Origin of the sequence: Chlorogloeopsis sp. ULAP02 (assembly GCF_038404745.2) — a bacterium.
In the GTDB taxonomy this organism is placed as follows: Bacteria; Cyanobacteriota; Cyanobacteriia; order Cyanobacteriales; family Nostocaceae; genus Chlorogloeopsis.
In genome coordinates, this window is the sequence record NZ_JAYKTT020000067.1 from 57,672 (window position 1) to 114,847 (window position 57,176).

A 57,176-nucleotide genomic window follows, 5' to 3' on the forward strand; every position below is an offset into this window, starting at 1 on the left:
CAGAAAATTTAGCTAATCGTGCTCCTTTCCCCAATAATGCGAGAGTATTTTTTACCAATTCCGGTGCGGAATCTAATGAAGGTGCAATTAAACTAGCAAGATATTACACCGGACGTTCTCTGATTGTTGCCTTTTTAGGAGGATTCCACGGACGCACCTACGGGGCAATGTCTTTAACTGGTTCTAAATCAGTACAAAGAGCAGGATTTGGCCCTCTTGTTCCAGGAGTAACGCATATTCCCTACGGTACTCACGCTAGTTTAGATTATCTAGAAAAATATCTATTTCCGGCAATGTTACCACCCCATGAAGTCGCAGCAATTATTGTTGAACCAATTCAAGGTGAAGGCGGCTACCTTGTGCCGGAGGATGGATTTTTACAGCGCATTCGCCAAATATGCGATCGCTATGGCATTCTCATGGTAGTCGATGAAGTACAATCGGGGATGGGGCGCACCGGACGCTTGTTTGCAATTGAGCATTGGGGTGTGATGCCCGATATTATTACTACAGCCAAAGGTATTGCCAGTGGATTGCCTTTAGGAGCAATTATTTCTCGCTCGGAAATTATGACTTGGCCTCCAGGTTCCCATGCTACTACCTTCGGTGGTAATCCCGTTGCCTGTGCTGCTGCTCTTACTACCCTACAACTTCTAGAAACGGGCTTGATGGCAAATGCCTCTCACATGGGAGAACTATTGCAAACTGGCTTGACTCAGTTGCATGAGTCGTTTCCCAGAATTTCGCTGCCACGGGGTAAAGGTTTGATGGTAGCAGTAGATTTGCTGGATGAGGAAGGTAATTTAGATTCCAAATTGCGCGATCGCATTATCCAAGCAGCTTTTTTACACGGTTTATTGTTGTTAGGTTGCGGCAAGGCTGCGATCCGCTTCTGCCCTCCTTTGGTTATCGATAGCGACCAAATTCAGATAACTCTAAGTATTTTCAGGGAGATATTAAGTAGTTTAGAGTGAAAATTTACAACTTGACTAGTCATTCTAAAATTGGAGCAAGCCAACACCCTTAAGAGTGCGGCTACACGGACAAAGCCAGCCTATGCAGCCTATAACTCGTAGGCTGATCTAAATCGTATTGACAGCGATCGCAACTCAATCTGGGTTCGGGCAATATACTTAAAATCTTCACTAAAAGATATTTTGCCCGATGGTAGCAAACACTGAATAAATTCAAGTTTGATGTACATTTTCTATAAAGAATAAGTAAAAATACGGCTTTTTTACCTTTAGTTAACCTAAATTAAATTTTTTCTTAATATTTAATCGGTATTTTTCAAAAGTAACTGTAATCGCTACTCGATGTAATTCCAGCTAATAAATTCCCCAAAGTGCTGAGTGGGTTGTTTTTTCATGCTCTCAATTTGGGGTTAGGGATAAATCGTATCTAAATCTAATTGGCATTTCTCAGCCAAGCGTTCAATTATTTCCGAAAATCATGACCATTAACATCAAAAAGCTTATCGGTTTAGTTGCTCTATCTGCTGCTTTATTGGTAGCACTGGCAACTCCAGTCAATGCAGTTTTGCTCCAACCTATTGGTACTTACAGCACAGGTTTATTTGATGCTGGGGCTGCGGAAATTCCTACCTACGATCCAAAGACTCAACGTTTATTTGTAGCCAATGGTGCTAGTAACACTATTGATATCATCAGTATCAAAGAGCCTACTAATCCTTCTTTGGTATCAGCAATTGATATTTCTCGCTTTGGTAGTAGTGTTAATAGTGTCGCTTTTAATAACGGTATACTGGCAGCAGCAATCGATGCGGATAATCCACAAGATCCAGGCAAGGTGGTATTTTTTGATGCTAATGGGGAAGTTCTTCAATCTGTGACAGTGGGAGCAATACCAGATATGCTGACTTTTACACCGGATGGCACCCGTGTATTAGTGGCAAATGAAGGTGAACCAAGTCAGAGTTATGACGTTGATCCTGAAGGTTCAGTTAGTATTATCAATTTGTTTGGTTCGAGTCCTGGTAAAAAACCTGCTGCTGTAGTGCAAGGGCAAATTCTCAATCCTGATCCCAACATTGCACGGCGTTTCAATCCTAGTGTAGCAAATGTTAGCTTTACTAAGTTTAATAGCCAGATTGATAAACTACGTGCTGCTGGGGTACGAATTTTTGGGCCAAACGCCACGGTAGCACAAGATTTGGAGCCAGAGTATATCACTGTTGCTGATAATAGTAACAAAGCCTGGGTAGTCTTGCAGGAGAATAACGCGATCGCAGTTCTCGATTTAATTAATAATGAATTTACCGACATTATCCCTTTGGGCTTTCAAGATCATAGGTTAGGAGAAAATGCCCTCGATGTTAGCGATCGCGATAGCGTCATTAACATTGCCAACTGGCCTATCTTGGGTATGTACCAACCCGATGGTATTGCATCCTATAAAGTTAGGGGTAAAACCTACATTGTCACCGCTAACGAAGGTGATGCTCGTGATTACGATGCTTTTAGTGAAGAGGTGCGAGCTGGTAATAATAGATATCAGCTAGACTCCAATGTTTTTCCCAATGCTACCGAACTCAAGCGTCCAGAAAATTTGGGTCGGTTGACTGTTACTAACACTCTAGGTGATGTGAATGGGGATGGGCGATTTGAGCAGATATATTCGTTCGGATCTCGCTCCTTCTCGATTTGGGAATGGGATGAAGCTAACAACAAACTTAGCCGAGTTTACGACAGTGGCAGTGAATTTGAACACATCACAGCCCAAAGATTCCCTAACTTCTTCAACTCTAACCACGTGGAGAACAGTTTCGATACCCGCAGTGATGACAAAGGGCCAGAACCAGAAGATGTGAAGATTGCTAGAATTAATGGTCGCTTCTATGCATTTATCGGATTGGAACGTATCAGTGGTGTAATGATTTATGATGTTTCCGATCCCCACAAATCCTTTTTTGTCAACTACTTCAACAATCGTAACTTTAATGTGCCAACAAACTTCGGCGATCAAACTAACCCAGCTGTGGGAGATCTAGGTGCAGAAGGTTTGCTGTTCATCCCCGCTACAGATAGCCCTAATCGCCAGCCATTACTGGTTGTGGCTAATGAGGTAAGCGGAACAACAACTCTATTTTCCATTGATATTCCCAGAGAGAGAAGATCCTTTAACCAGCCTGGATTGATTTTTGGCATCATGGCCTTTGGTTCCATAGGTATCTGGAAATTCAAATGGCAACGCTAGATTTGGAATGGGGCATCTTACCTAAGCCTATTGCAAATATCTAGAACTATCCCTTTCAAGATGTGGCGTTGCATAATCAAGTGATGAATAAACTTTATCTACTGTGCAACGTTCACACTGTTCCTAATTCAATTAGAGAAAAGTATGGTGGGAAATTGTATTGCCATCTTGTCCTTCCTCAGTGCAGAATTTGTGATTGAAATTCCTATGAAACAGAAATTCTGCGCTAGTGTTGATACATGAATTAGGGTGTCCCTATGAAGCGTCTACTTGCCCATCACCTTTGGGAATTGCTTTGGCAAGAATATAGCACCAGGGTAAGTTATGCTCAAACCTACGCAAAGATGATAACCAATGCTGGTGGAACTATCGCTAATGATCATATCGCCTTTCGGTCTTTGCGCTTAACGGTGGATAGTTCACATGGTAAGGTGAACCTGGGAATAGACTATCTAGCTCAACTTGCCGAAGCTCTAGGTTATGAAGCAGCAGGAGAGTATACTTTTCCAGACAGCCATCTTTACGCTCGTCATTATCGCCATCCTCAACAAGAAGAATTTGATTTGCCCAAGTTGTTTATCAGCGAGTTGATTGTGGATGAACTGCCAGAGAAGACTGCACAACTCATTCAGAAAACAGTGTCGGGCGTAAATCTATTTAGCTTTTCAGCCATATTTGATACATACGGTCATGATCGCGATCGCCTTGCCAAAGAACTGCAAAAAGTTTTTACCTATCATTGGCAACCTCCCCATCGCTCTGTGATAGAAGAAGTTAGTAAAGTCACTCAGTATGGTGCTTGGGTGCTGCTGCACGGTTATGCAGTCAATCACTTTACAGGCTATGTTAATCGGCAAAACACTCCAGAGTATCCAGATATCGATACTACAGCTCGTGGTTTAGCTAATTTGGGTGTACCGATGAAAGCCGAAATTGAGGGTGATGTTGCTTGTGGTTTGCGGCAAACGGCAACGCAAGCAGTGACTGAATACGTGACAGTCTTAGATGATATTACGGATACGGAAATTCAAATTCCCTGGACTTACGCCTATTACGAAATCGCCCAACGTTATATGGTGGAAGTAGAGCCTGGTGAGTCAGTTCTGTTTGATGGTTTTTTGGGAAAGAATGCCCAGCAGTTGTTTGAAATGACTCGTGTAAACAGGTAAGGATTGGTTGAATGTCGCTGCCGTCGCGTCTCTACATAGACTTCTTACTTAATTACAACCACAGATGGACACTGATAAAATCTGTGTTTATCGGTGTCCATCTGTGGTCGATTTATTTAAACTAGAACGTGCGAAGTTACGAAATATTAAACCGCAGAGGACACAGAGAACACGGAGTCACGAGGTTTTTGGAGGGATTGTACGTCAATCCTATATACTAATTTGACCAGATGGCATTAGCTGACAGAGGGCTTGATTCATTACCTGCATTCCCTCATGAGTGCTATCTTCCATCAACTGGAAAGCTTTTCAAAACAGTTGATACGACAGCGCAAAAATCCAGGATAAAAAATAGCTGTATCTAATTCTTTAGTTTCTATAAATTGCTGACGCTGCAATGGGGTGAGAATCTCTGACAAGTAGGCTTCAAAGATTTGCGGCGTAACTACCATCTGCCCCCCAATCCGAAATCGGGGTACTTCACCAACGCGAATGTGAACAGAGATTTTACGGGCATGGGCATCACGCATCATCTGCTGAATAGAAGGAAATGGTATCGGGGTTTGTCCTATTTTCCCTAAAAGAAAGTGATTTGGTGGTGGTAGTGGCACCGAAAGTTTTGAAGTCCCAACTTGGGACACGATCTGGTCTTCCATTTCTGTTCCCTCTGGCAATATAAATCACATATAAATTTTCACTAACGGTTTGCATTAAGTTTAAAAATAACAATTTAAACCGTGTAGTTACTTAGATTCTAAATCTTCTCCGTTAATCTACTCATTTTTGAGATTGACTTCATAAAATCTTCAGAAAAACCTTTATTTGTATGAGTTTTAAGCGTAATTGAGTTAGTCTTAAAAGTAAATATTTAGCTATTATTGATTGTTTCGATTTTTGAATACAAGTATTATTTTCAACTCACCATCGTCTGCTTAATTGTGTATAAACTATGAAAATTATTAAACCTATTACTACCTGGTTAGAGATTTGTGCTAGCACCCCTGCATATGGTGGTTGGATATTAGTGGGAATTGCTATTTGTTTTTTTGGAGCTGGCATCAATACAATGGCTGGTTGGCTTTACGTTATTAGTGGCGTCAGTTTTGCTTTGTTGGGTGTAGCAGCTGTTTTACCACCGCGATCGCTCGTGGGTTTAGTTGTCAAACGGCATCCGATTGAGCCAATCACAGCCGGAGACAGTTTGACGGTTGAATTAGAAATCATTAATTCCAAAAAGCAGCCTGTGAGCTTAATCCAAGTTACAGATGTGCTCCCTTTCGTTTTAGGGAAACCACAACAGCAAGCAATAGAAACAATTCCTGCCCAAAAAAGCTACCGTTGGATCTACTATCAACCCACTGTGCGCCGGGGAGTTTATCGCTGGCATACAGTCGATTTGGGCAGTGGTGCGCCTTTGGGATTATTTTGGTGTCGCCGCCAGCGTGATTGTGCAGCCACTGCGATTGTGTATCCTACGGTGCTACCCCTCACAAATTGTCCCCTCATCGATGAAATTGGGCAAGAAGACAGCCTCAAAGGCGATCCCTGCGGTAAACCATTGCAGACAGCAAACGAAGGACTTGTGCGATCGCTACGTCCATATCGGATCGGCGATCCCATGCGTCTAATTCACTGGCGTACCAGCGCTCGCTATGGAGAGTTACGATTGCGAGAGTTAGAAATGATGACTGCCGGGCAAGACACGATTATTGCCCTTGACAGCTCTGCCAACTGGGAAGAAGACAATTTTGAGCAAGCAGTAATTGCCGCAGCCTCACTGTATTTTTATGCACGGCGACAGCAAATACAAGTACAACTGTGGACAGCATCTACAGGTTCAATTAAAGGCCATCGTGTGGTTTTGGAAGCCTTAGCAAAAACTAATTCAGGTGAAGATGCCATCAATGAATGCCCTAAAAGTAACCCCGTAATTTGGCTCACCCCAAATCCCTTAACTCTCTGTTTGCTTTCTAGAGGTAGTCGTTGGGTATTGTGGCAAAATTTGACAGCCACACCAGAAAAAGTAGTAATAAATAGAGATAATCCTGGGATTGTGCTGCAAGCAGATCAACCACTGCAACTCCAGCTGCAAAAGCCATACTAGAGTTCATAGCTAGTGCAAATTCAATGAATTCATAATTTCAATGTCAGGCGATCGCAACCATTTAACGTAATCTCTGTTTTGTTTTGCTCCCAGTACGCTTAGGATCTAGGCGAAAATGGAAATTCAGGTAACTTTAGAGGGGTAAAAAGACGGGGAATTCTCCCTAGTTATAGCTCTGTTATGCTGCGGTACAATGCAAAGAAATGTGTAAATTATGAGTAGCCGATCCTATGATTTCACCAGAGGTAAACACAACATCCAGCGATAAAAATTTAGAAGCAATGCGGCATTTTTCTGAACAATATGCCAAGCGCACTGGAACCTACTTCTGTTCTGAACCTTCTGTTACCGCAGTAGTAATTGAAGGACTTGCCAAGCATAAAGACGAACTCGGATCTCCTTTATGCCCCTGCCGTCACTACGAAGATAAAGAAGCTGAGGTAAACGCTGCTTATTGGAACTGTCCCTGTGTACCAATGCGGGAGCGCAAAGAGTGCCACTGTATGCTATTTTTAACTCCAGATAATGAGTTTGCTGGTGACAAGCAAGAAATTTCTCTAGAAACCATTAAACAAGTGCGAGACAGCATGGCGTAAGCAACGCAAGGCTGTAAGCTTTTGGCTTCAGCCCTACATAGAGAACTTAACATTATCTAGAATTAACATCTGCATTGCCAATGCCAGCCACAGTCACCTCACAAGGATTTTTATGAACGAAGATCTGCCCCAGCAATTTTGGCAAGGTATAGATCAGTTTAATGCTGGGCAGTTCTATGCTTGTCATGATACCTTAGAGGCTCTGTGGATAGAAGCAACAGAGCCAGAGAAAACTTTTTATCAAGGAATTTTGCAAATTGCTGTGGCACTGTATCATCTGGGTAACCATAACTTCAGAGGTGCAGCGATTTTGTTGGGAGAAGGTAGCAATCGCTTGCGACGTTATCCATCAGTTTACGGTGGCATTGATGTAGATGAATTATTACATCAAAGTACTGACTTATTGAAAACATTACAACAAACCCAGCTAGAAAAGGTTGCCTTGGCGAAGTTGAGTGAAGAACAAGTCTTAACACTGCCCAAGATTCAGCAAGTTGGGGATAAGGGATAGGGAACTTTTAACAGGGAACAATATAGAGAATATGTAATGAATTTTATTTAAGTACTTACCTTCTGCTCTTTGACTTGAAAGAGGGGTGTAAGGGTGTAAGGGTGTGGGGGAGCCACTGCGGTGGTGAGCCAGCGCTGCGGAGAGAAGTCGGAGCGGCGGCTTCCGCCGATCTGAACTTCGGGGAGGGTTTCCCTCCATAGGCGACTGGCGTAGACGCCGAAGGCGTCTACTGTAAGTAAGGGTTTCCCGGCATAAAGCATGTGGCGTTGTAGGGAAAATACCTTTTTCATACCTGGTAGTGAAACTTGTTTTATAAGGACTGCCCCCTGCCATCTGCCTTTTACTTAACTATCGGGAAAACTCATTAATAACTTTGAATCCTTGTTAGGATAGAAATCCTTATACCAATTCTTTCAAATAACAGCTAAAACTTTTCTCATTAAACTAGGAAGGGTTTTCACTCGGTTTTAACTAAATATCTTGCTTTCGATTCAGAGAGCTAAATTGCTCTAGTGTCTCGTTACCAGGTTGAACCTGGTAAGGGGTGTACCCATTCCCCAATCCTGTTGAGAAGTAATACCAAATTGGCGAGCGGGAGTCTTGTTTCAAAATTTTGGAATAGGCTGTTAATCGAGGATTTTAATCCAAAATCTAAAATCCAAAATTGATATGAAACCTCCAGTTGAGTCAAACGTCAATGATTTTCGTGAGTAGCTATCCTGAAAATGTCCAGCCTATGGATTTAATATCTGGATCGGGTACTTAAGATCATTAGAATACAAACTGAAATCTTAAATCCAAAATTGCTATGAAGCCTTTTTATCCATTATTTCCATCTCCGCTGCGTCGCTTTGGATTAGCCTTGATGCTACCATTTGCACTTGCAGGGGCGATCGCACTTCCCAGTCAACTGCAAACTGCTACCGCACAAACATCAGGACAAACCTCAGGAGAAAATCGCCCTTTAACTATTCGTTCTGACGTGCAAGAGTACGATGCTAAAACTCAAGTAGTAACAGCTCGCGGTAATGTCCAACTTTTATATCCGGCTCGTCAAATTCAGGCAACTTCTGCTCAAGCTCAATACTTTAGTAAAGAACGCCGCATAGTTTTAAGTGGTAATGTTTATATTTTGCAACAAGGTGGCAATAGCATTCGAGGTGAGACTGTCACATATCTAATTGATGAAGGGCGTTTTGTTGCTCAACCTAGAACCGGTCGTCAAGTAGAATCCACTTACGTTGTTAATGACAATGATTTAAATCAAGCTACTTCACCAGCCCCGTCTACAGGAAATTTTAGGCGTTCTAATTAAGACTGACACTGATGTATCATGACTAGTGCTCCCTATTAGTTATTAGTTAATGGTTAAGAGTTCATAGAAATTGTTTACGAACAATCAATCAACGAACTAACAACTGACAATAATGCACTGAGTACATATGAAAAAGGGTGCAGAGAGTGAAAATAGTCTTAGAGAATATTCATAAAACTTATGGTAAGCGAACGGTTGTCAATCGCGTTAATCTTTCTGTTGCTCAAGGTGAAGTCGTTGGCTTACTAGGGCCAAATGGTGCTGGTAAAACGACTACCTTTTATATAGCTACAGGTTTAGAAAAACCGGAGCGAGGAACCGTATGGTTAGATCATCAGGATATTACTAATTTGCCGATGCATAAAAGAGCACGGTTAGGCATTGGTTATTTGGCACAGGAAGCAAGTGTTTTTCGCCAGTTATCAGTGCAGGATAATATCTTATTAGTGCTAGAGCAAACCAATGTACCCCGTTGGGAATGGCCGCGACGACTAGACACATTATTGCGAGAGTTTCGTTTAGAAAGGTTGGCTAGAAGTAAAGGAATTCAACTATCTGGAGGTGAGCGACGCCGAACTGAATTAGCAAGAGCCTTAGCCGCCGGTAGAGAAGGGCCAAAATTTTTGCTTTTGGACGAACCATTTGCGGGAGTTGATCCGATCGCAGTTTCAGAAATTCAACATTTGATTGAACGATTGCGCGATCGCGACATGGGGATTTTAATTACAGATCACAATGTGCGTGAAACTCTAGCGATTACAGATCGGGCTTACATCATGCGCGAAGGACAAATTCTTGCTTCTGGCAATGCCAAAGAACTTTACAATAACCATCTCGTACGCCAATACTACTTGGGTGATAATTTCCAGATTTAGTCATAAGTTACTCGTCCTTAGCTAATAACTTAATGACTAGTGAGCAATGACTCATAACTATTAACTAATGGTTAAATACAAATCTTTCTATCGCATTAATTCGCTGCTACCATTCACCATCATGGATCGCTACCTAGCTAGCGAATTATTGCCACCATTTTTGTTTGGTGTCGGGGCTTTTTCTTCCATTGGCGTCACAATTGACGCTGTTTTTGAATTGGTTAGGAAAATCGTAGAATCAGGGCTACCAATAAGTATTGCCTTAAAAGTTTTTTTATTGAAATTTCCAAATTTTATTGTTTTGGCTTTCCCGATGGCTACGCTCTTGGCTACATTGATGACTTACAGTCGTCTATCTAGCGAGAGTGAATTGATTGCTTTACGTGGTTGTGGAGTCAGCGTTTATCGCATGGTGCTGACTGCTGTTTTTATGAGCTTTTTGGTAACAGGAATGACATTTGTTTTTAACGAACAAATTGCACCAATAGCCAATTATCAAGCATCTCTGACACTAGATCAAGCCCTAAAGTCAGAAAAGCCGATGTTCAAGCAGGAAAACATTTTTTACCCCGAATATCGATATATTAGGCAGAAAGATGGGGATAAAGAAAAGATTCTCACACGCTTGTTTTATGCCGACAAGTTTGATGGGAAGCGAATGACAGGCTTGACTATTATCGACCGTTCCCAAGAAAGTCTCAATCAAATTGTTGTAGCAGAATCAGCTCAATGGAACGCATCTCAAAACGTCTGGGATTTTTCTAACGGCACTATTTATTTAGTCGCCGCTGATCGCTCTTATCGCAATATAGTACGTTTTGAAAAACAACAGCTCGAATTACCCCGCACAGCATTAGATGTGGCACAAAGAAGCCGTGACTACGGTGAGATGAACATTATCCAATCGCTAGAACAACTAGAATTAGAGCGTCTAGGCGGTGATGATCAAAAAATTCGCAAACTTCAAGTGCGGATTCAACAAAGAATATCTTTGCCGTTTGTCTGTGTGGTTTTTGGTTTAGTTGGCGCAGCAATGGGAACTATACCTCAGCGCACTGGGCGAGCCACAAGTTTTGGTGTTAGCGTCATAGTTATATTTACTTATTATTTATTTTACTTTATTACTGGTGCTATGGCACAGGCGGAAATCTTTTCTCCTTTTATGGGAGCTTGGTTGCCCAACTTTGTATTTTTAGGAATAGGTATATTTATATTGAGGCGTGTGGCACAACGATAAAGAATGATGAATCCGACTCAAATCTGTATGTCGAAAGGAGGTTTAGACAGAAGTGTACTCTTTGAACTTAAAGGATGTCTGAGCAAATAAAAAGCCCACTCTTGGGAGTGGGTTCGGGGAGTTAAATTTAACAGGATTTAGTCTGAGTCAATATTGCACCTGTTACCTGAAGAATAAGATTTTTTGACTTGGATGAAAAGGGAAAATCGTGATTTTAAGTTTTAAAATAGCCTTTTTTGATTGTTTACAGTACAGTAATTGTAATTTTAAAAAAAAACTAAAAACTAGCTAGTTGGTTACATAGTTGTGGTTTGGTATTTTTGCTAACTATATGCAAATGAGATTTCTTATCTTTGTAAGAGTTGTAAGAGTTTAAAAACGCGATCGCATCCCACAAAAAAACCTCGGCGAAACCAACCGAGGCAAATGAGATACGAATAACAATGAGAGATAGCGAGCCGAGAGGTAAAAAATCTTAGCTAACGCCCAAGAAAAACAAATTTTTGTTATTCCACACTAGAAATAAAGAGTGTAGATATTACAGCATAACCAGCTAAAAAAATAACAGCGGCAAACATATAAAACTCCCCTTTTTTGTTTTAGTAATTCAGTAATAATGAATACTTTCAATATATGATTATCACCAAGTACAAAAATCTACTCAAAAGACTATTCTAGTGAATGTCGAGTGGATGAGATTTTGTTAAAAAAAGTTGCTTTGTACTAAGTGCGAAGTATATCTGGAGGATTATTGATTACTGTTGCATAGTACTAAGCAATGTTTGTAGGGTGGGCACTGCCTAACTTTCCTCAAACCCTTACTTTTACATTGTGAACAGTGCCCACCTTACTCTTATTGAGAAGGATGTAAGATCTCAGCCTTGCCACTTTTATACCCATATCGTATATCTACCAGCGCGTAGGTAGTCTACATCAAACTATGATTCATCAAAATTCAGCTACATCATTACCGGGTTGGACGTTATCAGCGCGAGATCCTCAATTTATAGAATCTTTAATGCCAATATGGGAATGGCTCTATCGCTACTACTTTCGAGTACAGACTTCAGGTTGGCATCACATTCCAGATCATGGACAAGTTTTGCTGGTTGGTTCGCACAATGGCGGTATGGCATCTCCTGATTTACATATGATGATGTACGATTGGTTCCGTCGCTTTGGAGTGCAACGTTCGGTGTATGGTTTAATGCACCCTTATGCGTGGAAAGTAAGTTCCCCCATTGCCAATCTGGCACAAAAACTTGGAGCCATTCCTGCCCATCCCACAATGGCAAGTGCTGCTTTTGATATTGGTGCAAGTGTGCTTGTTTATCCGGGAGGACAATATGATATGTTTCGTCCTCATCGAGAGCGTCACAAAATTTACTTTGCCAATCAAAAAGGATTTATTAAGCTGGCATTAAAGAAGTCAGTACCAATTATTCCAGTGATTTCTGTCGGCGCACATGATACTTTGATTGTTTTGGGTGATTACTACGAACAGGTAAAAAAGTTACATCATTTGGGATTACCTTGGTTATACGGCATAGATCCAGGTGTGTTTCCCATATATCTGGGTTTACCTTGGGGCTTGGCAATTGGCCCCTTACCCAATATACCCTTACCTGTACAAATCCATACCCGTGTTTGTACTCCGATTGTGTTTGAACGTTATGGTAACCAGGCAGCCCGCGATCGCGACTACGTGAATGCTTGTTATGACTTAGTTTATACGCAAATGCAACGCGAATTGGATATTTTAGTTATGGATACAGGTTAAGCTTTTACAATTTTGCTCCTAATATTTTCCACAATAGACCAATACCAATCATGCTCATTTAATAAAGCATGAATAATAAATTTTAGGTTTTCTATATGATTTGTAAACATAGGCTGAAATCCTGCTTCAATTAGCTTTTGTGGATTTCCCCATGTATGAATAACGTAGTTTTTCATATATTGAGGAACTTCAGTTTCAAGAATGATAGGTTTCATTGTTGATGGTACAAGTTCTTCAATTTGTTTTATCATTTCTCGAACGGAGACGGGTTTACCTTGCCCAATGTTATATGTAAGACTGGAAATATCATCAACTCTCGGACTAGGAGCAGGTAAAGTCAGCAAATGTAAAATTGCGCGTGAAACTTCAGGTGCAAAAATGATATCTCTTGTTTGCTCGCCGGGTACAAAATAACCTGTTTGTCCCCAGACTTCAAATGGCTTTCTTTTGATTGCATACCAAAGAATTTGAGTATACAGATTGCCAAAATTGTTTTTGTGTTGCTCTGTAACACCATAAACAGAAAAAAATCTGCAAATTTGCACTACTAAATCATTAGAAAGAGCTTGTTGAATTGCCATTTCTTCCATCATTAATTTTGCAAGTTCGTAAAGAGAACCAGGCCAAACTCTTTGTGTTTCTACTGAAGGACGCTGCTTACATAAACTGCTCGTGCTTGCAAATATTAATCTAATGTTTTTAGCAACACACCATTCTAAAGTTGCCTTCCATGTTTCAATTTCTTCCATCACATCGTTCAATTTTTCAAAGTGAGGAGCGCTCGATCGCCCTCCCACAAAAATGACAATATCTGGCTCGTGTTGGGGGTTTTGTGAATATTCAAGATGGGTTCTTGTATCTAGGCGATCGCGTAAAGGTTCTGGCAGATTTTCTTGCTTTCCCAACCGCAGATCGTCGTTGATGTAAATATTGTCAATTGGAAAGCCAAATTCATATAATTTCGCTATCACATGGGAACCAACTTGCCCGCAGCCTCCCATAACGCTGATTTTTTTGTTTTTCAATTCCTGAATATTTACTAAAAGTTGATCATTTACAGTTTTGTTGATATACCAACTTCCTACTTCTTCTTTGGTATATGGTAGTTCTATTTCTTGTTCTGACATGATTGTATTTATTAAAAAGCCTGTATACACAGAAATAGCAATTGCAATCCAACCTCAGCTACTCCCACCCAAAATGTACACATAAGAACCTAAATTTTCATCATCCGTAGCGACGATCGCACCACCTTCTGCACCTGGAACAAGTTCTATCGCTTCAATCTTGTGGTAATCAAAACGGTAGAGAGGAAAAAGTTGAGGATTCTGTCGCCATGCGATTTTGTTACCGCGAAATCCTAGATAACCAGCAACGTATACACCTGATTGGAACGGCCCGTCATTGCCTGGATCGCTTGCAGAAGTGATATATATAATTCCAGCAGGATCTACCTTCAAATCCGAAATATGGCGAATATTTCCAGATGGAAAGGGTACTTTCAGATTGGCAGAACCAATAGGAGTAATTTGATATGTAGCTAAGTCAAGTGTTCCCCAGTAAATAATTGCTGGTTGTTCTCCTTCACCCCGGTGTGCCCAAACAGCAACTAATTTACCCTCGATATTTTGCAGGGCAAATGCTTCAAAATTACTTCCTTGAGGAATTTCTGGTAAATTAAATTCCTTGATTAACGAAATCACCTGTTTAGAACGCTCTAGCCTAATGTAATAAGCTTTTCCAGAACTACTTAAAGCAATAAAAGAGGAGTTTATTTTCCCTGGAATAGATGTTAGTGCCTCTAAATCGATAGGTAGTTCTATATTACCTTGCCAGTCCAAAGGAAAGTATTCGGGTTGATTTTTACCCTTAATCCTAATGATTGCTAAACGACCTTGATTTTTTTGTTTATTATCATGAACAACTAAAAAATCTAGAGAATTTATTTGCTGCCCGACTAAAGCCATCCCACTGATTCCGAAAGGAATGCCACCACGAACTGGACGCCAATTTTGTGCCCAAACTTGCTGGGATATAAATAACAATGCTGCCAATACTACTATGTTTATGATTAACTTAAAAAAACGAGACATATTAATTTATCCAATTTTCCTCACACTGATCGCAGTTTTGCTTACAGAAGATGTCAAATCTTAGCAGCGAACAAACTCTCTACTTATTGCTGCTCACTCATTGCCTTGTCGGTAGCATAGCAGCAGTTATTGCGTGGCGTAAGGGTCGTCCTTTAGGATTATGGATATTTTTAGGTATTTTTTGCGGTGTGGCTGCTTTGCTTGTAGCACTACTGATGAAAACCAGGGTTTCAGTTGATTAGGTAATCGCAAACCTACTCAAAATCCAGATTTCTACCCTGAATCTAACCAAAGATTTAAGACACTTCTCAAAAGCGCGATCGCACGTTCTACTCTTTTGTGTTGTTGCACCCATAACCATAACCCCGCAGAAAAAGTTTTACCGCACTGTTAATACGACACATAACTTGCTCGGAATCTGGCACAGGTTCAACCCCTAGTAAAACTCGGCGGTGGAGTTCGCCAAGAACCATATTCAAGAATTGCTCGGCAGCAATGGTGGCATCAATAAATTTGATCCCTCCAAGTTCATTTTGATGCTGGAGATAATTAGCAAGGGCAAAAATAGCACGTGCTGGGCCATTATCATAGTACAGCTTTGCCAATTCGGGAAAACGACTTGCCTCACCAATCACTATCCGCTGCAACCCAATCGCTTCTTGCGATGTCACTCTAGTTATAAGTTGTTGAGCAAAAGCCACAAGCACCTGTTCGATTGGTAGAGTATCCTCGCTCAAATTGGGGAACGGTGCCAAAACAGAATCGCTCAAACGGTGAACAACAGCACCAAACAGTTCTGCTTTGTTTCCAAAATGCTGATAAATTGTGCGCTTGGCAACATGAGCTTCACGAGCAAGAATATCAATGCTGGATAATCCGTAGCCGTATTCCAAAAATACCCGCGTAGCCTGATTGAGCAAACGCTCCATACGCTCTTTGGCTGTTCCTTTAGCGGGGCGCCCACCTTTAGAACGACTTTCACTAATATTCACGCTTTCAATCATGTTGCAAGGTTTAAGCTCTTAGGGCTTGAACTATAACATAATCTACGCTATTGTAAATGAAACGAAACTAAACCGTTTTATTTTTTGTAAGTAAAAGACGAGTATTTATATCGCCCAAACCCTATAAGGGTTGGGCTATAAGGACTAAGCCCGTCTGCACGGGCTTAGAAGCTCCTGAATAACTGGTTCCCAGCCTCCACCAATCCTGGGAGGCTCCGCACAAGTTAAATCCTCTTCCCTGTTCCCTGTTCCCTTGTTTTTTAAGAGATAAATAGTTATGGCAAAGAACAATATTGACAATGCTTCAGCTTGGGAAAGCTACTGGAGTACTACTGCACTTAATTCTGCACCGATTCTTTGGAATTGCGAACCTGCTTTTGCAGCAGCCATTGACTTGCCTCGGTTTATAGATTGGATGGATCGAGAGTTGTTTCTGATTGACTTCGGGTGTGGAGATGGTAATCAAACTCGTTTTCTTGCCAATCATTTCCTAAGAGTGATGGGGGTTGATGTCTCACCTAGTGCAGTGGCTTTAGCACAAGCCAACAATAACGCCCCAAACATTGAATACCGCGTCTTAGATGCCTTACGGCTGGAGCAGGCGGCAGCGTTACATTCTGAAATCGGCAATGCCAACATTTATACTAGAGGTGCCATGCATCAACTCGATGGGGAGCAACGCACTTTATTCGCACGTTCTTTGGAAGTGCTTGTAGGGAAAGAAGGCATTATCTACCTAATAGACATTGGTTCTAAGGCAAGCAGCTATTTTGCCTCTCTCGTACAAATGTATGCAGGGAAATTACCAGAAGAACTTGAAACAGTGCTTAAGAGTGGAATTAGCAAAGGTAGTGTGACACGAGAAGACATCGCTAATATTTTTCCAAGCTTTGAGGTACTAGCTGATGGAGAAGACGTCATCCATACAATTCACATTCTTCCCAGCGGAGAAAATGCAAAGGTTCCTGCTTACTATGCACTACTTAGACAAGCACGCGATCGCTAATAAGATGATTTAGTTTGGTTGGGAAGATGGTTTGCCTGTAAAGAACTTCCAGATTCTTTGAATAGCAAATATTAGAACACCAATTACAATGATTCCTGCTACTACTGGGGTTGCGATCGCGAGTACAGACAGCCCGATCGCTATGACTAGCTCAATAGTTGATAAAACAGGATTGGTTAATCCACCGGAGACGCCTGTAGAAGTTATTCGTAAGATATTCATCAATCCCTTAGTTAATCCCGCAGTTCCACCACCTATAACTAAAGCTAAAGTCCATTGAACTATTGGACTCATTTCGGGCGCGAAGGATGCTGCGACAATTGTACCAGCGATAAATGCCGCAGGTGTGGCAACAGTATCCAGCAGATGATCCAGCCAAGGAATGTAATAGCCGATAATTTCAAGCAAACAAGCAACTGCAAATACAACTAAGGCTTGAGGCGTTTCCACCCAATCTAAATCAGTTGGCAAATTTATGTGTCCTAAAACAGATGCCATGCTTAGTGCCAGCAGTGGTACAAATACTCGAAAGCCAGCCGCCGCACTCAAGCTAATTCCCAACAGAAATTCAATCAATGTATCGAGATTGAATAAAGTCATATTATCCTCGTGCCGATCAAGTTGAACGATCAATTTGCTTTTGAGTAATCCTGCACTCCAACCTCAGAATGCCCACTCAACAGCAATTCCGAGTTAACAGTAACAAATTGCCCTCAAATCTTCATCAGCCTCTAGATTTTGATGAGGGGCTTGGCAACGTTTGCCCCTGCAAGAGTTATGAGAAAAATGAGCTAAAGTTCTTGAAAGCAGCCCCACAGGCGGCGCACCGCTCGTTATGAATGAAATAAACAAGTCAATCCTCTTTCCTACCTACGGAAGCCGCTACGCGTCTACTGCCTCCTGCCCCCTGCCTTCTGCCTTTTTTCTTCAAAGCATTAGTTATCGTCAGGGAAAACCCATTTGGGCGGTTCCATCAACTTTCTCATTCTTGCTTCTTCAGCCATCTCTAGCATTTTGTCTAAAGAAGTTTCCTCAATAAACTTGGCTGCGGCTTCTCTAAATTCAATATTGGGACATTTATCACCCAAAACGCAGCCGTTAACACAGGCTTCTTTACAGTTAATGTTGAGATTACTGTCTTCCATGCAAACCTCCTTGTGTGTGATTTTCCTTCGGACACCAGCAGACAGCAATTACGGCTGCTAAGTACAAATACTTTCCTAGATAAATGTTATCGTCTCTTTGATTCTATTCATTAATCAAAAAGCTATATTGCTAACCTAAGCAATAGACGTAACTTGATTTTAAAAAAAGCTCCATGTCAGAAATCTTTGCTACTACCGGAACTATCGCTGCGATCGCCACTGCTATTGTTCCCCAGCAGGGTAGTGTGGGGATTGTTCGCGTCTCCGGCTCAGAAGCAATGCCGATTGCCAATACTCTTTTCCATGCTCCTGGGCGTCAAGTTTGGGAAAGTCATCGCATTGTCTACGGTTATATCCGTCATCCCCAGACACAAAAATTGGTGGATGAAGCACTGCTGTTAATTATGAAAGCACCCCGTTCCTATACCCGCGAAGATGTGGTGGAGTTCCATTGCCACGGTGGAATTATGGCAGTACAGCAGGTATTGCAACTATGCTTAGAAAACGGTGCAAGATTAGCACAGCCAGGAGAATTTACTCTACGGGCGTTTTTAAATGGTAGATTGGACTTAACGCAAGCGGAAAGTATTGCTGATTTAGTGGGAGCGCGATCGCCCCAAGCGCAAGCCTCTGCTTTAGCTGGTTTGCAAGGTAAATTAGCTCATCCAATTCGCCAGTTACGCGCTCAATGTTTGGATATCTTGGCAGAAATTGAAGCGCGGATCGATTTTGAGGAAGACTTACCTCCGCTGGATGATAAAAGTATTATCTCAGAAATTGAGAGAATTAGCGCAGAAATTACTAAGCTACTAGCAACTGCAGATCAAGGCGAACTTCTCCGTACTGGATTAAAAGTGGCAATTGTTGGGCGTCCAAATGTCGGAAAATCAAGTTTGTTGAATGCGTGGAGTAGAAGCGATCGCGCTATTGTGACCGATTTACCTGGTACAACCCGTGATGTGGTTGAATCGCAGTTAGTAGTGGGTGGAATACCCGTGCAAGTACTAGATACCGCAGGCATTCGGGAAACAGAAGACCAAGTAGAAAAAATTGGTGTTGAACGTTCCCGTCGTGCTGCAAGTGCAGCTGATTTAGTACTGTTGACTATCGACGCTTCTGTAGGGTGGATAGCAGGCGATCAAGAGATTTATGAACAAGTAAAACACCGTCCGTTAATTTTAGTTATCAACAAAACTGATATTGGATCGGCACAAACAGTCCAATATCCAAATGAAATTCACCAATTTGTGAGAACATCTGCTGCACACAATCAAGGAATTGATGCTTTAGAAACAGCAATTTTAGAAATAGTTCAAATCGGGAAAGTACAAGCTGCCGAGATGGATTTAGCAATTAACCAAAGACAGGCAGCCGCATTAGTAAAAGCAAAAACATCTTTAGAACAAGTGCAAGCGACTATTGCCCAGCAATTACCTCTTGATTTCTGGACAATTGACTTACGCGGTGTGGTTCATGCTCTCGGAGAAATTACGGGAGAAGAGGTAACAGAATCAGTTCTTGATCGGATTTTTAGTAGGTTTTGTATTGGCAAGTAATACAAGCATGGTAAAGCTCCTCTAGACAAGGGCTTAAATTCTCCACAATTAGATTTTGAGTCAACTTTAAAATTCGAGATGACCAATACTAATACTAATTTAAAAAATGATTACTACAGATTGATTTATAGAACACAGACATAGAAGGCGATTTTCAATCTAAAATCTAAAATCCAAAATAGTATAACTCATGTGGGGACTCTAAAGAGGTTAATACCACCAAGCATATTAGTGCTATCGCAAGTGGCATGATAATTAATTATGCGATCGCTTACAAGGCAGGTCAATCAACGATAATCTGAAAAAAGAACAGATTGAAGAAGTTGTGTTTGCTCTCTTCATCGGGTAAAAATATCAAATCCATCAGAAATTTAGTTATTTGCAGCGAAAGATCATCAGCAGAACCTGTTCCTAACAACTACCAACTATCAACAACTAACATTAGACAATGGCACCTTTACCTGACTACCGCCCCAAACAAATGTCTTTAGGCCCTTTGGAAGCAGAAATTTTGAACCTGATTTGGGAGCTTGGTTCGGCTACAGTTAAGGATGTACATGATCGCATTCTGGCAGATCCTAACCGAGAATTAGCTTATACCTCAGTGACTACAGTGCTGCGCCGCTTAACCGAAAAAGGTTGGCTTGCCTGCGACAAAAAAGGACGAGCATTTTACTGGCGTCCTTTGCTGTCAAAACAGCAAGCCCAAGTAATCAAGGCGCATGAACAGTTACAGCAATTTCTGGCAATAGGCAATCCTGATGTTGTTGCCGCTTTTGCCGATAGTCTAGATGAAGTAGCAAGTGAGAAAATACAAGCAATAGCAAAACGCATTCAAGCTGCACGGCAAGCGAGGGGGGAAAAATGATGCATCTATTGATGATTTGCGCTGTCATTACAGTTTGTTGTTGGCTTCGATTCTCTTGGCAGCAGCCCCAAGGCAATTGGACTGTACGGTGGCAACGAACATTATTTTTATTTCTTTTTCCCCCATTGTTGATTTTGATGACAGCGATCGCTCTGCTCTCTATGGGATCTCAAGGGCGAATGGGTGGCTTACAGACAGGATGGTTTAGCTATGTATTGGCGTTAAGCTACCTAATATTTTCTGGCATTTTGGGGATCAAGCTCCTATGGCAAGGATGGCAGTCTGTCAGATCTACCCGCAACTGTCCTGTTGTTAGTATTGCAGGTAGCCAAGTCTGCCTATTGGATACAGAAGCCTTATTTGCAGCTTCTGTTGGTTTTTGGCAACCGGAACTCGTTCTCAGTCAAGGGTTAGTCAAAACTCTCTCAACTGCTCATTTAGAAACAGTCTTAGCTCATGAGCAAGGGCATTGCTATTATCGGGATACATTCTGGTTTTTCTGGCTGGGTTGGGTACGTTCTTGCACTCATTGGTTGCCGAATACAGAAAATTTATGGCAAGAACTGTTAATTTTACGCGAACTACGTGCCGATGCCCACGCTGCATCAAAAGTTGATCCCCTAATGCTAGCAGAGTCACTTTTATTGGTAGCTAGCACTCCACCTGTAACCTCCCTAATTTGCTGTGCAGCTTTAGGTTCCACTGCTACAGATCGTTTAGAACAGAGAATAGAAGCTCTTTTAGAACAACCACAATCTACGCCAGAATTTAATTTCAGCTCTTGGCATAGCTTTCTGTTGGCGTTTTTGCCCTTGGTGACAGTGATATTTCACTCGTAATCGGTTCTAGAAGCTGGCAATTTTGAGGTTGAAGTTGCCACAAATTTGGCTCCATAGCAATAGCTGGGAGCCTTATTCATTTTTAATTGGAGTGAAAGACGATGTTGAACAAAGAACAGATTTTGCAATGGTTACAGAAATTTGCAACTACACTTGAGGAGAACAAAGACTATTTGACAGAATTAGATGCAGCCATAGGTGATGCCGATCACGGTATCAACATGGTTCGCGGCTTCCAAAAGGTGATAACTCAACTACCGAGTGTTGCAGACAAAGACATCGGCAGCATTTTGAAAACGGTGAGTATGACTCTAATTTCCACAGTCGGTGGTGCGAGCGGGCCTCTCTATGGCACCCTGTTTTTAAGAGCCAGTATGGTAATTACAGGCAAACAGGAATTGACTGAGCAAGAGATGTTGCAAATGCTGCAAGCTGGGTTAGAAGGCGTAATTGGACGCGGTAAAGCACAACTGGGCGATAAAACAATGGTAGATGCTTTATCTCCGGCTGTGGCAGCTTTTCGGCAAGCGACAAAAGAAGGTAAACTCATACTGGAAGCAATGCAAAAAGCTGTAGCTGCGGCAGAACAAGGCATGAAAGAAACGATTCCTATGCAAGCAAAGAAAGGTAGGGCCAGCTATTTAGGAGAACGCAGTGTAGGGCATCAAGATCCAGGGGCAACCTCTTGTTATTTAATGTTGAAGAGTTTGTTAGATATTATTTGATAGTTAAAGCCAGGATAAAAATTAGGAATCTGATTCTCTGTGCGATCGATGCAAGATTCACAAAAGACTGAAAAACAAAAAATGCTAGCACGAGAGCTGTATCTTTCTACAGATCCTGAACTAGTGGTTGAGCGTCAAAGAGCGCGTCGGCTGACTCGTTTTTACAATGCTACTACTGAAGAAGATTTAGAACAGCGATCGCAAATTCTACAAGAACTGTTTGGCAAACTAGGTCAAAATTTTGAGGTTGTCCCACCATTTCTGTGTGACTACGGTAGCAACATATATGCTGGCAACAATTTATATATGAATTTTGGCTGCGTAATTTTAGACTGTAACATTGTACATATAGGTGACAATCTGCTTTGTGCTCCTTATGTGCAGATTTACACTGCCTATCATCCCACCGATCCGATCCAAAGACTAACACACAGAGAACTAGAATTAGCTGCTCCTGTCACGATTGGTAATAATGTCTGGATTGGTGGTGGTGCAATTATTTGTCCGGGTGTGACGATTGGTGACAATACTACCATTGGTGCCGGGAGCGTTGTTGTCAAAGACATTCCTGCTAATGTTATTGCTGCTGGCAATCCCTGTCGTGTGATTCGAGCTTTGGAATCCTAAACCTGATACTACACTGCCGGAGCAGTCCCCAACAAACCTACTGCTCCCACAAGCATACCTATGCGATCCCAAAATACAAATCCCTCGTAAGCATTCACACTATCTTGATATTGATAGCGTGCTAGTGCCATTCCCATCATCAACAACATGACTGAGGAGAAAACTCCAAATATCAAGGGATGTGCCATTGGCAGTAGTAACACTGCAAATGGAATTGACACAAGCAACATCCCTATTAATCCCCAACTTATTGAGAAAGCCTTTTTCTTTCCCCAAGAATTGACAACGGTGATAATTCCCTGAGCGCGATCGCCAACTGCATCATGCACATCCCAGATGATTTCCTTGGCGAGGGTGTAGCAGAATGCAAAAGCACTAGGATAAATTAGTGCTAAAGGCCGATTTACTACTAAACTGCCCAGAAAAATGATTGCAGCCGCGATCGCTGCTACAATAAAATTCGCAAAAATACCGTTGCGAGCTAACAAATGGGAGTAATTCCACAGCAAGATAGAACTCACGGCTACTAAGATAAAGCAATAGATCCCTAGAGGAATTGCTGCGATTAGAGCGCAGACAAACAGAATAGTAGCAGCCCACCAAACTTGTTGCAGAGAAAGACGCCCAGATGGTAATGGTCTTTGTGGATGATCTATTCTATCTTTCTCTACATCCCAATAGTCATTGATTGCACAGGCGGCAGAGTGTGTACAAACTAAAATAATTGCCGTCAGCAGGTATTTATATAATGGAACTGCCGAATGTAATGCATAGATAGTAGCACAACCTACGAAAGCAGCAACAATAGCAACTGGCAATCGAAAAAGTTGAGCAAAATCACGAATTAGGCTAATTTTGTCACTAGAGTCAGGTGAAGAAGAATTATTATTTCCTGATGCAGAAGTGAACGAACCAGTTTTTTTGTCAATGTGTAATTGTTCGCTCATCGCTAACCTCACATATTCAATTATGTGGGTAATAAAACATACTTTTTCACTCCCATTGCCATTACTCCTAAAACCTGGGTAAAAACTTCTACTCGTCAAACCCAGGCATTAGGCTATAAAGCATTGGTTATAGGCGAAAAAACTATTAAATACTATTTTTAGTTTGTTTTGTATACACCTACTTACTTAGTCTATCTCACTTATATCGAGATAGGTATTCTGTCAAGATGTTTGTAAAAATATGTAATATATTGGTTAGGCAAGATATACATCTTTGTACTAAAGCGTATATGTAAAATCCTCAACTAACATACCAGGAACCATACTACCTCCAAGTTGACGACCTTCGTATGTTCCAACATCGGGAATAAATTCTTGAAAATCAGTCAAATCTACCAGATTTTCTCCCCAAAAGCGATAAAGACTGTCATCGAAGCGCAAATTTTCTATTGGAGCAACTATTTCACCGTCTTCCACCCAAAAACAAGCATAACGAGTCATACCAGTGATTCTTCCTGTCGGGCGATCGCTCCAATTTAAGTAATGCAAATTTGATACATACAATCCAGTATCTAAATTTGACAGAATCCGAGTAAATTCTAAATTTCCTGGACTTAATTCCGGCGCACGTAAAGACTCGGCAGTGTTAGCACCATTGGCCGTTTTTTGATATTCCTTAGCAGTGCGAGAATTGATTAGGGTATTAACCAAAATTCCATTTGTAATTATTGGTAATTCTGGTGCTGCCATTTCTCCCCACTCATTGAAACGCGGTACTAATCCCTGATGAAAGTTTTCTTTAAGATGAAATGTAGGAGAAAGTAATTTTTCTTGACGAGATAGAGCTGCTAAAGCGCTATTTCCTTGTTGTAAATCAGCTTCGCTCACACCTCCCCAAGAAAGCATACTTAATAAATCAGCAACTGCTGCTGGTGCAAAATAAGTCTTATAGTTTCCTCTGGGTAATTGTTTAACAGGCCGAGAAAGTAACTTTAGTTGCTTTTTGGCTTCATCAATTTTGGCTGTATAAGCTTCTTGATACCAATGACTGCCTGCAAAAGTGCCTTTGACAGCTTGTTCTTCGGTCGTGAATATAGAATAATCTAAAGTAAAAGAATCGGTAGCAAACCAATGCTTCTGACCACTAGAATCAGCATAAGCTTTAACTACAACTCCTCCGGCGTAGATGCCCGTAAAATCTAATTCATTCACCAATTCTAGTACCGTTGGCACTACAGCTTCTTCAAGTAACAAATTACCTGCATGAATTTCTCTACTGGTGTTAGTTCCTGATGGCAAAACTAAATAGGGATCTAAAGGTAGCAGAGGAATCTCTTCGCGCAGTTCTTGCAAAGCTTTGTATGCCACCTGCCAATCCACTTCTCTATCGCCAGTGAAAGGAATAAGTCGAAAAGCACTGCGCTGATTTTGGATTAAAGTCAACTCAGCCCAGCCATCAGCAACAGTACCTGTTTGTCGCACTTTGGCATGATTGAAGCGAGTAAATTGACTGTATTCGCTGCTCAATTTCACAGTGAATTGTTCACTTTCTTCTTTCTTATTTAAGAGAGTTTCAATTAATTGGTTAAAGCTGAATTCTAAAGCAGATAATTCCTGGTGTTTCATTTATATTCCTATCTAGAAAAAAGAGGCTAGAGGCTAGGGGCTAGTAAAGAAGAGTGGGAGAGTGGAGGAGGAAGAGATGAGGGAGATAGGGAAGAATTTACTCTTATTAATTCCTCAACTCCCTCACCTTCTTCACCTCCCTCACCTCCTTGTCTCCGTGTCTCCTTGTCCCCTTGTCCTCTTCAAGTTCCGCCGCCAAATACTTCGACATTAGCAAACACACAAACGGGTGAACCATGTCCTACCCAAATAGCTTGATTTGGTTCACCTTTACCACAGTAAGGAGTGCCGTACATTTCCCAAGTCGAGGAGTTACCAACTTTAATTAAGCTGTGCCAAAACTCTGGAGTTGTGGCTCGATAGTTGGGATTGCGGAGTGTTTTGGTGAGCTTACCGTTTTCAATCAATTTTGCATACTCACAACCAAATTGAAATTTATAGCGGCGATCGTCTATCGACCAAGAACGGTTAGACTCCATGTAAACACCGTGTTCTATGCCAGCGATAATTTCTTCAAAGGAGGCTTTTCCTGGTTCTAAATTCAAGTTTGCCATCCGGTCAATAGCAGGTCGATTCCAAGAGCAGGCACGCGCACAAGCTACCCCTGGTATCCCGGCTCGTTTTTGACTTTCCAAACTGCCCAAACCTCGCAGCAACACACCTTCCTTGATTAAATACTCCCGTGTTGCCACAGCACCAGTATCATCAAAGCCATAGCTGGCAAATTCTCCGGATACGGTAGGGTCAAAGGTAATGTTCATCAAGGGAGAACCATATACCAAAACGCCGAAATCACTTTTGTTAACAAAGCTACCTCCAGCATAGTTGCGCTCATCTCCTAGAATTCTGTCAATTTCTAGAGGATGTCCAACACTTTCATGAATTTGCAACATCATTTGATCCGGGGCTAATACCAGATTCGTGCGTGTAGTTGGGCATTCCTGAGCCGTTAAAAGTTCGACTGCCTGTTCGCCAATGTGCTGAACTCTTTGCCATATATCTTCTTGTTTGAATAGCTCCATGCCACCTTGGTAACAGTTAGCTTCCCAACCATTGTTAGTGCGGTGCTGTACGATCGCTCCTTCTTGGGCGATCGCTCCATAATGCTGACGTAAGGATATAAAATTTTGATACACCTCAGAGCCATTACTACTCGCGAACCAAGTTTCCCTATCGGTAGTGGTAGCACTGGCTGTAGTTTGGACTATTTGTTCGGAAACTTTTAGAGTATGGCAGGTACGTACCAGCAAATCATTGATTTGCGCAGCACTCAGAGCATCCAATGATTGAAGAAATGGGGAAATATATTCACCAACAACCTTAGGACGCTCGGTTGCGACTTGGAACGGATGTATCCACCACTGGCTTGCTGCTTGTGCTTGTTTATAAGCTTTTTCGGCAGCAGCTTGCAAGCTCGCAAGTTCTAGATGATTGGTAGCGGCATAGCCAATGCAGCCATTTACCATTACTTCCAGCATTGCTCCTGATGTGGAAGATTTGCCATTACTTTGTGGTAAGGCATCACGGAAATAATGGTGAGAAGAAGTTTCTTTTACTACTCTGATCCCAATCCAATCTGCGGGAATTTTGATATTGGCGATCGCTTTTGTTAGTTCAGACCACATATCTTCTTAAAATTTTAGTAAGGATAAGTGAAAATCGATTAAATTTGTCAATCAATAACCTTTTCTTAACTTTATATCTCTTAAGAAACACAAGGCAGAGGAGCCACTGCGGTGGTGAGTCAGCGCGTCGTTCGCCGTCAGGCGTTGCGTTAGCTAGCGTCTTCTCGCAGAGTAGCCCTTCCTGCAGGGTAGGGTAGGTAGGCAGAAGGAAAGACAACAAAAGTGTTTCTTTAATTTGTTGCTTACGGCGAACAACCTATTTCCCAGATAATTTAGATGCTCCATCCGAAACTGGTTGCTGATCTGAGCAGATAACAGCTTCTGAGAAATTATCTGTTTGTTCTGCTAATAATTTTGGACGTAAATAAAGATTCTCTAACAAAACTGCTAAACCAGCTATCCAAGGTGGGACAATTACAGCACCAATAATTCCTAAAACTTGCGTTCCTCCTAATACTGCTAAGAGTTGATACAACGGATGAACTCGTACTGAAGAACCTACCAGCAAAGGATCGAGTACGTAACTTTCTAAATTTTGGATAATTACAAACAACAGCAGCACCCAAAGGAAAGTTAACCCTCCTTGAGGAATTGCAACTATTAAAGCTGGGATCGCTCCTATAATGGGGCCAACAAATGGTATCAAATTCGTAAAACCAGCAATTACTCCTAATGCTAAGGCAAACTCTGAAAGTCCTAAAATTTCCAGACCTAGCGTAATGGCAAAGGCTAAAATAGCCGACACCAAAACTCGACCTTGAATATAACCTCCCATCCGGCGAGAAATGGGTACAACTTGGGCAGCGAGGCGCTCATCCCAGGGTTTGGGAAACAATGCTACCAATCCTTTAATCAAATTTTCGCTACCAGCAACCATGTAAGCGGAAATGACCAAAGCTAAAATCAAATTTACAACACCACCAACAATACCGCGAGTCAATCCAAAAGAACGCACTAACAACTGCTGGCTAGAACGAATTAACCAATTGGTAAGTGCTTGAATATCGAAGAATTGCTCGATTGACTCTATCTGATAAATTCCTATTCGTACGGCTAAATTTTCCAAAGTTGTCCGCAAATTTTCTAAATAGACTGGCAGTCTACTGCCCAATTTTTGAATTTGATCGAACACAGAGGGGCCAATAATTAAACCTAGCCCAACTAAGCTAGCAATTAAACCTATGTAAGCCAAAATTACACCTAGCCACCGTGGCAGGCGTAATCTTTCTGCAGTATCAACTATGGGGGCGATCGCTGCTGCCAGCACTACTGCAATCATTAATGTCAGCAGCAAACTCCGTAATTGCCACAACAGAACAACCAAAAAGAAAGTGGCGATAATCAACAGGAGATTCAGTAAAGATATCGCCTGACGCTTTTCGGACATAAGAAGTATAGGGGACAAGGGACAGGGATAGGAGGTAGGGGACAGGGCACAGGTGACAGAAGGAGAAATTATTTTATTAATTCATCCTTCATCCTTCAATTTCGGTGCCATTCCGTACCTTGGGGTTTGTCAATTAAGGTAATACCTTTAGCTTGCAGTTCATTACGGATGCGATCGCCTTCAGCAAAATTCTTCGCTTTTCTCGCTTCCTGACGTTTTTGGATGAGGGCTTCAATTTCTGTGTCAGTTAAACCATCAGTATTTGGTTTTTCCTCCTCGATTTGAGCTTCTAAACCTAAAACTCCCGCCAAAGTGAGTAGAGTTTGCCATTGTTTAAATAACTCCTCTGGTGGTGTTTCGGTTTTTCCTTCGTGTACCAAAAGATTTCCCTCCCGTCGCAGTTCTTTAGCTAATTCAAATAACACAGCTAACCCACCAGGGAAATTAAAGTCATCATTCACGGCATCTTGGAAACGCTCTATGTGTGACGTGGAGAGCATGAGATGCGGGGACGTCTCTGAAGACGCGGTGACGCGGAGAGCACCAGACGCGGAGAAACTTTTATTTACATTCTCCGTGTCCCCACCTCCCCGTGTCCCCGCGTCCTTTTCATTCTCCGTGTCCTCTTCCCACCCTAGTTCCTTCCCATGTTTGTAACCAAAAAGCAAACCTTCTTTGAGGGTTTGCCAACCGTTGGTAGCAGCAGCGATCGCTTCATCGGTAAAATCAATCGGTTTACGATAATGTGCCATCAACACAAACAATCGCAATGCCATTGGATCTACCCCTCGCTCCAGTAATTCGCGAATGGTGATAAAGTTGCCCAAAGATTTAGACATTTTCTCACCATCAACTTTCACCATGCCGTTGTGCAGCCAGTAGTGAGCTAATGGTTTACCCGTCACTGCCTCAGATTGGGCAATTTCATTTTCATGGTGGGGAAAAATTAAGTCAGCACCGCCAGCGTGGATGTCAATAGTTTCACCGAGGCGATCGCGTACCATTGCAGAACACTCAATATGCCATCCTGGACGTCCTTTACCCCAAGGTGACTCCCAATAAGGTTCTCCTAATTTTGCTGCTTTCCACAAGGCAAAGTCAAACGGCTCTCTTTTCTTCTGATAATCTGGATCGTCTACATTGACTCGCTCACTTGCACCAACCTGCAAATCCTCTAATTTACGTCCGGAAAGTTTGCCATACTCAGGAAATTGCCGCACAGCGTAGTAGACATCACCGTCAGCAGGGTAGGCGTAACCTCTGTTTTCTAGATCGTAAATGAGCCGTTGAATGCCATTCATTGTATGAGTTGCACGCGGATACTCATCAGCGTCTTTAATTTTCAACTGCCGCATATCTTCAAAATAGGCTTTGATAAAGCGATCGGCGACAGCTTCCATAGATGAGCCTTCTTGCCGGGCTCGATTAAGGATTTTGTCATCAATGTCGGTAAAATTCTGGACAAAACGCACGTCATAGCCAATGAATTGTAGGTAGCGACGCACAACGTCCCAAACAATACAAGCTCTAGCATGACCCAAATGGCAATAGTCGTACACCGTCACGCCGCAGTAATACATTTTTACCTTTCCTGGTTCGACAGTTTCAAAGGGTTCTTGGCGACGAGTGAGAGTATTGTAAACAGTTAGGGTCATAACACAGTAATACTGAATGATATACGCAATAATAAATTAGAGTAGCTAGGATGTATGTCCAGTATCCCTATGCTAGAGTTTTCTGGACTCTCTGCGCTACATTTCTATTTTGACTTTTTTAACAGCAGCGCTATGCAAGCAGTTACCCCCGAATCTCATTCAATGGATTCTCCTAAACAAGGGTTACCAGTCACAATTATTACTGGATTTCTCGGTAGCGGAAAAACTACTTTACTCAATCATATCCTCAGCAACCAGCAAGGTTTAAAAACTGCTGTTTTAGTAAATGAATTTGGTGAAATTGGCATCGATAACGAGCTAATTATCTCCACTGAAGAGAATATGGTGGAGCTAAATAATGGTTGTATTTGCTGCACCATTAATAATGATTTGGTTGATGCCGTTTACAAAGTTTTAGAACGTCAAGAAAATCTCGATTATCTGGTAGTAGAAACAACTGGACTCGCCGATCCGCTACCAGTTGCCTTGACATTTTTGGGTACAGAATTGCGCGATTTAACCCGTCTAGATTCGATTATTACCGTTGTAGATGCGGCAAATTACAGCTTGGATTTATTTAATTCTCAAGCAGCTTACAGTCAAATAGCTTATGGTGATGTAATTCTTTTAAATAAGACAGATTTAGTTTCTGAGGAAGAATTACAATCACTAGAAACCAAAATACGGGAAATCAAAGAAGGAGCGAGAATTATCCACACCAAGCGATCGCAAGTGCCGCTTCCCTTAATTCTCAGCGTCGGTTTGTTTGAGTCAGACAAGTATTTTGATGCTGAGGAAGCTCATGAGCATGAGCATCACGATCACGATCATGAGCATCACGATCACGACCACTCAGAATTTAGTCATGATCATCATCACGACCATGACCATCACCATCATTCCCACCATTTGGAAAATGACGGCTTTACCTCATTATCTTTTGAAAGTGACCAACCTTTTGCGATCAGAAAGTTCCAGTATTTCTTAGATAATCAACTCCCTGATACTGTTTTTAGAGCAAAAGGAATTATGTGGTTTGAAGAGAGTCCCAAACGCCACATTTTCCACCTATGCGGCAAGCGTTTTACTCTAGATGATGAAGAGTGGAAAGGCGAGAAAAAAAATCAATTGGTGCTAATTGGGCAAAATCTAGATCACGAGCAGTTACGAGAACAACTAGAAAACTGCGTGTGTTTACCTTCTAAATCTCGTGGCAAAGGCTTTGGGAAATAGTCATTAGTCATTAGTCATTGGTCATTAGTCCATCATTTTGATTTGTTTGACTTTTGAACGCCAGTTGCTACAACGGGGAAAACCCCGCAACGCACTGGCTCCTTTTGACTTTTTTATCACTCTCCTTGGTTTTCACCTGCTGAAATTTCTAACTGTTGCACCTGTTCCACCGTTAATCCGGTTACTCTTGCTACCATTTCTACTGACATTCCCTCTCTCAGCAGATTGATAGCCACACGTCGAATACCTTCAGTTCGACCTTCGTCTTTGATAGCTTGATAAGTCACTGACTCCTGCATAAGCTCTTCTCGCAGCAACTGTTTAACAATGTTTTTCTCTAATACTAGCCCAGCCAGAATGAATGCTGATGCTGCAACATTACTTTGTGTTCTTTGGTCGCTTATTTTAGATATTTCTTGAGCAACCTGTCGTAATGTCTCAGCACGGTCACTGGTATTACTTAATACTGCAAATGGCAACAATCCCTGATACTGTAAGAATACATTTGTTGGTTGCTCCCATAACCGAAATATATCAAATTCATGACGAGTTCTCTCTAAAATAAATGTATCTTGTTGCACCAGTTCAGAAGAGGTTTGTTGTAGATAAATTACTGCTTGAGACATTCGTTTTTGAGGAAAACGGCGATACACGCGCAACCGATAATCTGCCATGCGAAAAGGAATTTCCGCTTTGGGCTGGGTTTGGAATTCGAGGTGAAGTACAACTTCATCTGATTGAAGTAATATCAGCGCATCAGCGCGAATCGGCTCAAGAGATAGTTCCGAGGGACTTAATTCAGTGAAAGTTATTGGTTCTCCCAATAGCCAACTGGCAAAGTCGCTGGAGAAGTTTTCGGCAAGAAATTTACAAATATTATCGAACATGAGGGGATTTTATCAAAAGATAAAAATCCACAATCTAAAATCTAAAATTTACAATCGATATGCGCGTTATCATCCAGCGAGTTAAATCATCTCAAGTTACTGTTGATGGTGAAATTGTCGGCAAAATTGGACGAGGATTAAATTTACTTGTGGGCATTGCCGAAACTGATGGTGATGCCGAACTTGATTGGATGGTACGTAAATGCTTAGAATTGCGGCTATTTCCCGATCGCGAAGGTGGAGATCGCTGGCAAAAATCTGTACAAGAAATTGACGGCGAGTTGTTAGTAATAAGTCAGTTTACTCTTTACGGTGATTGTCGCAAAGGTCGCCGTCCTTCTTTCGACCGTTCAGCCGCTCCCCAAACAGCCGAAGATTTATATAACAGTTTTGTTGCCAAGTTACGCGAAAGTGGTTTAAGGGTAGAAACTGGTAAATTTGGAGCCATGATGCAAGTTTCTATCGAAAACGATGGCCCTGTAACTTTGTTACTTGAAAAAGAAGCTAACTAATTATTATTACGTAGACAAAAATTCTAGCTGCATCAAGACTGCTTAATACTACTTAGTACTAAATTAATGAGAGAATATTAGTTTGACCATCACAAAACTTTAAATTCACTCATCATGGCAACAATTCAGTTTTCTAAAGGTATCGACGAGGAAGTGATTCCAGAAGTGCGTTTAACGCGATCGCGGACTGGCAATAGTGGTACAGCGACGTTCGTTTTTCAAAATCCCAAAGCATTAAGCAACGGCAGTACCGACGAAATCACTGGGATGTATTTGATTGATGAAGAAGGCGAACTAGTTACCCGCGAAGTCAAAGGCAGATTTGTCAACGGTAAACCAGAAGCATTAGAAGCTGTTTATGTAATGAAATCTCCAGAAGAATGGGAGCGCTTTATGCGGTTTATGCAGCGGTATGCAGAAGAAAATGGCTTGGGATTTAATAAAGCTTAATAAACTGCTATCACTGTTTAAGATGACAGTGGGGAGTAGGGGGAGAAATCTCTCCCTATATTTCTATATTTTTATCCCCATATTTAAAAGATGATGATGCATCAGCCACACCCTAACCAAGCAATAATCACAGTCGCTTGTGCTATTGTTACCATCAGCGATACACGCTCAAAAGAAAATGATAAAAGTGGTCAGTTAATTCAGCAGTTACTTAGTGATGCTAGCCACACAATTGGAGCTTACACGATTATCAAAGATGAACCAGCCCAGATTCAAGAGCAGTTAGAAGTGCTGGGTAAAAATTCTAATTTGGATACTGTAATTTTCAATGGCGGTACGGGCATTGCACCTAGAGATACTACCTACGATGCCATAGAAAAATTACTGGAAAAAACTTTGCCTGGATTCGGAGAATTATTTCGCTTTTTAAGCTATCAAGAAATAGGTTCGCGGGCGATCGCATCTCGTGCTGTAGCTGGTGTTTATCAAAGCAAATTAATATTTTCCCTACCTGGTTCCAGCAACGCCGTACGACTGGCAATGGAAAAACTGATTCTGCCAGAACTCACTCATTTAGTTGGGTTATTACATCAATAGGAGCTAGTGAAGAGGAGGGGGAGAGTGGGGAGGGGGAGAAACTATCAAAAACATTCCCCGCGTCTGGGTGTCTCCTTCTCCCCGTGTCCTTTTCCTAGTCCTTAGCCCCTAATCGTTTTTCATCCAACTAAACATAGCGCGTAAATCTTTGCCAATTTCCTCAACGGAGTGTTCGGCTTCTTTACGACGCATAGCAGTAAATCCAGGTTTACCAGCTTGGTTTTCTAAGACAAATTCCCGTGCAAATTGCCCAGTTTGAATTTCTTGCAGAATCTTCTTCATTTCTGCTTTAGTTTGCTCATTCACTACCCTGGGGCCACGGGTATAATCGCCGTATTCCGCAGTATTGGAAATACTATCACGCATTTTGGCGAGTCCACCTTCCACAATTAAGTCAACAATCAATTTGACTTCGTGGAGACATTCAAAGTAAGCCAACTCTGGCTGATAACCTGCTTCGACTAAAGTTTCAAATCCAGCTTTGATTAAAGCACTCAACCCGCCGCACAACACAGCTTGTTCGCCAAACAAGTCAGTTTCAGTTTCTTCACGGAAGGTAGTTTCAAGAACGCCTGCACGGGTACCACCGATACCTTTAGCATACGCCATGGCGTGATCGCGTGCTTGCCCAGAAGCATTTTGATATACCGCAAACAAGCAAGGTACCCCTTGTCCTTGTTCGTAAGTCCGTCGTACTAAATGTCCTGGCCCTTTCGGTGCTACCATAATCACGTCAACGAAAGGAGGTGGCACGACTTGCCCGAAATGAATATTGAACCCGTGAGCAAAAGCTAAGATATTTCCTTCTTCTAAATTAGGTTCAATTTCATTTTTATAAACAGCTTTTTGTACCTCATCAGGTAACAAAATCATAATTAAGTCAGCTGCTTTGGCCGCATCTGCCACACTCTTTACAGTTAAGCCTGCTGCCTCCGCTTTAGCCGCTGACTTACTACCCGGATATAATCCGACAATCACGTTCACGCCACTATCCTTAAGATTAAGAGCGTGGGCATGACCTTGGGAACCATAACCGATGATGGCAACTGTTTTTCCGGCTAAAAGGTCTAAATTTGCATCTGTGTCGTAATACATCCGAGCCATAAGTGCGTCTCCCGTCAGCAAGCATCCTGTTTAATCGCAGACTTGTTATTTTACCGGATCATGATGCCGTTTCTCGATCAATTCTTTGCACTTGATCATGAGATAATTTTACTTCAAGAGCGTGTACTGAATCTTCAATGCTGGAAATCTTGCTAGCACCAGGAATGGGCAAAATACAAGTTGATTTGGCATGCAACCACGCTAGTACAATGCAATAAACCGATACATTTTTTTCCTTGGCTAGCTTTGCGATCGCAGGAATATCTTGCAAGTTCTCGTGGCGGCGACTTCCACCAAAGGGACTCCAAGGCAAAAAGGTTAAACCTTCTTTTTCACAGTACTCTAATACACCATCAAATTCCGGCTGACGATGCCAAGGATTGTATTGATTTTGCACCGAGACAATGTCAATGATATCTCGCGCCCGTTGAATTTGTTCTACAGAAAAGTTAGAAACTCCCACAAATTTAATAATTCCAGCAGCCACTGCTTCTTTGGCTGGTGCCAGAGATTCCTCGATTGTATAGTCGGGAGCGGGTGCATGATACTGCCAAACATCAATTGGTTTATTTCCGCCCAAAGCCTCAAAACTGACACGAATAGTTTCCCGTAAGTGTTTTGGATTTCCATTACGTGTCCAGCTGCCTTGCGGGCGCATCAAACCGCCCTTGGTTGCCACAACTACATTGCTCACATCTCCATTGTAAGTTTGCAATGCTTTGTGAATTAGTCGCTCATTGTGGTGTTTGTCAGATTCGTCTTTACAATAAGAATCAGCGGTGTCAATGAAAGTGATCCCCAAATCTAAAGCACGATGAATAACATTGATAGAATCAGTTTCTGATGGACGACCGCTCAATGACATTGGCATCCCTCCTAAACCAATACCACTAACATAGACATCCGTGTTTCCTAGTTGTTTTTTTTCCATGTTTCTAGCTTTTGTTTTAAACAGCATTAACTATTTACTAACTAGTCAGACTTTTGGTCAGAATCCATCCTTCACATGGTTGATTGTCGGTTGTAGATAAATATAAACAAGTAGTAATTGCTATAAAAATATCTCTTTTTGTACTTGTATTATTGTTAGATTTCCGACTTCTCTAAGAAGTCGGAAATCTATTTTTTTGTTTTTTTAGTTTATAAATATTGACTTAATTACCTAAAAATTTCTCCAAAAATTTTCAGAAATAGATAGAAAAACTGTTGTAGTCACAGTCCAATAATCAACCACTTCTCGAAGTACTACTTTAAACAACACTATGAAGACTATTTTGCAAAGCCGTTTAAATAAAAGTGCGCTTCTATTAGTAACTATTGCTAGTGCAATGTTAATTACCAATCCTAAAAAAGATACTTACGTAGATTACGCTGGTAAAAGACTGATCACTGAAATTCAAACGTCTATTTGTCAAGAACCGAAACTACCACGGGGTTTATTATGGGAAGAAGTTAGTAAAATTACAAGCAATACCTGTAGATCTGGGTTAGCTACAGGACTTGCTTTTCAAAATAACAGCATCAAAGAATTAATCGCCAATTCAACGGAGCAACAAAACTTTTTTGTTTTCAGCACCTACACAACAAAAATTTCTCAATATAACTTCAAAACCATAGGTGTATTCGGTAATTTCCTCACGTTTCAAAAATAGCTAAGTTTTGCTCCGATGGAGTGGTATTGGGAAATGCTAATTTTAGTAACATAGATGCACCTCTGACGCTCATCGGTCGTGGGGGTGGGAAGTGTGGGAACTCAATGTTCGGTTATCTATCTTGAGGGCAAAGATCGCAACGATCCCCTGTTTCTTTGCTGCACAGCAGGGACGAATTCCGGTTGCCAAAGATATTTAATGCGATAACACAGGCATCGCATTAATTTGCTTTTTTTGATGCATTATACTTTAGATGCTGTAAAATCTCCAGTATTCTGCTTCAATATCAGGAGTACTCGGCTATGGTACCATTTCGTCGTCCGCTCCGCAGACTGGGGGTAAACCGTAGGTTGATGTTTCTGGGGATGATCGCCACTAGCCTGCTGCTGTTCGTTAGAGGGTTTATATCCTCCGATCAAGTTACGCGATCTGGTTACGCCTTTTAATCTGGAGTGTTTATTAGACCTCCTGCATGAATAGTAAAGCAGTGTGACAGTTGGCAAAAGAAGAGTTGCAGAATGTGGCACAGGCATGACAGGAATAGAGAAATTGAGGAATTGCCATGCCATATACTGAAATACAACATCTTTCTTCTGTAGGGCATGACCCACTCATCCTATCAAAACCTAAGGTTTGTACTAATTATGACGAAATGATAGCGCTGAGGAATGCCAAGATATGTAGCAGCAACGTATTTAAACTCTTATGCCTGAACTCCGCCAATCGATCGCACAGCACTACCACGAGCGCACTAAATACGATCCTCAAACGATTGCTTCAAAAAGTAAGAGGTTAGACTGGGCTAAACAACCAGTACCATTCAAGGAATACAAAATTGGCTCCTCTTTTGACCTTAAACCCTATATAGAAGAAAAGCTAGAAGATTTTACTAATAATCCTGAGGCTCAATGGTGGCAAAGATTGTCACGACTTTTATTTTGTAGTTATGGACTGACTGCCAAAATGCCTTCTATGGGAAGTGCAGTGTATCTCCGTGCAGCGCCTAGTGCTGGTGGTTTATATCCAGCAGAAGTGTATGTAGTTTCTCGTGGTACTCAACTGTTACCACCAGGTTTATATAACTACCAGTGTCGCACTCATTCTTTGATGCACTATTGGGAAAGTGATGTTTGGCAAGCTTTGCAAAAAGCTTGTTTTTGGCATCCTGCCTTGGAAAATACTCAATTGGCTATTCTTATCACCGCTGTTTTCTATCGTTCGGCATGGCGCTATGAAGACAGAGCATATCGTCGTATTTTTCTGGATACTGGACATTTGCTAGGCAATATCGAGTTAGCAAGCGCTGTTTGTGACTATCGCCCTCATTTAATCGGCGGTTTTGTGGATGAAACAGTCAACGAACTGCTTTATATTGATCGCCAACAGGAGGGAGCGATCGCTGTTGTTGCCCTGGCAGATTTATTGGATATCAAACAAAATTTGCCTACATGGCGAACTGCTCTACCCTCGGCTACCGAAACTAACTATCCTGAAATTCCTGATGGTGAGTTGTTAAAGTACTTTCATCAAGCAACTGAAATTCAAGCAGGCACAACTGGCAAATTAAACTTGCCAGAAGTAAAACAAGAAAAATCTTTAGAAGATAAATACAACTTTCCTTTTTGTCAAAAAATTTCTACAACCACCACACCAATTAGCTGGGGTGAAAAGTTAGAAGATTTAGAAGTTACTATTTTCAAACGACGTTCTACCCGTGCCTACAATGGTGATTATTTAACTTTTGATCAATTAAAAGTCTTACTTGACTTTACTTACCAACCTCAACATTACATAGATCAGAATTTAGATATTTCTCCAGATTATTTTGATTTAAATTTAATCGAAACATTTATTGCTGTTTCTGGGATAGAAGGATTAGAGGCAGGTTGTTACTATTACGCACCTAAAGCCCAAGAATTACGACAAATTCGCTTTAAAAACTTCCGCCGAGAATTACACTTTCTTTGCTTGGGACAAGATTTAGGAAGGGATGCGGCAGCAATTTTGTTTCATACAGCAGACTTGAAAGCAGCTGTTGCTCAATACGGCGATCGCGTTTACCGTTATTTACACATGGATGCAGGGCATTTGGGACAAAGACTAAATTTAGCTGCCATTCGCCTTGGTTTGGGCGTTAGTGGTATTGGTGGCTTCTTCGATGATCAAGTCAATGAAGTTTTGGGGATTCCTGCCGATGAAGCAGTATTATACGTTACTACTTTAGGTAAACCCAGATAATTTACATCTTGCTGCACCCCTAGAGAGAATAGCTCAACACTTACTCTGTCTTGAAAATAGGGAACCTTAACAGGTAAGTAGTTAGGCAAAATTAAATTTACGGCTGGAGGCAGGGAACAGGGAACTCTTAACGGGGAACAGCACAGAGAATGTGTAATTAATTTTGTTTAGGTACTTAACAGAAAAAGAAATATTTTCATTCCCTTGTTGTGTGATTGATCAAATGACTGTCTTGCACCTCGTCCCGAAAACGCCTAGAACTTCAGTTCTAGACTGATAGCTGAAGTCAGTTAAAACTGACTGAAAAGCTTACCCAGTCTACTTTATTAGACTTTAGCTTAAAGCTCTTGAAATTTATTCCTTGGCACACAAGAACACAGATGCGAGATATGAGTCAAAGAATATCGTCGCGACTGTGTTAAAAAAGTCAAGTGATCGCACTCGACTTCTTGGTATGCAATGCTGTTCGCATATCAAATTTAATTTTCCAATAAAATAAACCTCCACAAACCTTTAAGCCTGTAGAGGTTTACTTTATATTTGGTGGCGGGAGATGGATTTGAACCATCGACCTTCGGGTTATGAGCCCGACGAGCTACCAGGCTGCTCTATCCCGCGTCGTCTTCTCTAGTATAACCAGAAGTCAGAAATTTAGCAACTACAAAATCGATAATTCTCCAATTACTTCTAAACGTTTGTATCTACCTAAGCTCATAAAGTTTTCTGATAAGGCTTCGGCAACGGACGGACTAATCCAGCCCATCTGTTGAAGTAAGTGAATGGCAGCGGCATACTTTGCCCGTTTCGCTCCATCTATAACTTTAATTGCCAATCCCATACCTTCACCGAGTCTGCCAATGCACTGCACTCCTTCTGCACCAGCTTTACTTACCACTTCTCCTGGAGCTAAACGCATTAGTTCTGTGTCAAATTCCCCGTCTCCTGCTATCAGCGTGGGGTGATGAGTCATAGCACGGACAATGCGCTCCATATCCAAACTACTGCTAGCAGCTAGTTGAGCATACAAAGACGCCATTTGTCCAAGCTGCATGAGATAGGTTGGTGCGCCGCAATCATCGTGAACGCTGATAAATTCCTCGGCTGGCATTTTCAGCACTTCTGCGACTTTGGCTATAATCAGTTGTTGTACGGGATGTTTCCGCTGCAAGTAGTTATTTAAAGACCAATTACACTGCTGACAAACAGCTAGCATTCCTGCGTGTTTTCCAGAGCAATTGTATTCTAGAGGACTGCGTTTGCCTTCGGGAATTGGACATTGCAGTGCCGAAGGATCAATATCAGCTCGCCAAAGGATATTAAATGCCTGTCGTACTTGCTGTATTGTTCCTTTATGGGAACTGGTAATAATTGCTAAGTCGCGATCGCTGAGGTCGTAACGTTCCAAGGTGCCTGTGCTGGTAACAGCAAGTGCCTGAAACGGTTTGAGTGCAGAACGGACGAATGTTGCAGTTTCGGCATTTCCGGCAACAGAAAGCACTCGTCCTCGGTTGTCGCATACAACAGCTTGGACTATGTGCTTTGATTCAATTATGCCTTCACGCAACAACCTAACTTCCAATACGGCGGCTTGAGTTCGTTTTCCCATTGTCATGGGTGATTATCTATCGCTATTTTGTCTTGATGTGATTTGTCATTTGTCATGTGTTAGTTGTTGGTTGTTAGTTGTTAGGAATAATTACTAACTACTAGCCACTACCTACTAATTACTAACCATTAACCAATGACTTATGAGAATTTAAACTAAGTGCCAAACTATCGTACCAGCAACGAACAACACAGCCAAGCTAGCAAAGCTAATTTGTAACCGTTGGATAATAGGTTTGATTTGGTAGGTAACAATTAAGCGATCGCGGGTTAGTACTTCCTGTGGTTTTGTCCAAGTTTGACCGTCATACCAACCAGATTCTTCATAAAATATGATTGGACTAGCTAGGCGATGTTGCACGTAAGACCAACCTAAATACAATCGCAGCAGTATAAGTATGACACCCAAACTTGCCCCGGCAGCACCACAGAGGAGAAAATGGGCAATTTGTTTATGTGGGGGAAAGCTGACTGCTGCCACCGCTCCTGCTATCGGCCAAGACACACCCCAGATCCAAGTTAATTTTGTGATATATTCGCGCCAGTCTAGCGTGCAATCACGAAATAGCCAAGATGATTTTAGCTCTTCGTACTCATTTAGCGGTTGTTGCTCAGAGGGAACAGGGCAATTTGAGACCGAGGACTTAATCATGTTTGTTTACCCCCACCATCATCAGATGTTGGAAACTCGATATGTTCTGCATGACCCCAGAATGCTTCTAAGTTATAAAATTCGCGCTCTTTGGGCATCATAATATGAACAATCACATCGCCGTAGTCTTGCAAAATCCAATTTCCCTCGGTTTTACCTTCTACCCGTAGAGGACGCCTTTGCCAATCCTGTTCTACTTTATCTTCGATCGCATCGGCGATTGCTCTTACTTGTACTCTTGAATAACCGGTCATCACCACGAAATAATCAGCCAGGTAAGATACATCTGCTACTCTCAGCAACAAAATATCACCCGCTTTCCGGTCTGATGCTGCTTCCGCAATAGTTTCGGCTACATTTTCACTTGTTGCATCAATATCAATTTGCGGGTTTTTTACCGCTCCTTTTTTCACAGCGACTGATTGTAATGGTAAGTTTGCTTGGATATAATCAGACATTAAACCTCAGCTGCTTTTTCTTTTTTGACAATTTTTTACAATTACTTGGCAAAAGCCCATGGAATTGCAACTGTAATAATAATTAGGTTTTTTTGAATACTAACAAAAAATACAGAGGTCTATGCAGTTGGTTGAGCAATTGTATGTTTGGCTTTCGATTTTTGTAAGAACCAATTGCGAGTGGCGATCGCTCGCGGATGAATCAAGCGAGGACTTTCTAGCAAAAACTTGAATGTGTAATCACAAGTCAACCAAACAGCCTGCTCCAAATTTTCCCAACAAATTTGTCTTAATACTTGCAATTGGGAGGTATTGCCACGCCCTGGCTCTAGAGTATCTGCTAAAAATACGATACAGCACAGCGGACTCATGCCTGGTCTACCTAAGGTGTGATTGGCGATCGCTTGTAATACTTCTTCATCTTCGATCCCAAATGTATCTCTGGCAACAATGGCACTGACATCTGCATGCAAAAGATGAGGAGACGCTGCTACGACTTCATCTATTTCCAATCCTTCAACTTCTGCCATCTGCAAAAGTTTTTGGGGCTGAAAATATTTTGCTAGATCATGCATTAGTCCCGCTGTCGCAGCTTTTTGCTGATTCAAATTGTAATGTTGTGCAAGCTCCACTGCCATTTGCTCAACCCTGAGAATGTGGTTAATCCGCGAAGCCGGAACATTCTCTGCTAACCAAGCTAAGACTTTTTGGCGCATAATAGCTGAACACCTGAATTCAGGATTGTGGCAACAAATGTTATTGAATAGATATTTCTATTCTAACGGAGTTATCATCTGAAGTTTGTTTGCCCAAATCTAGCCTCTTTTTGTAGCGAAGGCTTGTACTCAACAACTGTGCCAACTTTGTTTAGCTATTTTGGTAGGGTAGGCACTGCTGAACTTTCCTCAATTCTGATTTGATGTTGTGGACAGTGCTCACCTTATGGTTTGTATAGCCGCATCCTTCTAGGGTATCGAAATATTTTACACTTCTTGCTTTGAGATTACTGTAGAGTCTATAACTGGGTTATCTGCTGTCACTGTGTAGAATAAAGACTCATAATGAGTTAGAGCTTGCTCAAATGCATATTGCTCTGTAGCATATTGACGACTTTTGTAACCCAGAGTTTGAACTTTGTTCGGATGTTGATATAAGTCCAAAATTGCCTGAGCTAGAGCATCTGAATCTTCTGGAGGAACGATAATTCCACCGCCACTTTGTCTGATTGCTCTTGCAGCAGTTCCGTTTTCGGGTACAGATGCAATCAATGCTCGCCCACTAGCAAGTAGCACTTGAATTTTCGATGGCATATTGAAGGAGATCACATTTTTCTTTTGAACTACTAAGCCAATATCAGCAGCCGCTAGCATTTCTGGTAAACGTTCACGGGGTTGAAAAGGTAGTAGCAAAACATTATCTGCACCACAACTTTGACATTCTTGTTGCAATCTTTGTAAACAAGAAGCCTCTCCAACAATGACAAAAGCAATATCTGGAATCTGCCGCAACATAGAAGCAGTTTTGACAACAGTTTCTAGACCCTGGGTAAGAGCTATATTACCTGAATATAAAACTACAAATTTGCCATTCAAATTATGGGCAATACGAAAAACATTATCTTCTTTTGGTAAGGGACGAATAAAATTTACATCAACCCAATTGGGAATTTGTAAAAGTTTATTAGCTTCGACATTTTTAGCAAGCAAATTTTCGATAAAACCATCACTAATAACGCTAATTTTGGTGGCAGTGCGGTAAGCAAATTTTTCTAAAGCTGTAAAAACTTTAATCAGTAATTTGTTGTTGAGCAGACCGACATGAATGGCAGCTTCTGGTAATATATCTTGAAGGTTTAAAACTACAGGGCAACCATACAACCATCCCAACAAGGTAGTTGGTATACACACCGGTAAAGATGGAGAAGTTGTAAGAATCACATCAGGACGCCAGCCGTTTAAAGCCGGGATGAAACTGGTGAGAACAAAGCTAGCGTCTAGCAACATCCGATCTAAGAGGTTTGGCTGCGGACGAATCCAAACATAACTGCGTTGAATTTGAACACCATTTTTATACTCAGTAAAAAACAACTTCTTTCTATACCCTTCGTAAATTTGACGCTCAGGATAGTTTGGCATTGCAGTAACTACACGCACTTTATGTCCCCGCTTAACTAGTCCCTCTGCTAATTCAGTCATTAGAGGAGCAATGCCAATTGGTTCTGGATAGTAGTTGTATGAGTAAATTAAAATCTGCATATCAAAATTTAGTCAGAATATGCTTGGTATTTTTTTGAATCTCTGGCTTTATGAGATTTCTGCTTTCAAAGAGCAGTTCTGTCTAAATTCTCTCTTTTAATTCTCTTGATGTCAGTAACTATTCATTAAATTTTTAGTAAAATTTTATACTTGCTGTTTAAGTATACTAAGATATTTGTCACTTTTCAATCACACTACAAAAAATAGTAGTTAAGTATTTATTCGTAACTAAAATTTCTATATCTATTTAGCTTTATATCAAGGCAAATTTCTATAATGGGGGTTCCAATTGTAAGATAACGATTACGATACTAAAAATGAAGAGTGCGAGCATTGACCTACTAACGATTCAAGAAATTTCTGACTCTAATAAAATTAAACCCTAAAAAATATTTAGGAGTAGGGAAGCATCTGACGAAAACAAGCTTCCCTACTCCTAGCTCCTAGATTTGTACATTTAAGCTAGCTAAACAGCACCACTGTTTTTGTGAAATAGAATGGCTACTGTTTTCAAAATAAGTTTTAAATCGTATGCCAGGCTCCAGTTTTTTTGATATTGCAAGTCTAGACGAATTACATCCTCAAATTTACGTATGCTAGAGCGTCCATTCACTTGCCATTCTCCAGTCATACCCGGCTTTACATCTAGCCGTTGCCACTCTGGTACTTCATAACGCTCTACTTCATCGGGTGTAGGCGGGCGAGTGCCAACTAAACTCATTTCTCCTTTAAGGACATTCCAAAACTGGGGGAGTTCATCCAAACTTGTGCGTCGCAAAAAGGCTCCAATTTTAGTAACTCTGGGATCTTTATCAATTTTGAAAAAAGCCCCTTGTACTTGATTGTGTTTTTCCAGTTCAGCTTTCCTGGCTTCTGCATCAACATACATTGACCGGAATTTCCAAATCCGAAAGCGCTTACCCATCCAACCACAACGAGTTTGACTAAATAATATCGGGCCGGGATCGTCAAGTGTAATCGCAACAGCAATAGGAATAAATAAAATTCCCGTAATGACTAACCCTATAAATGCCCCAACAATGTCTATTACCCGTTTCGTCCAAGAACGTACGGAGGGATGTGTTGCTGGTAGCTGCTCTTCCAATGGTCGGTTGGAGGGCGTTTCGGTGTTACTACCAGACTCAATGTGAAAAACCTCCTCTAATCCTGTCAGGTTGAGTACTGCCATGACCTGAGGAGTAACATTCCGTAAAATCAATTCGATCCCTTTTTCCTGGGCAGTTTTGTAATTACTCACTAAAGCACCCAAACCACTACTATCCATGAAAGTAGTTTGCTGAAAGTCAATAATAATTCTTTTAAGAACTGGATTTGCTTGGATTAAATCTTGACAGGTTTGCTTAAATGCCACAGCTTCAAGCATGCTCAATCGGTTTGAGACCTGCACTACTGCCATATCATTTAATGACATTACCGGATCATCTACCTCTGTGGTTTGGCTATTCATGAAATCCTGTACTTTCATTGCCGTGTCAATATAATCGACCCAAAATTATTTTGTCTTAGCGAATCATCTAACCCGATGTTAGATCAGTTGAAACAATAACTAATTGCTAGTTACTGGGGTTTAGATTAGAGATTTTCAACGATGGTTCACAATAGATTTATCCGGAAATTAAATTTTAACCTTTGATGTGTAAGGCCTCAAGGTTAATTCACGGATATATCTAACAGAACAAAAAGTTAAATATCCTTACTATTTTGCCTAAGTAGCGCATACGTACTGCTATTATCTGATGACTACTAAAACTTTTACTACACCTACAGCACGCCTGATTGAGATTTTTTCCGCAATCCAAGGGGAAGGATTGAACGTTGGGACACGTCAAATTTTTATTCGCTTTGCCCTTTGTGACTTGCGCTGTCATTTTTGTGATAGCGCCCATACTTGGAATATACCGACAACTTGCAGGATTGAGCGATCGCCTGGCTTACGAGACTTTGAAATTTACGCTAATCCCGTTCCCTTAAACATACTAATTGAGTGGGTAAAGCGGCAAAATGTACTTTCCCTACACGATAGTATTAGCTTAACAGGTGGCGAACCACTTCTTCATGCACAATTTTTGGTGGAATTTTTACCGCAAGTACGTAAAGTCACTGGTTTACCCATTTACTTGGAAACTGGCGGACATCGTCCAGAACTACTAGCAAAGATTTTGCCTTATCTAGACTCTGTAGGTATGGATTTTAAGTTACCCAGTGTCAGTGGCGAAAGTCATTGGCAAGAACACGCAAAATTTCTCCAATTCTGTTATGAGTCACAAGTGGAAGTTTTTGTCAAAATTATCATTTCTGACAAAACAAACACTGCTGATTTAGAAGATGCAGGTTTGTTAGTCGCAGAAGTTAGTCCACAAATCCCCATTTTTCTACAACCTGTCACTCCTTTAGCAGCATCTGAACAATTTACTCAAAACCCTATACTTGCACCTGCTCCAGAGCAAGTTTTGATGTGGCAGGCTTTGATGAAGCGGTTTGTCAAGGTTGTGCGTGTAGTGCCTCAGACGCATAAAATGTTGAACCAACTTTAAGTAAATCGGTATTGAACTTAAAAATATTTTTTGATCAGGCACAAAATTGTGGAGCTGTGTAGATTTGCTTTGGCTCGCAAATAACTTATATTCCAGATTACTCCAGTCATTGGTGGGTATATGCAACTGAAATTGGCTCATGTCTTTGAAGTCTGAGTTGAACTAGAAGCACCAAAAGCTGAGGTTTTGAAAGCTAACAGTCATTACCTGTGGAAACTTGGTGGCTTATTATTTAAATCCACCTGTGATTCCAAAATGACAGAATAACAGCTTAAGTAGCAATTGGAAGAAGGAGTAACAGCTTTGCAAAGTGGAAATTACTGTTATCAGTAATTTTTGCAGGCAACGCAGTTGCTCTTCTGCCTTAATTCTCATAGGAGTTTTGTGAAGATAGGAGCAAGCACTAGACAATTTTGATTAAATTTCAATGTGAACATTGGCACTAGGCTGAATTAACATTTTCTTAATATATTCTTAATTGACAGGCTAGATGGTGAAAAAAGTAATTTTTTGAGCGTGAGAGTTATGACGCAGATTATTTAGTGGGCTGATTCTGGTGTAAGTGAGTGGTTTATAGCTGAAGCGATTGCGAGCTAGTCCTGTGCAAATTAATTGCTTTAATTGTCTAGTGTGAGGTTGGGGAAATGGGAAGAAAGCTATACTCTTCCTCCCGTGTCTCCCTCTTGTTTTAATATTCACTGTTTTCCATAGCAGTTTTAGATTTTGCCTTTGCTTTGTTGGCACTGCGTTTGAGGGCAGAAAGCCGTGCTTCGTATCTAGAGCGCTGGCGCTTGCTGGGAGTTATGTCAATTAAGGTTTTCAAGGCGCTACCCAAACTTTTGTAAGCGTTAGGAAGACTATAACCAAAACGAGTGGCTAAGGCGATCGCTTTTTCGTCAGCTTCTACTAATTCTCTTAGCTGCTTTTCCCCATTATTTTTTTGATAAAGTCGCCAACCAGAAACTCCGCACAGCGCTAAAGCAAGAAACAGCAATAAAACATCTTGTACCCACAATTCACCAACAGCACCACCCAAACCAATCGCTAAAGCTGCCATTTCCCAACCGTCTTTGGGAATAGTATCATTTTGAATGCGAGCAACTTCATGCCAGAACAAAAGATTACGCTGATCCATCGCTAGCGAATCCCATTTCACCAAGTCTATTTGAATTTCTACCTGGTCTTTACCTATTTCTTCAGAGCGAATCAGGGGCGGATTTACCTCTGTTGTACCTTCAACCATGACCCAGCTCTGCAATTCTGGCGGTAATAAGCCTTTTAACCGCCGGAGTTCACTCATTTCTGCTTTAGCAGAGGAGGTAGCATACGATGTCATATTTATCCAGCCCTAGTAAAACTTTCAGTATATCGAGGGTAACACTTTGGAGTATAGCTATTTCACTAAACATTTGAACTCATTCGCTAGGAAAACTTCCTCGTTTTTTACGAGCTTCCATAGCCTTTTCTAGTAGTTCTAACAACCCCGGAGCCTGTTCTTGGATACTTAGTAAGATTCTCTCACCTAGTTCTACGTTTCCCGGATCTTGACCTGTTTCCATCACGGCTAGCAGGCGAGGCAGTGCCACACTATCAATTAACTGAACCAGTCCACTCAAACAACGATTGAATTGTTTCTCTGTAAGAGTGGAGTCTTCTAAGGGAAACTCTATGATGGCACGAATTTCGCCGTCGGAAGGGTCATATTCCCATTGCAACATTTTGGTTTCCCAAGAAATTGCCAGCATTGTCTGAAGAATTGCTGCTTTGTGAGGATGGTCTTGCACTCCTGCTAAAACTTGGGGCGCAAATAACCGAAAAAATTTTCCCTCCTCATCAAGCTGAACTACAATCAAAAAATCTTCTATACTTTCACTTTCTACGCCTGTAATAATCCGGTCTTCTTCTTCGTCCAAACGGTAGTCCCAACCAAGATTATCCAAGTAATGAGCAATCTGTTCCAGATTCGCAGCCATAAAGCCTCATCATAAAAAACTGGAGCGGCTATTTCCAGACCTAGTTTAACCTGCTACGGTTACTTTATTAGGTTGATTTAGATACTTCTCCTTACCGAGCAATGTGCAATGGACTATTGCTGCTGTTGAAGATAACTATAGGTTAAATACTTATACTGTTAAGAATATAGTTAAAAAATATATTTTTCTCTAGTGAACCTTAACTTTAACTATTACTTTATTTAATATTACATAAACTTTAAAGGATAAAAATAACATAGTATATGAATTTATTCAAATACTTTTATTTATAAGTAAGTCAAAGTAAATAAACTAAAAACAAAGAACTCCGACTTATCTAAAAATTCGGGGTTCTTATCGGACATATTTTAGGTTATGTTAATTAGTAATTTTTGAGTATCAATGATATTTATGGATAAAAAAACTTTAATTTTAGCGATCGCACCTCTAATTTTTAGCCTCACTGCTTGTAGTGGAGAGGTGGCAAACACAGGAAATACAGGGGCATCACAAGTTACTCAAAGCCGTTTGGATATGATTAAAAGTCGCGGACAGTTAATTTGTGGTGTTAGCGGTGAACTACCAGGATTCAGCTTTGTCGGAACAGATGGTAAATACTCTGGATTAGATGTAGATGTATGTCGCGCCATAGCAGCTGCTTTGTTCGATAACCCAGATGCTGTAGAGTACCGCAATCTTAATGCCAAAGAAAGATTTACAGCCGTGCAAACCGCAGAAGTAGATGTTCTCAGCCGTAATACTACATATACGCTTAGTCGCGATACCTCGGTGGGTTTGGAGTTTGCACCGATAGTCTTTTATGATGGTCAAGGCATCATGGTTCGCAAAAGCAGCGGCAGTAAAACTCTAGCAGATCTCAAAGACAAAGCAATCTGCACTCAAACTGGTACCACCAACGAGCAGAACTTAGCAGATCAAATGCGAAAACGGGGTATACCTTACAAACCCCTTGTCTTTGAAGATGTGAACACAGCATATGCTACTTATGCACAAGGACGTTGTGACGCTGTTACTTCTGATAAGTCTCAATTAATTTCCCGACGCACAATTTTACCTAACCCAGAAGATAATGTAATTCTTGATGAAATTTTATCTAGTGAGCCATTTGCTCCAGCTGTTGCCGACGGAGATAGTAAATGGGCTAATACGATTAAATGGGTAGTTTATTCCCTAATTAAAGCCGAAGAATTAGGTATTAATTCTCAAAATGTTGCAAAACTTGCTAATAGTAACGATCCAGAAATTCGACGTTTTTTAGGAACTGAAGGTAACCTTGGGCAAGGGATGGGTTTGCCAAATGACTTTGCAGTCAGAATTATTAAACACGTAGGCAACTACGGTGAAATTTATAATCGCAATTTGGGAGCAAAGACAAAGCTAAATTTTCCTCGCGGTCAAAATCAACTCTGGACAAAGGGTGGACTTTTGTTTTCTCCTCCTTTTAGATAATCAGATATGAATCATGCATAATTTTAAATCTCCCTTGTGGCGTGATCGGCGTTCCTGGCAATTTTTTTTTCAATTAATAGCTGCGTTTTTAGTAGCATTTGTCGTAGCTATACTGTGGGTAAATCTCAACCGCAATTTGCAGCAATTAGGAATTCAATTTGGGTTTGGTTTTCTCAAGCAACAAGCTTCATTTGATATTAGCGAAACGCCCATTGCTTACAATCCATCTGATACTTATAGTCGTGCCTTATGGGTAGGCTTAATTAACTCTTTACGAGTGGCGATCGCAGGGATTATTTTCACGACGATTGTCGGTATATTCGCAGGAATAGCACGGCTATCTGATAATTGGTTAGTACGAAATATCGCTGGAGTTTATGTAGAGATTTTTCGCAATACACCTCTACTTTTACAATTATTATTTTGGTACTTTGCTGTTTTCCTGAGTTTACCTAAGATAGAAAACCAAATTTCTATTTTGAATTTATTTTATATCAGTCAAAGTGGTGTGCAATTTCCGTGGTTTAGGCTCTCCTCAGAATTTTTTGCTTTGTTAATGGGATTGACTTTTTATACAGGTGCGTTTATTGCCGAAATTGTTCGAGGTGGTATTCAATCTGTGCCAAAGGGACAATGGGAAGCAGCCCGTTCTTTGGGGTTAAAGCCTGGTTTGGTGATGCGACTAGTGATTTTTCCTCAAGCTTTGCGGGTGATCGTGCCACCACTGACAAGTCAATATCTGAATTTGACTAAAAACTCTAGTTTAGCGATCGCGGTTGGCTATCCAGATGTATATTTTGTTGCTTCTACTACTTTTAACCAAACGGGGAGAGCGGTAGAAGCTATGTTGCTGATTATGCTTACTTATCTGATAATGAGTTTGACAATTTCTCTGGTAATGAACTTTTTTAATAGAATGGTGGCGATTAAAGAAAGATAAGAATAAGTCACCTGCGCTCGTGTTACCCTCTCCGAAGTTCAGAGCGGCGGCTTCCGCCGCTCCGACTTCTCTGCGCAGTGCTGACTCACCACTGTACGGGCGGGTTTAAAAGATAAATTGTCGATTTCCGCGAAAGATCATCCATAAAACCCGCCCCTACTCACAAATAACTAATGACCAATGACTAACTTTTAGAATATGAATTGGCTGCGTAAAAATTTGTTTAATACTTGGTACAACAGCATATTTACTGTTGTTTGTTTGTTTTTACTGTTCTGGATAGGTTCGGGTGTTTTGAGTTGGGCAATTACTCAAGCACAATGGGAAGTAATTTGGGTAAATTTGCGTTTATTTTTTGTTGGTCGTTTCCCCCCAACATTATACTGGCGAGTTTGGATTGTGCTGGCAATAGCTTCCACATTATTAGCTCTGACTTGGGGAGTTTTGTTTAGCAAACAAAGTGTGAACAGCCGGAGAATTAACCCTTTTGCTTTGATTCTTTGTGTAGTCTTATTTTTTTTGCCTCTAGATTTAAATATTCGCCTTTGGTTACAGTCAATCGTAATTTTAATATTTACAAGTTTTTGGTTGGGTAGAAGATGGAGTAGTGCGATCGCGCCTTGGCTTTCACTTGCATGGTTACTATCTTCCCCTGTGATATTTTGGTTAATTGGTGGTGGATTTGGTTTAAAGCCAGTACCAACAAGTTTATGGAACGGTTTGCTGCTAACTGTTCTGATGGCAGCAGTTAGTATTGTGCTTTCCTTTCCTATTGGCGTGTTACTTGCTTTAGGACGTAATAGCAATCTACCCGTAGTGCGTTGGTTATGTCTTCTGTACATTGAAATTATTCGAGGACTGCCACTAATTGGGATTTTATTCTTTGCTCAGGTGATGTTTCCTTTATTTCTGCCAGGCGGTATTCGTTTAGATAGGGTTTTGCGTGCCATTGCTGGATTAGTTTTTTTTAGTGCTGCTTACATGGCAGAAAATGTCCGTGGTGGACTCCAAGCTATTCCTCGCGGACAAATTGAAGCCGCCAAAGCCCTCGGATTCAACGCTTCCTTGGTTGTGCTATTAATTGTCTTACCTCAAGCCTTGCGTGTTGCAATTCCAGCAATTGTTGGTCAATTTATCGGCTTATTTAAAGACACTTCACTTTTATCTTTGGTGGGATTAGTAGAACTTACAGGAATTGCCCGTTCTATTTTGGCACAGCCACAATTTCTCGGTCGTTATGCAGAAGTATATTTATTTATTGGCTTAATTTACTGGCTATTTTGTTATGCTATGTCGCTGGCTGCTCGACGCTTAGAGAAGCAGTTAGTGAATGAAAAATAGAAAGTTAGGAGGTTGATTTCTGTGTCAGAACAAACACCGATAATTATTGCCGATCAGGTTCACAAGTGGTATGGTAAATTCCATGCTCTGCGAGGCGTAGATCTAACAGTAAATCGTGAAGAGGTAATAGTCTTGATGGGGCCTTCTGGTTCGGGTAAATCAACCTTTATCCGCACATTTAATGCTTTAGAAGATTACCAAAAAGGCAAAATAGAAATTGATGGCATTATCCTCAGCCATGATTTACGAAACATTGAAGCAATTCGCCGAGAAGTGGGAATGGTATTTCAACAGTTCAATTTATTTCCCCATTTAACGGTAATTCAAAATATCACTTTGGCACCAATTTGGGTACGTCGTTTGCCGAAGGTAAAAGCCGAAGAATTGGCAATGCAACTACTAGATCGAGTAGGCATTTTAGAACAAGCACATAAATACCCAGGACAGTTGTCTGGAGGACAGCAGCAGAGAGTAGCGATCGCTCGTGCTCTAGCTATGCAACCTAAAATTATGCTATTTGATGAACCAACCTCTGCTTTAGATCCAGAGATGGTGCGAGAAGTTTTAGAGGTGATGCGAAGTCTTGCCCGTGATGGCATGACAATGGTAGTTGTCACCCACGAAGTTGGATTTGCCCGTGAAGTAGCTGATCGAGTGATTCTGATGGATAATGGCAATTTAGTAGAATCAGCTACCCCTGATAGTTTTTTTACTAACCCGCAAGAAGAACGCACCCGCCAATTTTTATCACAAATTCTTTAGCTAATTAGAAATTACACGTAGATTATAATACCTGCAATTCTAGTTAGATATTTTTCTATCTAAAAGGTGATGCAAAATTAACATAGTCAGTTTTTAAAATAAAATAATTTACTCAATATTTAATATGCCCGATTATTCCACTATTACAACAGAAATAATTCAGCAAGCAAAAACTGTCGAGGATGTTCTTCCAATCAAAAATGAAGCTTGCCGCTCAAAATTCTTTTTCCACTCTCATCCCACCTCAAAAGTTTGCTTGTTTTTTCACGGATTTACTGCTGGGCCTTACCAATTTGAACCACTGGGAAAAGCTCTTTTTGAATCAGGTTACAATGTTTTGATTCCTTTACAGCCTGGTCATGGAATAGCGGGGAATTGGAATGGTGATAACCCTCCTCCTTTGCCTACAGAACAACAAGTATATCAAGAGTTTGCATCCTCCTGGCTGCAAATAGCACGAAATTTAGGAGAGCAGATAATCATTAGTGGATTATCAACAGGTGGAAATTTGGCAGCCTGGTTAGCATTAGAATTCACCAAAGAAATAGAAAAGGCTATACTGTTTGCTCCCTATGTTAGTGGCAACAATCCAATTGTCAACTTTCTTGTAGAAATACTTCCTTTTTATTATGAATGGTTGAATAAAGATAATCCTGGAAATTTTGGTTATCACGGTTTTCGCATTCCGGCACTACGATTATTTTTAGATATGGGTCAAGAAGTACTGGAGCGAGTAGAAAAAGAGGCCGCAGTGCCAATGTTTGTTATTTCTAGTGAAAGTGACCCCACAATTGACCATAATGAACTACGAGCTTTATTTTTAGCTTTAATCAAGCACCAACCTCAATCTTGGTATTTTAACTTCGAGAAAGTTTTTGACATTCCCCACACTATGATGACGAAAGCTGAAGGTAATAAATATCAAAACTTATTGATTACCATAGCTAAAGCTTATATTGAAAGTGATGTTACTTGGAATGAATTACTAAACATTGGTTATCAAATCTTGCAAGGAAAAACTTTTGAGTCTGTCGGATCACAATTTAATCTATGTAATAAAGTTTCTCCAGATGTGGCAGTTTTACTAGCTGTTATGGAGAAGCAAATAATTATTGAGGCTAGCGAATAAAAAAGATACAAATAATAAAAAAGAAAATAACCCTGCCCTTGCAAAGAGGGCTAGGGAAATATTTACAGCTTCAAAAACAACTATTTAGCACTTTGTGGCAATGCAGATGGATATATACCTTCGACAATTAACACAGGTCTTGTGTTGTATTCCTTCTCTAACTGTCCTCGCAACTGTTGGTTCCAACCAAAATTGTAGTCTCTCTCAAGCTCTGTAACAACAAATGGTCGGAGTGTACCAGTAGCAACAATCCTTTCGCCTTGTTTAATAGGAGCTTTTTCTTTTATTTGATCCGTAACCAAAACTAGCAATGGATTATTACCAAGGAGCGTATCGTCTTCAAGAACAAATGCATTAGGACTGTAAATTCTTTCGACATCAGCAGGTACAGCAATCACCTTGTTGTAATAAGCTTTTGGATTTTCGCTGATTTCTCCCGGTACTGGTGCCAAGGCAATTGACTGTGCAATAATTGCTGGTCTACCTTGATATTCTCGATAGGAATCTTGACCTAAGTTTAAGCCATATTCTTGTTGAATAGCATTGGGATCAAACTTAGTAACTGTTCCCGTTACTTGTAATCTCGCATCTTGAGGTATAGGCCAATTGACAGGTTGACCAGTATTATTTACAACGACTATTCTTTCACCACTAAAAACTTCCCTGTCAGTAATTGTAAATACTCTATCATTCAGCCTATTAATAGGCTGGCTTCTGACAGTTACGAGTTTACCTACAAGAGCATCTGTCTTCTGACTAACATCTGGTGCAGTAACGTTTTCTTTTTCTGTCACAGGTTCAGAAGTATTAGGATCTTCTGCTGCTGGAGATTGAGGAGTAGTCGCTTGTTGTTGATTGTTAGCGCATGCAGGAAGAACTATTGCCGCTAATGCAATAGCTAGAGCACCTATGCGATTATTCCAACCTCCTTTTTGATATTTATTTAGAGTTTTCATTTTTCCTCCTTCTTCAAATTATTGAGCTATGCAAATCTCCTTATAAATTTGTAACTACTACATATCTAAGTATTTATTATGTTGACTAGAAATTAGCTAAAGATATCAGTAGTTATTTTTGATCCCTATTATTTTTTGTTTGCAAAATCTTAACTACACTAGTCTAGTCTAAAAAGTTGAATAGGCTTAACCTTCTATCTAAAGAAGGAAAGTCAAATATAAATTATTTGATTTGATAACTTTAAATAGATTAGTCAATCCATGCTTTTGAAAATTGTAAGCTCTAAATTAAAGCTCCCCGGCTTCTCTAAAAAGTCGGGGAGCTTGAGCGATGAAAATGATTTAGAATGACTGTATGTTACTTGTTTTTACTGAAAATGAATGTATTAAAAAAATTAAAAGTTACCGTAGAGATCGCATTTGAGTTATACATTGTCCATATGTTAGAATTCGATTACTCATTGATGTAAAATAAAGCACTTATAAATTAGTTGATATCAACAGTGTTTTTACCAGAAGTATTAATTATCTACTGTGACGCAGTAGCCGAGATTATAAAAGATGTTAATTAATAACGTAGATCAAAAGCCAAGTTTAGAAAGTAAGTTTAAAAAAAAAGCTGATTGCTTCTTTGTTTTCTTGGAAATTTTTGAATGTGAAGGAGGAATCCAATCCTACATAAAAGATATTTTTCGTGCCTATCTAGGTTTCACTGAAGCCTATCATGGTCATGTATTCTTGCTACGAGATAGCTCCTGCTGCTCAAATATTTATGAGTGTGAGCGTTTACAGTTTCATTACTTTAAAAGCCATTCTCCTCAAATCGGCAGAGTCAAAATGACAGCGGCTTTGCTAAAGTCTCTGCTACAACAACGCCCCCAACATGTTTTTTGTGGTCATATAAAATTAGCAGTATTGGTACAAACTCTCTGTCAGCCCTTAGGAATTCCTTACACTGTCCTAACTTATGGTAAAGAAGTCTGGGAAGTGCTTCCACCTCAGCAACAACGCGCTCTTGCCAGTGCTACAAAGATTTTGACAATTAGTCGTCATAGTCGCGATCGCCTTTGTGCGGCAAATAGTATTGATCCCAACAAGGTACACCTACTTCCTTGTGCCATTGACGAAAATAAATTTACTCCAGGTCTCAAACAGCCAGAATTAATCGATAAATATGATTTGGCAGGAGCAAAGGTATTAATGACCGTAGCACGACTGTGGTCAGGAGATATCTACAAAGGTGTAGATGTGACGATTAGAGCTTTACCGCAAATATCTGAGGTTTTTCCAGAAGTAAAATACTTAGTAATTGGCCGTGGCGACGATCAACCCAGATTAGCCCAGCTAGCAAAAGATTTAGGTGTAGCAGAACGTGTAGTATTTGCTGGCTTTATCCCTACAGAAGAACTAGTAACACACTATCGCCTTGCTGATGCCTACGTTATGCCTTCTCAAGAGGGATTTGGTATTGTTTATCTGGAGGCAATGGCTTGTGGTGTGCCTGTACTTGCTGGTGATGCCGATGGTTCAGCTGAACCGTTGCATGATGGAAAATTGGGATGGCGAGTACCGCACCGCGATCCTGATGCTGTGGCAAAGGCTTGCATCGAAATACTCAAAGGACAAGATCGGCGTTGCGATGGACAGTGGTTGCGAGAGGAGGCGATCGCTTGTTTTGGGAAGGAGGCTTTTCAGGAGCGGTTACAACAAGAATTGTTGTTTTTGGAACCGACACCGCTGTCCTGTTGTTAAAATCTGCTTCAGAATACGCCTCATGCCTTCGATGAATGATACAAAAGGTATCATTAACTTCTGTTTGCTGATTTTGGGTGCGATCGCAAATCAGTTAACAGCGAAAAGTTAACAGTGAACAAGATAACTGACAACTGATCGCTGATTTACTGCCACCACCCGCACTAACGCCCCACAATTTCTTAAACTGGATCTGCAAGATACTCACAAGCGCCTAAGAAGATGAAAGCATCTGCAAAATTCGACTTTGAGGACGAGAAGTTTAACGCACCCCCTTCTCAAATCATCCCTTGGTGTCAGATGATTAATCCTCGGTATGGCAACAATGGCATTCAACATTACGGTTTGGCAATTAAACTAGATAATGCCCACGCCGTGGGCTTTCAGCCGGATGACAATTGGCAGCAAGTAGAACACGAATTTAGTTCCGGACTAGAAACGGTATATATTACTACTACTCCCCGCATTGTAATTGTCAGAAGGGGGCCTTTGTCTGTAAAAGATAGGGAAACTGGTATTAAGCTCGGTACGCTTAGAGATAATTACGATGCTTTTTTAGCAGATAAGCTTAAATTTAAAACTTTTACACGTTACTTGATTTTTCTAGTTGCAGAAAATAAAAAGTTTTTACATGAATTACCTTTGCAATTAACCCTGAACGGTGCAGCAGGAGCAAGTTTTAGCAAAGCTTATTGCGAATATCAACAAGGTAGAGTTGCAGGTGGATTTGTCGCTGAACTAGAAAGGGC

At 40.9% G+C, this 57,176-nt stretch carries 57 protein-coding genes and 1 tRNA gene (2 of these 58 cut by a window edge); 33 read left to right on the forward strand and 25 right to left on the reverse strand.

Translation table 11 applies throughout. The annotated features are described in order from the left end of the window. Positions 1-974, forward strand: the 3' portion of a protein-coding gene (locus U2718_RS22930) for an acetyl ornithine aminotransferase family protein (protein WP_342002488.1). Its footprint begins 331 nt before the window's first position; the window shows 974 of its 1,305 coding nt (coding positions 332-1,305); its start codon lies off the left edge, out of view; the stop codon is at positions 972-974. An 89-nt stretch (positions 975-1,063) separates the two neighbouring features. On the opposite strand, the gene U2718_RS22935 is transcribed toward U2718_RS22930, so the two are convergent. Then, the gene (locus U2718_RS22935; protein WP_342002489.1) at positions 1,064-1,204 is read right to left on the reverse strand and encodes a hypothetical protein; all 141 of its coding nucleotides are present in this window, start codon (positions 1,202-1,204) and stop codon (positions 1,064-1,066) included. A 248-nt stretch (positions 1,205-1,452) separates the two neighbouring features. On the opposite strand from U2718_RS22935, the gene U2718_RS22940 reads away from it, so the two are divergent. Then, complete coding sequence (locus U2718_RS22940; RefSeq protein ID WP_342002490.1) at positions 1,453-3,216, forward strand: choice-of-anchor I family protein; 1,764 nt, start codon at positions 1,453-1,455, stop codon at positions 3,214-3,216. 257 nt (positions 3,217-3,473) lie between these two features. Then, entirely contained in the window at positions 3,474-4,385 is a 912-nt protein-coding gene (locus U2718_RS22945) for a DUF1338 domain-containing protein (protein WP_342002491.1), read from the forward strand. 293 nt (positions 4,386-4,678) lie between these two features. On the opposite strand, the gene U2718_RS22950 is transcribed toward U2718_RS22945, so the two are convergent. Continuing rightward, positions 4,679-5,041 (reverse strand): hypothetical protein, encoded by a 363-nt coding sequence (locus U2718_RS22950; protein WP_342002492.1) that lies wholly within the window; start codon positions 5,039-5,041, stop codon positions 4,679-4,681. A 293-nt stretch (positions 5,042-5,334) separates the two neighbouring features. On the opposite strand from U2718_RS22950, the gene U2718_RS22955 reads away from it, so the two are divergent. The 7 genes from U2718_RS22955 (at position 5,335) to U2718_RS22985 (ending at position 12,803) form a co-directional block, all read left to right on the forward strand. After that, positions 5,335-6,489: a DUF58 domain-containing protein gene (locus tag U2718_RS22955; protein WP_342002493.1), complete on the forward strand. Its 1,155-nt coding sequence runs from the start codon at positions 5,335-5,337 to the stop codon at positions 6,487-6,489. Positions 6,490-6,719: 230 nt separating this feature from the next. Beyond that, a complete protein-coding gene (locus U2718_RS22960) occupies positions 6,720-7,085 on the forward strand; it encodes a ferredoxin thioredoxin reductase catalytic beta subunit (RefSeq protein ID WP_342002494.1) in 366 nt (121 codons plus the stop codon). Positions 7,086-7,197: 112 nt separating this feature from the next. Beyond that, complete coding sequence (locus U2718_RS22965; protein ID WP_342002495.1) at positions 7,198-7,596, forward strand: DUF309 domain-containing protein; 399 nt, start codon at positions 7,198-7,200, stop codon at positions 7,594-7,596. A gap of 808 nt (positions 7,597-8,404) precedes the next feature. Then, on the forward strand, positions 8,405-8,911 hold the full coding sequence (locus tag U2718_RS22970; protein ID WP_342002496.1) for an LptA/OstA family protein: 507 nt from the start codon (positions 8,405-8,407) through the stop codon (positions 8,909-8,911). Between the two features lie 146 nt (positions 8,912-9,057). Then, complete coding sequence (gene lptB, locus U2718_RS22975) at positions 9,058-9,786, forward strand: LPS export ABC transporter ATP-binding protein (protein ID WP_342002497.1); 729 nt, start codon at positions 9,058-9,060, stop codon at positions 9,784-9,786. A 121-nt stretch (positions 9,787-9,907) separates the two neighbouring features. Then, entirely contained in the window at positions 9,908-11,023 is a 1,116-nt protein-coding gene (locus tag U2718_RS22980) for an LptF/LptG family permease (protein ID WP_342002554.1), read from the forward strand. A 940-nt stretch (positions 11,024-11,963) separates the two neighbouring features. Beyond that, entirely contained in the window at positions 11,964-12,803 is an 840-nt protein-coding gene (locus U2718_RS22985) for a lysophospholipid acyltransferase family protein (protein WP_342002498.1), read from the forward strand. On the opposite strand, the gene U2718_RS22990 is transcribed toward U2718_RS22985, so the two are convergent. Together U2718_RS22990 and U2718_RS22995 are read right to left on the reverse strand one after the other, a co-directional pair. Continuing rightward, positions 12,800-13,930: an NAD(P)-dependent oxidoreductase gene (locus tag U2718_RS22990; RefSeq protein WP_342002499.1), complete on the reverse strand. Its 1,131-nt coding sequence runs from the start codon at positions 13,928-13,930 to the stop codon at positions 12,800-12,802. The genes U2718_RS22985 and U2718_RS22990 overlap by 4 nt on opposite strands. Before the next feature lie 54 nt (positions 13,931-13,984). Then, positions 13,985-14,896 (reverse strand): hypothetical protein, encoded by a 912-nt coding sequence (locus U2718_RS22995; protein ID WP_342002500.1) that lies wholly within the window; start codon positions 14,894-14,896, stop codon positions 13,985-13,987. 50 nt (positions 14,897-14,946) lie between these two features. On the opposite strand from U2718_RS22995, the gene U2718_RS23000 reads away from it, so the two are divergent. After that, positions 14,947-15,138 carry a hypothetical protein gene (locus U2718_RS23000; RefSeq protein WP_342002501.1) on the forward strand — a complete coding sequence of 64 codons (192 nt, stop codon included), beginning with the start codon at positions 14,947-14,949 and terminating at the stop codon, positions 15,136-15,138. An 87-nt stretch (positions 15,139-15,225) separates the two neighbouring features. Here the strand turns inward: U2718_RS23000 and U2718_RS23005 are convergent, their stop codons facing one another. Next, complete coding sequence (locus U2718_RS23005; protein ID WP_342002502.1) at positions 15,226-15,900, reverse strand: TetR/AcrR family transcriptional regulator; 675 nt, start codon at positions 15,898-15,900, stop codon at positions 15,226-15,228. A gap of 277 nt (positions 15,901-16,177) precedes the next feature. Between U2718_RS23005 and U2718_RS23010 the strand changes: the two genes are divergently transcribed. After that, entirely contained in the window at positions 16,178-16,906 is a 729-nt protein-coding gene (locus U2718_RS23010) for a class I SAM-dependent methyltransferase (RefSeq protein ID WP_342002503.1), read from the forward strand. A 9-nt stretch (positions 16,907-16,915) separates the two neighbouring features. On the opposite strand, the gene U2718_RS23015 is transcribed toward U2718_RS23010, so the two are convergent. Next, complete coding sequence (locus U2718_RS23015) at positions 16,916-17,506, reverse strand: DUF4126 domain-containing protein (protein ID WP_342002504.1); 591 nt, start codon at positions 17,504-17,506, stop codon at positions 16,916-16,918. A 335-nt stretch (positions 17,507-17,841) separates the two neighbouring features. Next, positions 17,842-18,051, reverse strand: coding sequence for a hypothetical protein (locus tag U2718_RS23020; RefSeq protein WP_289787587.1), 210 nt, complete (start codon positions 18,049-18,051; stop codon positions 17,842-17,844). Positions 18,052-18,224: 173 nt separating this feature from the next. On the opposite strand from U2718_RS23020, the gene mnmE reads away from it, so the two are divergent. The 5 genes from mnmE to U2718_RS23045 all read left to right on the forward strand — a co-directional run bounded on the left by mnmE (position 18,225) and on the right by U2718_RS23045 (position 22,666). Further along, positions 18,225-19,607 carry a tRNA uridine-5-carboxymethylaminomethyl(34) synthesis GTPase MnmE gene (gene mnmE, locus U2718_RS23025; RefSeq protein WP_342002505.1) on the forward strand — a complete coding sequence of 461 codons (1,383 nt, stop codon included), beginning with the start codon at positions 18,225-18,227 and terminating at the stop codon, positions 19,605-19,607. A gap of 448 nt (positions 19,608-20,055) precedes the next feature. Next, positions 20,056-20,475 carry a BlaI/MecI/CopY family transcriptional regulator gene (locus U2718_RS23030; protein ID WP_342002506.1) on the forward strand — a complete coding sequence of 140 codons (420 nt, stop codon included), beginning with the start codon at positions 20,056-20,058 and terminating at the stop codon, positions 20,473-20,475. Further along, positions 20,475-21,314, forward strand: coding sequence for a M56 family metallopeptidase (locus U2718_RS23035; RefSeq protein ID WP_342002555.1), 840 nt, complete (start codon positions 20,475-20,477; stop codon positions 21,312-21,314). The genes U2718_RS23030 and U2718_RS23035 overlap by 1 nt, the downstream gene beginning before the upstream one ends. 101 nt (positions 21,315-21,415) lie before the next feature. After that, positions 21,416-22,039 carry a dihydroxyacetone kinase subunit DhaL gene (dhaL, locus tag U2718_RS23040; RefSeq protein WP_342002507.1) on the forward strand — a complete coding sequence of 208 codons (624 nt, stop codon included), beginning with the start codon at positions 21,416-21,418 and terminating at the stop codon, positions 22,037-22,039. 48 nt (positions 22,040-22,087) lie between these two features. After that, a complete protein-coding gene (locus U2718_RS23045) occupies positions 22,088-22,666 on the forward strand; it encodes a sugar O-acetyltransferase (RefSeq protein WP_342002508.1) in 579 nt (192 codons plus the stop codon). Positions 22,667-22,674: 8 nt separating this feature from the next. Here U2718_RS23045 and U2718_RS23050 read toward each other — a convergent pair whose 3' ends face one another. The 5 genes from U2718_RS23050 to cysS form a co-directional block, all read right to left on the reverse strand. Further along, a complete protein-coding gene (locus tag U2718_RS23050) occupies positions 22,675-23,613 on the reverse strand; it encodes a geranylgeranylglycerol-phosphate geranylgeranyltransferase (protein WP_342002509.1) in 939 nt (312 codons plus the stop codon). Positions 23,614-23,892: 279 nt separating this feature from the next. After that, positions 23,893-25,239, reverse strand: coding sequence for a TldD/PmbA family protein (locus U2718_RS23055; protein WP_342002510.1), 1,347 nt, complete (start codon positions 25,237-25,239; stop codon positions 23,893-23,895). Positions 25,240-25,421: 182 nt separating this feature from the next. Further along, positions 25,422-26,864 carry a TldD/PmbA family protein gene (locus U2718_RS23060; RefSeq protein ID WP_342002511.1) on the reverse strand — a complete coding sequence of 481 codons (1,443 nt, stop codon included), beginning with the start codon at positions 26,862-26,864 and terminating at the stop codon, positions 25,422-25,424. A 256-nt stretch (positions 26,865-27,120) separates the two neighbouring features. After that, positions 27,121-28,251 carry an AI-2E family transporter gene (locus tag U2718_RS23065; protein WP_342002512.1) on the reverse strand — a complete coding sequence of 377 codons (1,131 nt, stop codon included), beginning with the start codon at positions 28,249-28,251 and terminating at the stop codon, positions 27,121-27,123. A gap of 95 nt (positions 28,252-28,346) precedes the next feature. Beyond that, the gene (gene cysS, locus U2718_RS23070; RefSeq protein ID WP_342002513.1) at positions 28,347-29,906 is read right to left on the reverse strand and encodes a cysteine--tRNA ligase; all 1,560 of its coding nucleotides are present in this window, start codon (positions 29,904-29,906) and stop codon (positions 28,347-28,349) included. Between the two features lie 132 nt (positions 29,907-30,038). Here cysS and U2718_RS23075 point away from each other — a divergent pair, with 132 nt between their 5' ends. After that, positions 30,039-31,139 carry a GTP-binding protein gene (locus U2718_RS23075; RefSeq protein ID WP_342002514.1) on the forward strand — a complete coding sequence of 367 codons (1,101 nt, stop codon included), beginning with the start codon at positions 30,039-30,041 and terminating at the stop codon, positions 31,137-31,139. A 116-nt stretch (positions 31,140-31,255) separates the two neighbouring features. Here the strand turns inward: U2718_RS23075 and U2718_RS23080 are convergent, their stop codons facing one another. Further along, a complete protein-coding gene (locus U2718_RS23080) occupies positions 31,256-32,026 on the reverse strand; it encodes an Rpn family recombination-promoting nuclease/putative transposase (protein ID WP_276752881.1) in 771 nt (256 codons plus the stop codon). 59 nt (positions 32,027-32,085) lie between these two features. On the opposite strand from U2718_RS23080, the gene dtd reads away from it, so the two are divergent. From dtd to U2718_RS23095, 3 genes are all read left to right on the forward strand, one after another. Then, the gene (gene dtd, locus U2718_RS23085; protein ID WP_342002515.1) at positions 32,086-32,538 is read left to right on the forward strand and encodes a D-aminoacyl-tRNA deacylase; all 453 of its coding nucleotides are present in this window, start codon (positions 32,086-32,088) and stop codon (positions 32,536-32,538) included. Positions 32,539-32,652: 114 nt separating this feature from the next. Then, the gene (gene psb28 / locus U2718_RS23090) at positions 32,653-32,988 is read left to right on the forward strand and encodes a photosystem II reaction center protein Psb28 (protein ID WP_342002516.1); all 336 of its coding nucleotides are present in this window, start codon (positions 32,653-32,655) and stop codon (positions 32,986-32,988) included. Between the two features lie 93 nt (positions 32,989-33,081). Then, the gene (locus U2718_RS23095; RefSeq protein WP_342002517.1) at positions 33,082-33,585 is read left to right on the forward strand and encodes a molybdenum cofactor biosynthesis protein B; all 504 of its coding nucleotides are present in this window, start codon (positions 33,082-33,084) and stop codon (positions 33,583-33,585) included. A gap of 108 nt (positions 33,586-33,693) precedes the next feature. Here U2718_RS23095 and ilvC read toward each other — a convergent pair whose 3' ends face one another. Together ilvC and U2718_RS23105 are read right to left on the reverse strand one after the other, a co-directional pair. Further along, a complete protein-coding gene (gene ilvC / locus U2718_RS23100) occupies positions 33,694-34,689 on the reverse strand; it encodes a ketol-acid reductoisomerase (RefSeq protein WP_342002518.1) in 996 nt (331 codons plus the stop codon). A 58-nt stretch (positions 34,690-34,747) separates the two neighbouring features. Then, complete coding sequence (locus U2718_RS23105; RefSeq protein WP_342002519.1) at positions 34,748-35,620, reverse strand: aldo/keto reductase; 873 nt, start codon at positions 35,618-35,620, stop codon at positions 34,748-34,750. A 331-nt stretch (positions 35,621-35,951) separates the two neighbouring features. Between U2718_RS23105 and U2718_RS23110 the strand changes: the two genes are divergently transcribed. The 4 genes from U2718_RS23110 to U2718_RS23125 all read left to right on the forward strand — a co-directional run bounded on the left by U2718_RS23110 (position 35,952) and on the right by U2718_RS23125 (position 38,579). After that, on the forward strand, positions 35,952-36,341 hold the full coding sequence (locus U2718_RS23110) for a DUF4359 domain-containing protein (protein ID WP_342002521.1): 390 nt from the start codon (positions 35,952-35,954) through the stop codon (positions 36,339-36,341). Between the two features lie 84 nt (positions 36,342-36,425). Beyond that, the gene (locus U2718_RS23115; protein WP_411813353.1) at positions 36,426-36,548 is read left to right on the forward strand and encodes a hypothetical protein; all 123 of its coding nucleotides are present in this window, start codon (positions 36,426-36,428) and stop codon (positions 36,546-36,548) included. Positions 36,549-36,643: 95 nt separating this feature from the next. Then, positions 36,644-36,787, forward strand: a complete 144-nt coding sequence (locus U2718_RS23120) for a hypothetical protein (RefSeq protein ID WP_411813354.1) — start codon at positions 36,644-36,646, stop codon at positions 36,785-36,787. 259 nt (positions 36,788-37,046) lie between these two features. Next, positions 37,047-38,579 (forward strand): SagB/ThcOx family dehydrogenase, encoded by a 1,533-nt coding sequence (locus U2718_RS23125; protein WP_342002523.1) that lies wholly within the window; start codon positions 37,047-37,049, stop codon positions 38,577-38,579. A 541-nt stretch (positions 38,580-39,120) separates the two neighbouring features. Here U2718_RS23125 and U2718_RS23130 read toward each other — a convergent pair. The 7 genes from U2718_RS23130 to U2718_RS23160 all read right to left on the reverse strand — a co-directional run bounded on the left by U2718_RS23130 (position 39,121) and on the right by U2718_RS23160 (position 45,017). Continuing rightward, positions 39,121-39,197: transfer RNA gene (locus tag U2718_RS23130), tRNA-Met, on the reverse strand. A gap of 40 nt (positions 39,198-39,237) precedes the next feature. Continuing rightward, positions 39,238-40,191: an asparaginase gene (locus U2718_RS23135; RefSeq protein ID WP_342002524.1), complete on the reverse strand. Its 954-nt coding sequence runs from the start codon at positions 40,189-40,191 to the stop codon at positions 39,238-39,240. Positions 40,192-40,335: 144 nt separating this feature from the next. Continuing rightward, complete coding sequence (locus U2718_RS23140; RefSeq protein WP_342002525.1) at positions 40,336-40,836, reverse strand: CGLD27 family protein; 501 nt, start codon at positions 40,834-40,836, stop codon at positions 40,336-40,338. After that, positions 40,833-41,294 carry a ribosome silencing factor gene (gene rsfS / locus U2718_RS23145; RefSeq protein WP_342002526.1) on the reverse strand — a complete coding sequence of 154 codons (462 nt, stop codon included), beginning with the start codon at positions 41,292-41,294 and terminating at the stop codon, positions 40,833-40,835. Before rsfS ends, U2718_RS23140 begins: the two co-directional genes overlap by 4 nt. Before the next feature lie 119 nt (positions 41,295-41,413). Next, the gene (gene yqeK, locus U2718_RS23150; protein ID WP_342002527.1) at positions 41,414-42,010 is read right to left on the reverse strand and encodes a bis(5'-nucleosyl)-tetraphosphatase (symmetrical) YqeK; all 597 of its coding nucleotides are present in this window, start codon (positions 42,008-42,010) and stop codon (positions 41,414-41,416) included. 267 nt (positions 42,011-42,277) lie between these two features. Next, a complete protein-coding gene (locus U2718_RS23155) occupies positions 42,278-43,549 on the reverse strand; it encodes a glycosyltransferase family 4 protein (protein ID WP_342002528.1) in 1,272 nt (423 codons plus the stop codon). Positions 43,550-44,015: 466 nt separating this feature from the next. Then, positions 44,016-45,017, reverse strand: a complete 1,002-nt coding sequence (locus U2718_RS23160; protein WP_342002529.1) for an anti-sigma factor antagonist — start codon at positions 45,015-45,017, stop codon at positions 44,016-44,018. Positions 45,018-45,306: 289 nt separating this feature from the next. On the opposite strand from U2718_RS23160, the gene U2718_RS23165 reads away from it, so the two are divergent. Further along, the gene (locus tag U2718_RS23165) at positions 45,307-46,104 is read left to right on the forward strand and encodes a 7-carboxy-7-deazaguanine synthase QueE (protein WP_342002530.1); all 798 of its coding nucleotides are present in this window, start codon (positions 45,307-45,309) and stop codon (positions 46,102-46,104) included. A 688-nt stretch (positions 46,105-46,792) separates the two neighbouring features. Here U2718_RS23165 and U2718_RS23170 read toward each other — a convergent pair. Together U2718_RS23170 and U2718_RS23175 are read right to left on the reverse strand one after the other, a co-directional pair. Next, entirely contained in the window at positions 46,793-47,440 is a 648-nt protein-coding gene (locus U2718_RS23170) for a DUF3318 domain-containing protein (RefSeq protein ID WP_289787558.1), read from the reverse strand. A 79-nt stretch (positions 47,441-47,519) separates the two neighbouring features. Then, entirely contained in the window at positions 47,520-48,077 is a 558-nt protein-coding gene (locus tag U2718_RS23175; RefSeq protein ID WP_342002531.1) for a hypothetical protein, read from the reverse strand. A 411-nt stretch (positions 48,078-48,488) separates the two neighbouring features. On the opposite strand from U2718_RS23175, the gene U2718_RS23180 reads away from it, so the two are divergent. From U2718_RS23180 to U2718_RS23200, 5 genes are all read left to right on the forward strand, one after another. Beyond that, positions 48,489-49,547, forward strand: coding sequence for an amino acid ABC transporter substrate-binding protein (locus U2718_RS23180; RefSeq protein ID WP_342002532.1), 1,059 nt, complete (start codon positions 48,489-48,491; stop codon positions 49,545-49,547). Between the two features lie 13 nt (positions 49,548-49,560). Then, positions 49,561-50,487: an ABC transporter permease subunit gene (locus tag U2718_RS23185; protein ID WP_342002533.1), complete on the forward strand. Its 927-nt coding sequence runs from the start codon at positions 49,561-49,563 to the stop codon at positions 50,485-50,487. Positions 50,488-50,685: 198 nt separating this feature from the next. Next, positions 50,686-51,828 carry an amino acid ABC transporter permease gene (locus tag U2718_RS23190; protein ID WP_342002534.1) on the forward strand — a complete coding sequence of 381 codons (1,143 nt, stop codon included), beginning with the start codon at positions 50,686-50,688 and terminating at the stop codon, positions 51,826-51,828. A gap of 21 nt (positions 51,829-51,849) precedes the next feature. Then, positions 51,850-52,590 carry an amino acid ABC transporter ATP-binding protein gene (locus U2718_RS23195; protein ID WP_342002535.1) on the forward strand — a complete coding sequence of 247 codons (741 nt, stop codon included), beginning with the start codon at positions 51,850-51,852 and terminating at the stop codon, positions 52,588-52,590. A 124-nt stretch (positions 52,591-52,714) separates the two neighbouring features. Next, positions 52,715-53,719: an alpha/beta hydrolase gene (locus tag U2718_RS23200; RefSeq protein ID WP_342002536.1), complete on the forward strand. Its 1,005-nt coding sequence runs from the start codon at positions 52,715-52,717 to the stop codon at positions 53,717-53,719. An 80-nt stretch (positions 53,720-53,799) separates the two neighbouring features. Here U2718_RS23200 and U2718_RS23205 read toward each other — a convergent pair whose 3' ends face one another. After that, positions 53,800-54,675 (reverse strand): hypothetical protein, encoded by an 876-nt coding sequence (locus U2718_RS23205; RefSeq protein ID WP_342002537.1) that lies wholly within the window; start codon positions 54,673-54,675, stop codon positions 53,800-53,802. Between the two features lie 561 nt (positions 54,676-55,236). On the opposite strand from U2718_RS23205, the gene U2718_RS23210 reads away from it, so the two are divergent. Next, on the forward strand, positions 55,237-56,427 hold the full coding sequence (locus U2718_RS23210) for a glycosyltransferase (protein WP_342002538.1): 1,191 nt from the start codon (positions 55,237-55,239) through the stop codon (positions 56,425-56,427). Between the two features lie 222 nt (positions 56,428-56,649). Continuing rightward, positions 56,650-57,176, forward strand: partial view of a DUF5895 domain-containing protein gene (locus tag U2718_RS23215; protein WP_342002539.1) — the 5' portion only. Its footprint extends 346 nt past the window's final position; the window shows 527 of its 873 coding nt (coding positions 1-527); the start codon lies at positions 56,650-56,652; the stop codon falls past the right edge of the window.

Coding starts and splice junctions, on each gene's coding strand:
- U2718_RS22935 (WP_342002489.1), bottom strand. CDS start 1,204: ATGTACATCAAACTTGAATTTATTCAGTGTTTGCTACCATCGGGCAAA.
- U2718_RS22940 (WP_342002490.1), top strand. CDS start 1,453: ATGACCATTAACATCAAAAAGCTTATCGGTTTAGTTGCTCTATCTGCT.
- U2718_RS22945 (WP_342002491.1), top strand. CDS start 3,474: ATGAAGCGTCTACTTGCCCATCACCTTTGGGAATTGCTTTGGCAAGAA.
- U2718_RS22950 (WP_342002492.1), bottom strand. CDS start 5,041: ATGGAAGACCAGATCGTGTCCCAAGTTGGGACTTCAAAACTTTCGGTG.
- U2718_RS22955 (WP_342002493.1), top strand. CDS start 5,335: ATGAAAATTATTAAACCTATTACTACCTGGTTAGAGATTTGTGCTAGC.
- U2718_RS22960 (WP_342002494.1), top strand. CDS start 6,720: ATGATTTCACCAGAGGTAAACACAACATCCAGCGATAAAAATTTAGAA.
- U2718_RS22965 (WP_342002495.1), top strand. CDS start 7,198: ATGAACGAAGATCTGCCCCAGCAATTTTGGCAAGGTATAGATCAGTTT.
- U2718_RS22970 (WP_342002496.1), top strand. CDS start 8,405: ATGAAGCCTTTTTATCCATTATTTCCATCTCCGCTGCGTCGCTTTGGA.
- U2718_RS22980 (WP_342002554.1), top strand. CDS start 9,908: ATGGATCGCTACCTAGCTAGCGAATTATTGCCACCATTTTTGTTTGGT.
- U2718_RS22985 (WP_342002498.1), top strand. CDS start 11,964: ATGATTCATCAAAATTCAGCTACATCATTACCGGGTTGGACGTTATCA.
- U2718_RS22990 (WP_342002499.1), bottom strand. CDS start 13,930: ATGTCAGAACAAGAAATAGAACTACCATATACCAAAGAAGAAGTAGGA.
- U2718_RS22995 (WP_342002500.1), bottom strand. CDS start 14,896: ATGTCTCGTTTTTTTAAGTTAATCATAAACATAGTAGTATTGGCAGCA.
- U2718_RS23000 (WP_342002501.1), top strand. CDS start 14,947: ATGTCAAATCTTAGCAGCGAACAAACTCTCTACTTATTGCTGCTCACT.
- U2718_RS23005 (WP_342002502.1), bottom strand. CDS start 15,900: ATGATTGAAAGCGTGAATATTAGTGAAAGTCGTTCTAAAGGTGGGCGC.
- U2718_RS23010 (WP_342002503.1), top strand. CDS start 16,178: ATGGCAAAGAACAATATTGACAATGCTTCAGCTTGGGAAAGCTACTGG.
- U2718_RS23015 (WP_342002504.1), bottom strand. CDS start 17,506: ATGACTTTATTCAATCTCGATACATTGATTGAATTTCTGTTGGGAATT.
- U2718_RS23020 (WP_289787587.1), bottom strand. CDS start 18,051: ATGGAAGACAGTAATCTCAACATTAACTGTAAAGAAGCCTGTGTTAAC.
- mnmE (WP_342002505.1), top strand. CDS start 18,225: ATGTCAGAAATCTTTGCTACTACCGGAACTATCGCTGCGATCGCCACT.
- U2718_RS23030 (WP_342002506.1), top strand. CDS start 20,056: ATGGCACCTTTACCTGACTACCGCCCCAAACAAATGTCTTTAGGCCCT.
- U2718_RS23035 (WP_342002555.1), top strand. CDS start 20,475: ATGCATCTATTGATGATTTGCGCTGTCATTACAGTTTGTTGTTGGCTT.
- dhaL (WP_342002507.1), top strand. CDS start 21,416: ATGTTGAACAAAGAACAGATTTTGCAATGGTTACAGAAATTTGCAACT.
- U2718_RS23045 (WP_342002508.1), top strand. CDS start 22,088: ATGCAAGATTCACAAAAGACTGAAAAACAAAAAATGCTAGCACGAGAG.
- U2718_RS23050 (WP_342002509.1), bottom strand. CDS start 23,613: ATGAGCGAACAATTACACATTGACAAAAAAACTGGTTCGTTCACTTCT.
- U2718_RS23055 (WP_342002510.1), bottom strand. CDS start 25,239: ATGAAACACCAGGAATTATCTGCTTTAGAATTCAGCTTTAACCAATTA.
- U2718_RS23060 (WP_342002511.1), bottom strand. CDS start 26,864: ATGTGGTCTGAACTAACAAAAGCGATCGCCAATATCAAAATTCCCGCA.
- U2718_RS23065 (WP_342002512.1), bottom strand. CDS start 28,251: ATGTCCGAAAAGCGTCAGGCGATATCTTTACTGAATCTCCTGTTGATT.
- cysS (WP_342002513.1), bottom strand. CDS start 29,906: ATGACCCTAACTGTTTACAATACTCTCACTCGTCGCCAAGAACCCTTT.
- U2718_RS23075 (WP_342002514.1), top strand. CDS start 30,039: ATGCAAGCAGTTACCCCCGAATCTCATTCAATGGATTCTCCTAAACAA.
- U2718_RS23080 (WP_276752881.1), bottom strand. CDS start 32,026: ATGTTCGATAATATTTGTAAATTTCTTGCCGAAAACTTCTCCAGCGAC.
- dtd (WP_342002515.1), top strand. CDS start 32,086: ATGCGCGTTATCATCCAGCGAGTTAAATCATCTCAAGTTACTGTTGAT.
- psb28 (WP_342002516.1), top strand. CDS start 32,653: ATGGCAACAATTCAGTTTTCTAAAGGTATCGACGAGGAAGTGATTCCA.
- U2718_RS23095 (WP_342002517.1), top strand. CDS start 33,082: ATGATGCATCAGCCACACCCTAACCAAGCAATAATCACAGTCGCTTGT.
- ilvC (WP_342002518.1), bottom strand. CDS start 34,689: ATGGCTCGGATGTATTACGACACAGATGCAAATTTAGACCTTTTAGCC.
- U2718_RS23105 (WP_342002519.1), bottom strand. CDS start 35,620: ATGGAAAAAAAACAACTAGGAAACACGGATGTCTATGTTAGTGGTATT.
- U2718_RS23110 (WP_342002521.1), top strand. CDS start 35,952: ATGAAGACTATTTTGCAAAGCCGTTTAAATAAAAGTGCGCTTCTATTA.
- U2718_RS23120 (WP_411813354.1), top strand. CDS start 36,644: ATGGTACCATTTCGTCGTCCGCTCCGCAGACTGGGGGTAAACCGTAGG.
- U2718_RS23125 (WP_342002523.1), top strand. CDS start 37,047: ATGCCTGAACTCCGCCAATCGATCGCACAGCACTACCACGAGCGCACT.
- U2718_RS23135 (WP_342002524.1), bottom strand. CDS start 40,191: ATGACAATGGGAAAACGAACTCAAGCCGCCGTATTGGAAGTTAGGTTG.
- U2718_RS23140 (WP_342002525.1), bottom strand. CDS start 40,836: ATGATTAAGTCCTCGGTCTCAAATTGCCCTGTTCCCTCTGAGCAACAA.
- rsfS (WP_342002526.1), bottom strand. CDS start 41,294: ATGTCTGATTATATCCAAGCAAACTTACCATTACAATCAGTCGCTGTG.
- yqeK (WP_342002527.1), bottom strand. CDS start 42,010: ATGCGCCAAAAAGTCTTAGCTTGGTTAGCAGAGAATGTTCCGGCTTCG.
- U2718_RS23155 (WP_342002528.1), bottom strand. CDS start 43,549: ATGCAGATTTTAATTTACTCATACAACTACTATCCAGAACCAATTGGC.
- U2718_RS23160 (WP_342002529.1), bottom strand. CDS start 45,017: ATGAATAGCCAAACCACAGAGGTAGATGATCCGGTAATGTCATTAAAT.
- U2718_RS23165 (WP_342002530.1), top strand. CDS start 45,307: ATGACTACTAAAACTTTTACTACACCTACAGCACGCCTGATTGAGATT.
- U2718_RS23170 (WP_289787558.1), bottom strand. CDS start 47,440: ATGACATCGTATGCTACCTCCTCTGCTAAAGCAGAAATGAGTGAACTC.
- U2718_RS23175 (WP_342002531.1), bottom strand. CDS start 48,077: ATGGCTGCGAATCTGGAACAGATTGCTCATTACTTGGATAATCTTGGT.
- U2718_RS23180 (WP_342002532.1), top strand. CDS start 48,489: ATGGATAAAAAAACTTTAATTTTAGCGATCGCACCTCTAATTTTTAGC.
- U2718_RS23185 (WP_342002533.1), top strand. CDS start 49,561: ATGCATAATTTTAAATCTCCCTTGTGGCGTGATCGGCGTTCCTGGCAA.
- U2718_RS23190 (WP_342002534.1), top strand. CDS start 50,686: ATGAATTGGCTGCGTAAAAATTTGTTTAATACTTGGTACAACAGCATA.
- U2718_RS23200 (WP_342002536.1), top strand. CDS start 52,715: ATGCCCGATTATTCCACTATTACAACAGAAATAATTCAGCAAGCAAAA.
- U2718_RS23205 (WP_342002537.1), bottom strand. CDS start 54,675: ATGAAAACTCTAAATAAATATCAAAAAGGAGGTTGGAATAATCGCATA.
- U2718_RS23210 (WP_342002538.1), top strand. CDS start 55,237: ATGTTAATTAATAACGTAGATCAAAAGCCAAGTTTAGAAAGTAAGTTT.